Origin of the sequence: Cyanobium sp. FACHB-13342 (assembly GCF_014697415.1) — a bacterium.
Lineage (GTDB): Bacteria > Cyanobacteriota > Cyanobacteriia > PCC-6307 > Cyanobiaceae > Cyanobium_A.
Window position 1 is genome coordinate 328,667 of the sequence record NZ_JACJRT010000008.1, and the last position, 52,976, is coordinate 381,642.

Genomic DNA, 52,976 nt, shown 5'->3' on the forward strand with positions numbered 1-52,976 from the left:
GACGGCTGGAAACCAGTTGGGGGCCTGGTTCAGACGGCGACGGCAGCAGGGGACGCGGCGGGGTGGAAGGCCGGCAGCTCGCTCTCAAACAGATTGAGCAGACGGTCTACGTTTTCAGGCTGGCTGTTGTACCCCATCAGGCCAATCCGCCACACCTTGCCGGCCAGGGCACCGAGACCACCGCCCACCTCGATCCCATGGGTGTTGAGCAGATGCAGGGTGAAGGCCTTGCCATCCACTCCCGCGGGGATCCGAACCGTGGTGAGGGTGGGAAGCCGGAGATGCTCCGGAGCATGGAGTTCCAGACCCAGCCGCTCCAGGCCAGCCCAGAGGCGTTCCGCATTGCGGCGATGGCGAGCCCAGGCCTCATCCAGTCCCTCCTCGGCCAACAGCCGCAGGGCTTCGCGCATGCCGAAATTCATGTTCACCGGAGCGGTGTGGTGGTACACCCGATCGCTGCCCCAGTACTGGTTCAACAGGGTGACATCGAGGTACCAATTCGGCACCTTGCCTTGGCGAGCCATCATTTTGGCCTCGGCCCGGGGCCCCATGGTGAAGGGGCCAAGCCCTGGAGGGCAGCTCAGACCTTTCTGACTGCAGCTGTAGGCCAGATCCACCTTCCAGGCGTCGAGATAAAGGGGCACGGCGCCAAGGGACGTGACCGTGTCGAGCAGCAACAGGCAGTCGTACTGCCGGCAGAGATCCCCGATGCCCTCCATGGGTTGGCAGATGCCGGTGGACGTTTCGGCGTGGACAATCGCCAGGATCTTGGGCCGATGGGTGGCCACGGCCTCCTCCAACTCGGCCAGGCTGAAGGCTTCGCCCCAGGGCTTTTCGATCGTGACGACATTGGCCCGGTAACGGCCAGCCATGTCAGCCAGGCGCAGACCGAAATAGCCCTTCACCGCCACCAGCACGGTGTCGCCGGGCTCGATGGTGTTGGCCAGGGTGGCTTCCATGGCGGCACTCCCGGTGCCGCTCATCGGAATGGTGAGGCGATTGTCCGTCTGCCAGGCATAGCGGAGCAGCTCCTGGACCTCCCCCATCAGCTCGACATAGAGGGGATCGAGGTGACCGATCGGCGTGCGGGCCAGGGCCTGCAGAACGGTGGGATGGGCATTGGAGGGCCCTGGCCCCAGCAGGAGACGGTCGGGGGTGGCGATCGGACCCAGCGTGCGGCGATGGGCGGAATTGACGGGGGGCAGCACGGGGAGAGAAGCCAAAGCCTGGAGGGACATGCAATCGTTTGGAGCCTAAACAGCAGCCAGGGGCTGCTATCGGGCGCGCACGTTGGTGGCTCCAAGCCCCCTGCAGAGATGCTCAAAGGGCACCCGCACCACTGCGGTGGCGGTCACGCCGGCGTCCAGGAGCATCTCGCACACCACATCGGCGAGCAGGGCGATGCTGCGCACCGTGGGACCCGTGGGCACCCCGAGGCTCTTGTAGGTGTCGTCGAGCCCATTCAGAACGCGCTCATTGAGAATGGTGGCGTCGTCAGCAATGAGCGCATAGCTGGCGTAACGCAGGAAGTAATCCATATCCCGCAGGCAGGCCGACAGCCGCCGGGTGGTGTAGGCGTTGCCTCCGGGCAGGATCAATTCGGGATCGGCCAGCCAGAGGCGCTGGGCGGCCTCGCGCACGATCGCGGCGGCCTCGCGGTTGATCAGCTCCACCGCCGCCAGACGCACTTCAGCCTCGGAGTAGTAGGCGGAGATCCGGTCGATGGCATCCCGGTCCAGATAGCGGCCCAGCTGGTCATAACGGCCAATCAGACCGGTGATGGCATCGCGCATGGCGGAATTGAATCGACGCACCTGCACCGGAAGCTAGCACTCACATTCGGCCAGATCCCAGGCCAGGGGCGCGTTTTGGGCAAAGTGACAGAAACGGTTACGCAAGCAGCACCCCGCGATTGGTAGCAAGCGCTACATAGTGGTGCCCCGGCGATCCGTACCGTCCCGCCACGCCGCATTCCGGCCGGCACCCACCCCTCTGTTCGTCATGGCCAAAACAGCCCAGGACGTCCTCCGTCAGATCAAAGACGAAGGCATTGAGCTGATCGACCTCAAGTTCGTTGATCTCCATGGCAAGTGGCAGCACCTCACCGTCTGCAACGATCTGATCGACGAAGCCGCCTTCACCGATGGCGTGGCCTTTGACGGCTCCTCAATCCGCGGCTGGAAGGCCATCAATGAATCGGATATGGCCATGGTGCCGGATCCGAACACGGCCTGGATTGATCCGTTTTACAGCCACAAAACCCTCAGCCTGATCTGCTCGATTCAGGAGCCCCGCAGTGGCCAGCCCTACGCCCGCTGCCCCCGTGCCCTGGCCCAGAAGGCCCTCAACTATCTCGGCTCCACCGGCATCGCCGACACGGCCTACTTCGGTCCGGAGCCCGAGTTTTTCGTGTTTGACGATGTGCGCTACACCTCGGGCAGTGGCAGCAGCTTCTACAGCGTCGACTCGATCGAAGCCCCCTGGAACACGGCCCGCCTCGAGGAGGGCGGCAACCTGGCCTACAAGATCCAGCTGAAGGAGGGCTACTTCCCGGTTGCCCCCAACGACACGCTGCAGGACATGCGCACCGAGATGCTGCTCACCATGGGCAGCTTGGGGGTGCCGATTGAAAAGCAGCACCACGAAGTGGCCACGGCCCAGCACGAGCTGGGGATCAAGTTTGCCGAGCTGATCAGCGCAGCCGACAACGTGATGATTTACAAGTACGTGGTGCGCAACGTGGCGCGGAAGTACGGCAAGACGGCCACGTTCATGCCCAAGCCCGTGTTCGCCGACAATGGCAGTGGCATGCACGTGCACCAAAGCCTCTGGAAGGGTGGCAACCCCCTGTTCTTCGGCGAAGGCACCTACGCCAACCTCTCTCAGACAGCCCGCTGGTACATCGGCGGCCTGCTCAAGCACGCCCCCAGCTTCCTGGCCTTCACCAACCCCACCACCAACAGCTACAAGCGTTTGGTGCCGGGCTTTGAGGCTCCCGTGAACCTGGTGTACTCCCAGGGCAACCGTTCGGCCGCCGTGCGCATCCCCCTCACCGGCCCCAGTCCCAAGGCCAAGCGACTGGAGTTCCGCTCCGGCGATGCCCTCTCCAATCCCTATCTGGGCTTTGCCGCCATGCTCATGGCCGGCATCGACGGCATCAAGAATCAGATCGATCCGGGCGATGGCACGGACGTCGACCTGTTTGAGCTCTCGGCTGAGGAGCTCGCCAAGATCTCCACAGTGCCCGCTTCCCTCAACGGCGCCCTCGAAGCCCTCGATGCCGACAAGGACTACCTGCTGGCCGGTGGCGTCTTCACCGAAGACTTCATCAACAACTGGATCGCCCTCAAATACGAGGAGGTGCAGCAGCTGCGCCAGCGGCCCCACCCCCACGAGTACGTGATGTACTACGACGCCTGATCCCAAGGCCCGCTCAGGACCCGTAGTCCGATGACACAGCCCAAGCCCTGGTTAACGCCAGGGCTTTTTTGTGCCTGGCCTACGACAACCAAAGTCAGAACAACGGGGCTCAGCGGTGGCGCAGTTGGGCAATGGCGCTGTCGTGCAGGTGCTTCTCGCGAGCCTGGCGCCTGGCCCAGGCCTCCATCTGGTGCACCACATCGCCGGCGGGGTTGAGGTCGTGGTGCTGGGTGATCTGGGCCAGCTCGGCGGCATGCAGGCGCGCGGCGTGGGCGTGTTGGCGGCTCCAGGTCTGAAATTCGGGATCGGGAGCCAGCGGCTGAAAACGGGAGTCGTCCATGGAGCCTCCTGGATCTGTGGGATCAGCATGGGTCCATTTCTGTAGCGGTTGCTACGAAAGCGGCCAAGCTTCACAGGACGTTGCAGGCGCGGTCGCCAGCCAGATCCGCTGAAATGGGGGTCGCCTCGCTCGACCCATGCCTGATCAGCTCACCAAGCTGGCTTACCAAACCCTGCAGCAGGGCAAGGCTTTGCTGGGGGTCACCCACAAGGAAGTCAGCACGCGGCTGATGGGCCTGCTGGCACCCGAAGGCAGCCCCAAGACGGTGCCGGTACCGCCGGAATTGCTGGGCCGGCTGAAGCAGGCCATGGATGCCCTGCATGAGCGCGACTGGCAGGAGGCCGAACAGGGGCTCTATCCGGCATCGCTGTTGTTTGATGCCCCCTGGCTCGATTGGGCCAGCCGCTATCCCCTGGTTTGGCTGGATATGCCCAGCACCTGGAGCCGGCGCATGGAGCGCAACGTGCGCGACCTGCCGCGCAGCATCGATCCCGAGGACTTCCCCGACTACTACCTCCAGAATTTCCATCACCAGACCGACGGCTACCTGAGCGACCACTCCGCCGCCCTCTACGACCTGCAGGTCGAAATTCTGTTCAACGGCACAGCCGATCCGATGCGGCGCCGGGTGCTGGCTCCGCTCCTACGGGGTGTCCGGGCCTTCCCGGACCGCCCGGCGGGGCAGATCCGGGTGCTGGATGTGGCCACAGGCACCGGCCGCACCCTGCGTCAGATCCGCGGCGCCCTGCCCAAGGCCCAACTGTTTGGCCTCGATCTCTCCAGCGCCTATCTGCGTCAGGCCAACAAATGGCTCAGTCAGTTGCCGGGGGAGCTGCCCCAGCTGGTGCAGGGGAATGGGGAGTGCATGCCCTTTGCCGAGGGCACATTCCAGGGGCTCACCTGCGTCTTCCTGTTCCATGAACTGCCCGGTGAGGCCCGCCAAAACGTGCTGCAGGACGCGTTCCGGGTGCTGGAACCGGGTGGGGTCGTGGTGCTGGCCGACTCCGTGCAGCTGGCCGATTCACCCCAGTTCAGCGCCGTGATGGAAAACTTCCGGCGGGTGTTCCACGAGCCCTACTACCGCGACTACATCAGCGACGACATCGAAGGGCGACTGCGCCGTTGCGGGTTTGAGGGAATCACCGCCGAGACCCATTTCATGACCCGGGTCTGGACGGCGCGCAAACCCCGCTAACGCTTCAGGCACCAGGCCAGCAGCAGACCGGCGGTGGCCCAACGCAGCCCCCGCCAAAACAGCACGTCCTGGCGATGCGGTGGGGCCAGCTCGGGCGGCAGGGGATCGAGCAGCCGTTGGGTCAACGCCAGCCGCTGCTGCTGTCGCCGCAGGGTCACCCCCGAACTGTTGGCCGTCAGGGAGGCCTGGGTGAGCAGGCCATCCAGCAGGTGCAGGAGCCGGATCGGCTGTCGTACGGCATGGTGGCCGAGGGGTCTCAACGGCATGGCCCGCTCCCAGCGTCAGGGGTGTGGCATCAGGATGGGGCCTTCCTCCGGCAAACGTCCAGTGTCCACGCCCCTGGCAAAGCCCCAACGCAGCTGGCCGGAGGGCTCCCTGGAGCAGGCCGTGGCTCTGCAGCGGCTCCTGGCCATCGGCGATCGCGACTGGCATGCCCTCAAGGCCCAACGTTCGCGCCGAGGTGCGGAACAGCTGGCTGCGGCGCTGGTGGTGTTGCTCAGCGGGGACGATCCCGGGGCTCCCCAGCCCAGCCCAGCTCGGCTTGAGGCGATCGCCCTGGTGGAACATGGCCTGGGCTGGCTCCGGGCTGAGGTCAGCGACCCCGGTTGCCCCAGCCACCGGCCAGCGACAACAATTCCGCCCGCTGACGGCTGACCGCTAATTGCAGGCGATTGCCCCGTTGGCTCCAGCGCACGTCGTCAAAACAGTGGTGAATCAGAAACAGGCCTCGGCCGCTGGCGGCATCCAGCTGTTCGGGCAGGGTTGTGGTGCGGGATGCAGCGGGGAGGCCAGGCCCCTCATCCTGCACCTGCCACACCAGCCAACGGGGCGTTTCAATCCGACGCACCCGCAGACACTTGGACGGATCGCAATCGTTGCCATGGCGCACGGCATTCACCAGGGCCTCCTGCAGGCCCAGCTGCACCTGGCTCTGCAGCTGCAAACTGCGCACGGGCTCGATCAGCAACTCCAGCAGCGGCGCCAGCTGCAGGGTGGAGGGGGTGATGAAATCCGACCAGCGCAGCGCCATTCGGCCCGGATCCGCAGGGTCCGGTTTGACCCTACGCCGTGGCCGGCCCCCTGACTCAGGCCTTGATGCGCTGTTGCAGAGCCGGATGGCGCAGCAGGGCATCCATCAGACGAACGCCGCGCAACTGATTCACCAGCGGCATGTGACCCTCCGGGGCGTCGATCGACCACTGGAAGGAGCCTGGGTAGCGGGTCCACAGGCCCCCATCCTTCCAGCCCAACTTGGGCCACAGCAGCTCCCAGCGGCCGTTGCAGCTGGCCAGCAAGGTTCCCTGCACGGAAAAGCCGAACCGGCCTTGGGAGTAACACACCCACAGCCGATCGAGACTGTCGAGATCGGCCGAGGGCATGGGCGGCACCTCGCTGTAATAGACGTAGCCGCGTCGCACGGCGTCGGCCCCCGCCAGCTCCCGCAGCAGGGCACTGGTGAGCCGATCGGCCTCCTCAAAGCGCTGGGCCATCAGGGCCCGCTCCAGCGGGGCGTAGTCGAGACCACAGGCCGACACGGTGGCCAGCCAGCCGTCGGGGTAGCGGCTGAGAAAGTCGGCCCGCAACCCATCCCCCTCCTCCAGCAGCATCTGGATCAGGAAGCCTGCGGCCCAGTCATCGCCGGTGGCATCCAGGCCTGCGAGATGGTCCGCAATCAGGGGCCGCAGTTCCTGGCGACGGGTCTGCAGGGTGGCAACCAGGGAACGGCGTTGACGGCCGTTGGCGGCCTGGAAGCGCTCCAGCAGGGCGCCTGGACTGGCGGTAGCGGTGGCGGTGACCGGAGGTCCGGAAAGCATGGAAGGGAGGCCGAGCCTGAAGCGGTGCCAGCGTGGGCCCACTATGTCAGCAGAGATCCTCGTCAGTGATGCCGGGCGCCAGCCCCCCCCTCCCTGTGGATGCCTTCCTGTCCAACGCGGGGCCGGTGGTGGATGTGCGCAGCCCGCAGGAATTCGCCCAGGGACATATCCCGGGGGCCCACAACCTGCCCCTGTTCAGCAATGACGAAAGGGCCCAGGTGGGCACCTGTTACAAGCAGGCTGGGCGCGGGGCCGCCGTGCAGCTCGGCCTGGAGTTGGTCGGCCCCAAGCTTGCGTCCCTGGGCCGCAGTCTCAGCACCCTGGTACAGGGGGAGCAGCCCCTGCGGATCCACTGTTGGCGGGGAGGCATGCGGTCGGGCAGCGTGGCGTGGCTGGCCGCCAGCTTGGACCTGCCGGTGCTGGTGCTCGACGGGGGGTACAAGGCCTACCGACGCTGGGTCTTGGCCACATTTGAGCGGCCTTGGCCCCTGTTGATTCTGGGCGGACGCACCGGCACGGGCAAAACGGATCTACTGCTGGCCCTGCGAGACCAGGGCGCCGCCGTGGTCGACCTGGAGGGGTTGGCCCATCACCGGGGCAGCAGCTTCGGCGGCTTGGGGTTGCCTGACCAGCCCAGCACGGAGCACTACGAGAACCGGCTGGCCATGGCCCTGCAGGCCCTGCAGGGGCGTGGGCCGATCTGGCTGGAAGCCGAGAGTGCCCAGGTGGGTCGTTGCCGCATCCCCAACGGTCTCTGGCGGCAGATGGGGACAGCCCCGGCGATTGAGATTCTGCGTCCCCTGCAGGAACGGCTGGACCAGCTCGTGGCCGTCTACGGCGGCCAAGGGCAGGCCCCCCTCCGGGAAGCCACCGAACGCATCGCCCGGCGGTTGGGCCCCCAGCGCACGGCAGCGGCCCTGGAGGCGATCGACCGCAGCGACTGGGCCGGAGCCTGCCTGCAGATGCTCGATTACTACGACCGCTGCTACGACCATGAGATGGGTCGCCGGGACCATCCGGTACGGGCCTGCTTTGATCTGACCGGGATGGAGCCGAAGGTCGCAGCCCTGCGGCTGCTGCAGGATCCATCCTGTGGGTTGCGCCCCGGAACGGAGGGCTTCGGGGCTGACTCCTAGGATTGATTTTTGTCCCCTCTTGCCATGGGCGCCGCCATTCAGTTCTTCCGTGGAGTGGATGAGCCGGTCGTGCCCGACATCCGCCTGACGCGCTCAAGGGATGGGCGCACGGGTCAGGCCCTGTTCGTATTCGAAGAGCCCGATGCCCTGGCACCCGAAACCATGGGGGACATCACGGGCATGTTTCTGGTGGACGAGGAAGGGGAACTGGTGAGCCGGGAGGTGAAGGCGCGCTTCGTCAACGGCAAGGCCAGCGCCTTGGAGTGCACCTACACCTGGAAAACCACCGAAGACTTCGATCGCTTCATGCGATTCGCCCAGCGTTACGCCGAGAGTCACGATCTCGGTTTCTCCGGCAACCAGGGCGAAGATCAGGGGGAGCAGGACGAGGCCTGATCCCTTGAAATTCGGCCAATGGCTGGGGCTGCTGGGGCTGGTGGCAGCCCTGCTTCTCCTCTGGAGCCTGCGCCAGAGCTTGATGCATCTGTTTGCAGCCGTGGTTTTGGCGATGGCCCTCTGCACCCTGGTGGGCGCCATCCGCAAGCGGTTGAACTGCTCCAGACCCCTGGCCCTGTTGCTCAGCCTGGGGGTGGTGGGCCTGGTGCTCACGGTGGTGGCCACCGCCGTGATTCCCCCCTTCGTCGACCAGTTCGCCCAGTTGCTTGCCAAGTTGCCGGCGGCCGCAGAGACGCTGCTGGATCTGCTGCGAAGGGGTCTGGCCAACGCCAGTCAGATGCTCTACGGCAGTGGTGGGGACAGCGTCTCCTGGTTGCGCAATGGCCTGATGGGGGAGCCAGGCGCCCCCGGCCTGTCGTCCGGGCTGGGGTCCGGTCTTGGGCCGAGCCTCGGCAGCGGTGCCTTGCGTCTGTTGGGCCTGGCCGGCGGCCTGGGCACCGCTCTGCTCCAAGCCCTGTTCGTGGTGGCTGTGGCCCTGATGGTGGCGGTTCAACCGGTGCCCTACCGCGAGGTCGCCGTGCTGTTGGTGCCCTCCTTTTACCGGCGCCGTTTCCGCCAGATCCTTGTGCAGTGCGGCGAAGCCCTGAGTGCCTGGATGGTCGGGGTGCTGATCAGTTCGCTCTGTGTGGGCACCCTGGCCGCCATCGGACTCACCCTGCTGGGGGTCAAGCTGGTGGCCGCCAATGCGCTGCTGGCGGGGCTGCTCAACATCATTCCCAACGTGGGGCCAACCCTGAGCACGGTCTTCCCCGTCTCGGTGGCGCTGTTGGATGCCCCCTGGAAGGCCTTGGCGGTCCTGCTCCTCTACATCGGCGTGCAGAACCTGGAGAGCTATCTGATCACCCCCTCGGTGATGCACCACCAGCTGCGCCTCTTACCGGGTCTCACCCTCACGGCCCAGCTGCTGTTCACCGTGGTGTTCGGGCCGCTGGGCCTGCTGCTGGCCCTGCCGCTGGCGGTTTGCCTGCAGGTGATCGTGCGTGAGGTGCTGATCCACGACATCCTGGATCCATGGAAGCGCCAACGCCTGGAGGCCTGATCCCATGAACGGCCGCACGGTGCTCGGGGCCTTGGCCCTGATCGTGCTTGGGCTGCTCACCTGGGAACTGCGCTGGGTGTTGCTGGTGCTGTTTGGCGCCGTGGTCCTGGCGGTTGCCCTGGATGTGCCCATCACCCTGCTGCGCCGGCTGCTACCCCTGAACCGACCCACCGCCCTGATCGTGGTGCTGGTGGTGCTGGTCCTGGTGGGTGGACTGCTGGGTCAACTGCTGCTGCCGGAACTGCTGGAGCAGGTCAATCAACTCACAGCCCTGCTGCCGGCCCTGGCTGAACGGTTGAGCAGCCTGGCCCGTCAGGTCACCTGGATGCCTGATCTGGAGCGTCAGTTGATGCAACTGGGCACCTGGGATCGCTTGCAGCCCCTTGGCAGCCAACTGCTGGGCTTTGCCGGAGGGGCCGCAAGCACCACCATTCAGCTGCTGCTGATGGCCCTGCTGGCGATCCTGCTGGCCCTCGATCCCCGCAGTCACCAGAAGGTGGTGGTGGCCATGACGCCGCACTTCTGGAGGCCCCAGATGCGCTCCCTGCTGACGGAATGCCGCCAGGCACTGGGGGGCTGGCTCGCTGGCATGACCCTCTCCGCCGTCAGCGTCTTTCTGCTCACCTGGGCTGGCCTGGCCCTGTTGGGCGTGCCCTTGGGCCTGCTCAGCGCCCTGGTGTGTGGTCTGCTGACCTTTGTGCCCACCATTGGGCCGACGGCCGCCACCCTGCTGCCGCTGGCGGTGGCCCTGCTGGTGTCCCCTGGGAAAATGCTGCAGGTGTTGGTGCTGAGGCTGGTGTTGCAGAACGCCGAGGCCTTTCTGCTCACCCCGATGTTGCTGCGGCGCACCGTCAACCTGCTCCCCACCGTCGCGCTCATGGCCCAGCTGTGCCTGGGTGCCCTGCTGGGATTGCCTGGCGTGCTCCTGGCCCTCCCCTTGGTGGTCGTCCTGCAGGTGATCTGTGAGGAAGTGGTCGTCAAAGAAGTGATGGATCGCTGGGCCTGAGCGTCAGCCAGGCCTCATTCAGGCCGCCTGCGGTAGTGCTGCACCAGGGAGGGCAACAGCAGCAGAACCGCTACAGCCAGTGGATGGCTGCGCACCGCCGCCGCCAGGGCCGCCAGGGTGAAGTGGTCCCCAAGCAATTGCAACTCCACCCGCAGATCCAGCAGGGCCAGGAGACCCAACAACAACGGCACGGCAAACCAGCTGCGGCTGCGTCGCCTGCGGGGGCCAGCGTTGGGGGACGTTTCAGCGACGGGAGAGTACCGGCAACAGGGTTGGTGCCACGGCGATGCTCGACCAGCCACCGATCACGATGCCGAAACTCAGGGCTATGGCAAACCAGAACAGGGTGCTGCCCCCGAAGAAAATCAGGGCAATCAGAGGCAGAAGGGTGGTGAGCGACGTGTAGACGGAACGGGTGAGGGTGCTGATCACGGCCTCATCTGCCTGATCCGCCAAGGGGAGCTCCTTGAGCTCGTTGCGCTTCTCACGGATTCTGTCAAAGATCACCACCGTGTCATTCACCGAATAGCCAGCGATGGTGAGCAGGGCAACGGCAAACAGGCTGTTCACTTCCACGCCGAACACCAGGCCCAACCAGGCAAAAAGGCCACAGGTAATCAGCACATCATGGGCTAGACACAGCAACGCCAACAGCGCATAGACACGGTCATAGCGAAAGGTGATGTAGAGGGAGATTCCAACAAAACTCACCAAAAGGGACAACAGGCTGGCCTTCAGCAACTGGGCCCCCAGGGTTGGCCCAATGGTGTCGACAGAGAGGTCACCGGGCACCGTCTCTCCCACCACAGGGCCGATGGTGTTCAACACGAGCTCGGCCTGGTCAGGGCTGAGGCTGGGCAGCCGCATCACCACGGAGCGGCCGCCATCGAGCAACTGAACGGCGGCGGCCGCCAGGGCGGGCGCGGCCTCGCCCTGGGCGCTTGGCAACTTGAGGGTTCGCAGCGCTGCTTCAAGGCTGCCCAGCTTGAGGTCGGCACAGGCCGGTTCACAGCGACGCTCGATCTGGATCTGGGTTCCACCGGTGAAATCGAGACCTGGACGCAACGGTGCGCGGATCGATGGGGACAACCAACTGATGGCCATACCCAGGAGACTCAGCACGATGGCCACGCTGGACAGCAGCCACAGTTGGCGCCGATGGCGGTTCACCCGAAAGGCGAGAAGGCCTGTTCGCCCATTGGTGGACTGATCCATCACGGAAGGATTGGCCATATCAAGCGATGCCTTCAGAACGCTGGGACAGGGGGATGAAATAGGAAATCTGTCGCAGGGCTGGATAACTCATCAGCACCCGCAGCAGGGTTCGGGTGCAGGTGAGTGCACTGAAGAGGCTCAGCAGCACGCCGATGCCGAGGGTCACCGCAAATCCCTTAACGAATCCCGTACCAAGAGCAAACAGGGCGACACAACTGATCAGGGTTGTCACCTGGCCATCCAGGATCGAGGAGAATGCCAGGGAAAAGCCGGTATCGATCGAGCGGATCAGGGTGTTCCCGGAGCGCAGCTCCTCCTTGATCCGCTCAAAGATCAGCACATTGGCGTCCACCGCCATCCCGAGGGAAAGAATGAACCCGGCGATTCCCGGCAGGGTCAGGGTGACGGGGATCAGCGCGTAGGCAGCGAGATTGAACAGGCCGTAGAGGGAAAGGGCCAGAACCGCAACCACCCCGGCCAACCGGTAGACCACAAGCATGAAAACGGCCACAAGGAAGAGGCCGCTCAGGGCCGCCGCCAGGCTGGTGCGGATGTTGTCCGCACCCAGGGACGGTCCCACGGTGCGCACCTCCACGATCTTGACGGGCAGCGGCAGGGAGCCCCCCCGCAGCTGCACCTCCAGATCACGGGCCTCCTCGGCGCTGAAATTGCCGGTGATGCTGGCCGAGCCGCCGCTGATGCCAGCCGCCTTGAATTCAGGGCCCACGCTGGCCTCGCTGATCGAACGGCCATCCAGAACGATGCCGAGCAGGCGATCGCTTCCGGCGATTGCCTGGGTGAGCTGGGCGAATTTGACACCCCCCTCCCGGTTGAAGGACAGCGTCACATCCCAGCCGGTTCCGGTCTGCTGCTGCTGACGCCCCGCGGTGGTGAGGTCTTTGCCGGTGAGCTCCGCCGGTTCGTAGAGCTCCACAATGCGGGTGTTGACAGCCTGGAGCAGCAGGTCGAGTTGGTCGGCTTCACTGCTCCCGGGCGGCACCTGGATCCCCAGGGAGGCCAGGGAGGCCGCGAGCTCCTCGGCCTTGAGGGTCACCTGGGGCTGTTCCGGCTCCGGCTGGCTTGAGAGATCGGCTTGGGTGGTCTTGGGCTTCTTCTGGTTGAGAACGGCCTGGGCCTGACGTTTGAGGCGGAGCAAGCCCTGCATCTGCTGTTCCGTACCAGGCTTCTGCGCCCGGAACTCCAGCAGGGCGGTGGTGCCGAGCACGGCGGCGGCCCGGGAGGGATCCTGCTCCCCGGGCAACTGCAGCACCAGCTGATCGTCGCCCACGGTCTGCAGCGTGGATTCGGCCACGCCCAAGCCGTTGATCCGGCGATCGAGCACCTCCTTCACCGCATCGAGTTGTTCCTTCTGAACCGACTTGACCGCCCCGGCCGGCAGAACCTGCAGGGTGAGTTGGCTGCCGCCCCGCAGGTCCAGACCCAGCTGGAGCGGGAACGAGGCGAGCAGGGCTCCCGCAGCGATGGCCAGAGCAAGAATCAGGGCAAACCACCCCTGTTGGCGGGCCATCTCAGAGTTGACCGGCGAGGAGTTGCTTGGCGGTGTCGACGATCTGGTGGGGTTGGATGATCGTCAGGTTTTCCAGGGCGCCGTTGTACGGGGTGGGAATGTCCTGGGACGAGAGGCGAATCGGCCGGGCGTCGAGGTCGTCAAAGCACTGCTCGGTGATCAGGGCGATCAGCTCAGCACCGATGCCGCCCGTCTTCATGCATTCCTCCACCACGATCACCCGATGGGTCTTGCGGATCGAGCGGGCGATCGTCTCCATATCGAAGGGTTTGAGGCTGATCAGGTCAATCAACTCCACACTCACCCCATCCTTCTCCAGCTGATCCACGGCCTTGAGGCAGTGGTGACGCATGCGCGAGTAGGTGAGGATCGTGACGTCGTTGCCCTCCTTGACCAAATCCGCCTGATCGAGGGCACAGGTGTAGTCGCCCGAGGGGATCTCCTCGGAGAGGTTGTAGAGCAACACGTGCTCGAAAAAGAGCACGGGATTGTTGTCGCGGATGGCGGCCTTCATCAGGCCCTTGGCGTTGGTGGGGGTGCTCACCGCCACGATCTTGATGCCCGGCACGGCGTGGAAGTAGGCCTCCAGGCGCTGGCTGTGCTCGGCCCCGAGCTGACGGCCTACGCCACCGGGGCCGCGGACCACGGTGGGAATGGTGAAATTGCCGCCGCTCGTGTAGCGCAGCATCCCCATGTTGTTGGAGATCTGGTTGAAGGCGAGCAGCAGAAAGCCCATGTTCATGCCCTCCACGATCGGCCGCAGGCCCGTCATCGCAGCACCCACCGCCATGCCGGTGAAGGCGTTCTCGGCGATCGGGGTGTCCAGCACCCGCAGCTCGCCGTATTTCTCATAGAGGTCCTTGGTGACCTTGTAGGAGCCGCCGTACTGGCCGACGTCCTCGCCCATCACGCAGACGTGGGGATCGCGGGCCATCTCTTCGTCGATGGCTTCACGAAGGGCGTTGAACAGCAGGGTCTCTGCCACGTCTGGGCTTGCACCGTATGGGGGCCAACCTATCTCAGCCGCCAGCAGCGAAGGTGGAGAGCAGCAGCACCGAGAGCAGCATGCCGGGGAGCAGAAGCGTCACCAGCAGACCCAGGTCGTGGGGAGTCATGGTCCGATGCCAGTGATGGGAAGCTAGGCGGTTTTGTCGGCCTCGGCCGGGGCTGATCCGGAGCCGGACACCAGGCTTTGCACAAACACCAAGCCCAAGCCCAGGGCGATGAAGGCAAAGCTGAAGGTGGCCAGGAAGGCCATGCCCACGATCAGGGTCTTGAGGGCCGTGGCAATGCTCTGGGCAATCGCCGAGCCATAGCTGGGTGGATGCAGGGCGTAGTAAGCCACCAGCCGCTGGCTCAGGCCCAGGGCGAGCCAGGCCAGCAGACCGGCGGTGAGGGATCCGGACAGAAAGCTGAGCGGACCCTTTCGGGGCCTGGTGGCGGCAGGGCTCTCCAGGGCAGGGCTGGGGGTGGGGTCGGAGTCGGTCACGGGTCCAGGCTGACACCCTGGGGACTGAAGCCACAACACCAGGCTTCAAAGCCAGCCGCCTCCAGTTGGGCCGCCAGGCCGGCGTGGGCCGCTTCCGCCTCGGCGCGGTGGGCAAACAGGGCGAACAGGCTCGGACCCGATCCACTCATCGCCACCGCCAGGGGACGGTCCGCCTGGCGCAGGAGTGCCAGGCCCTGCCGCACGCTGCCCACCTCCGGTTCCACCACGGCCTGGAGATCGTTGCGGAGCGGGGGCAGGGCCGCACCCTGGAGCAGGGCCTGCAGCAACGGACCCTCGCGCAACGCCTGCCGGCGTTGCGCGAAGTCGGGCTCCCCCTCCAGGTAAAAGTCACCCCGCATCGCCTTGCAGCGCCCATAGGCCCAGGGCGTGCTCACGCTGACCTCGGGGTGCTTGATCAACAGCACCGCCAGGTTGAGGGGCTGTTCGGGCACCAACGGCTCCAGCCGCTCCCCACGACCGAAACACAGCTGGGTGCCACCGTCGAGGCAGAACGGCATGTCGGAACCGAGCTCCGCCGCCATGGCCTGCAGGGCTTCGGCGGTGAATCCCAAGCCCCACAGGGCATTGAGCCCCACCAGGGCGGCCGCCCCATTGCTCGACCCCCCAGCCAAGCCGGCGCCGATCGGAATGCGTTTCTCCAGCCCGATCTCCGCCCCCAGCTCGGAAAACCCCGAACGGGTGCGCAGCAGCTCGCCGGCCCGCACGATCAGGTTGCTGCCGTCCGTGGGCAGGTCGCTGCGGTCACAGCGCAGGCTGATCTGCCCATCCGCCGTGGGGCGCATCCTCAGGGTGTCGGCCAGATCGATGGACTGCATCACCATCGCCAGCTCATGGAAGCCGTCGGGACGCAGGCCCAGCACCTCCAGATGCAGGTTGATTTTGGCGGGGGCCCGCACACACAGATCAGCCATGGGCGGGAGTGGGAACCGGGTCCGTTGCACGCATCGCCTGATTCAAACCCTTGGCCAAGGCCACCCACGCCTCGGGGGCGATGTCCTGGGGCCGCTGCTGCAGACCAACACCCGCAGCCTCGGTGAGGGGAGCCAGCTCCGCCTCCGGCAGCAACCCGGCCAGGGTGTTGCGCAACATCTTGCGCCGGGCGGCAAAACAGCGCTTCAACAGCTGCTCCACCGTGCGAGCCAGCTGGGGGTCGAGCTGCCGCGGCGCCGGCAGCGGATCGAGCACGATCACCTCGGAGTGAACCTTCGGCGGCGGTTGGAAGCAACGGGGGGGAACCGGGCACACCGAGCGGCAGTCGGCCAGCAATTGCATCCGCACGCTCAGGGCTGAGTAGGCGCTGCTACCGGGCTGGCAGCGGATGCGTTCGCCCACCTCCCGCTGCACCAGCAGCACCAGTCGCTGGTAGGGCTGGGCTGCGGGCCGATCCAGCCGGCCCACTAAGCGTTCCAGCAGGGGGCCGGTGATGTTGTACGGGATATTGGCGACCACCTTGTTGGCCCCTGGCAGCTCCACCGCCAGCACATCGCCGGAGGTGAGGCTGAAGCGCGGTTGATCGCCAAAGCGACCCTGCAGACCCTCCACCAGATCCCGGTCCAGCTCCACCGCCAGGACTGCCGCCGCAGGCGAGGCCAAGAGCCGCTCGGTGAGGGCCCCGCGCCCCGGGCCGACCTCCAACACCCGGTCGCTCCCCTCCAGCTCGGCCGCCGTGACGATCTGGCCCAGCACCGTTTGATCCACCAACCAGTGCTGGCCGAAGCGCTTTCGTGCGCGGTGGGCAGCAAAACTCATGGATGCCCTCTCAGTGCCTCCACCTTGCCTGTTTCCTTCCAGGGCCACCAGCCCGGCCCCTAACCCCGCGCCATCCCCCGTGGACCTCAGCCTTGGGGCCGAATCCAGCGCACGGGGCCGGCCGTCGGCGCCAGGGGAACCAGGGCACACACGAGCTCCACGGGACTCTCGGCCCAGCTGGGATGGGCGGCGAGCCAGCAGCTCCAGGCCTGCTCCAGCCTTCGTCGCTTCTGGCGTCGCAGGCTGGCAATCCCCCAGCCATCGGGCCCCCGGCGGCGGCGGCCCTTCACCTCCACCAGCAGTAGCCGGCCGGACTTTTCCAGCACCAGATCGAGTTCGCCCCAGCGACATCCCCATTGATGGGACAGCATTCGCCACCCCCTGGCCCGCAGCAGCCGCAGCACCCGCTGCTCGGCCCAATCCCCCTGGCGGCGGGCGGTGGTGCGCGGCATCGGGACCAGTCCGGGGTGGTTCAGGCTTCCCACCAAGCCCGCCCGAACCGAAGCGAACGGCTTCCCTAGGCTGCCTCCAGCTTCCCTGTCGCCATGCTCGCGCCGTCCCCTCCCGGGTGGGTCCCCCGCCGTCTGGTCCGTCTGGTGTCAGGGGCCCTGCTGGCTCTAGCCCTCAGTTGGTTTGGACCCATCGCCCCAGCCGGGGCCGCCATGGATGTGGCCAAGCAGGTGCTGATCGGTGCCGATTTCCACGATCAGGATCTGCGGGGTGCCACCTTCAACCTCACCAACCTGCGGGACGCCAGCTTCGCCGGCTCCGATCTGCAGGGGGCGAGCCTGTTTGGCGCCAAGCTCCAAGACGCCGATCTCAGCAACACCAATCTGCGGGAGGCCACGCTGGATTCCGCGATCTTCGATGGCACCAACCTCACCAATGCGGTGATGGAAGACGCCTTTGCCTTCAACACCAAGTTCACCAACGTGGTGATCGAGGGCGCCGACTTCACCAATGTGCCCCTGCGGGCTGACGCCCTCAAAACCCTCTGCGGCGTGGCCAGTGGCACGAACCCCGTCACGGGCCGTGACACCCGTTCCACCCTGGGCTGCAGCTGAGCCGACCCGCCATGAGCTTCGACGCCCGCAGCCGCGAACGCCTTGAGGCCCTCGGTCGCCGCCTCCCCCAACCTCTGCCCACGCCGCCACCACCCCAGCGGGCGGAAACGAAGGCCACCGACAAACGTCATCGCGTGGAACAGGAGGAGAACCCTGAGGCCCTGTTTCGCGCCTTGATGCAGGTCAGTCCCGATGGCACGGTGCCGCCTCACTTGATGGATCGGTTGCGTCAGCTGGAGCAACGCCGCCAGGAGCTGGCCCCGCAAGCATCACGCGCCACCCTCTCCCCGCCCCCTTCCAAGGGCAGGAACAGACCCTCTGGAGCCAACACCGCTGGCCGTGCGGATGCTCGAACCGCCGCTGAGCACGGCGATCTCTACACCGCATTCCAGCAACTGCTGCTGGAAGATGAACAGGATGCCTGAGTTCGCCGTGGACGTGTGCCCTGTCACGGCTTCTGAACCGCCGCTGAGGACGGCATAAGCCATGCCCGTTCCCCTCTCCAGCGACCCCAGCCTGGCCGCCTTCGGCTCCAGCCTCACCGCCATCACCCTGGCGGAGCTGGGCGATAAAACCTTTTTCATGGCGTTGATCCTGGCGGTACGCCACCGGGCCCGCTGGGTGTTCCTGGGCGCGTTTGCTGCGCTCACGGCGGTCACGCTGATCTCCCTGGCCCTGGGCTACGGCCTGCGGGAATTGCTGCCCCAGACCGTGGTGCCCTGGCTGGCCGCAGCGCTGTTTCTGGGTTTTGGCCTCAAGTTGCTGATCGATGCCCAGGGCATGGCCGCGGACGCGGCCGAAGAGGAAGCCGAGGAGGCCCAGGAGGCCATCAATGCAGCGGAATCCAGCAAGCCCCTCACCACCGCCTGGGCCGTGGTCTGGGAGGCCTTCGCCCTGGTGTTCGTGGCGGAACTGGGGGACCGAACCCAATTCACCACGATCTTCATGGCCACCGCACCAGCCCAGGTGTTCAGCTTTGCCGGACTGCTGACGGGCACCTTGCTCGGTCACGCCCTGGTCACCTGGTTGGCGGTGGGCGCCGGCAAGTGGATCGGCCAGCGGGTCAATGAGCGGCTCTTGTATCGCCTCAGTGGCGGTCTTTTTCTGGTGTTCGGACTGGCAGCCCTGCAGCAGGCCCTGGGTTGAAGCGCAGCCCGTAAGGTGTGGCCCAGTGTTTCGATCCAGGGTTTCAGGAGCGCCGCCATGACCATCCGCATCGGCATCAACGGCTTCGGCCGCATCGGCCGGCTGGCCTTCCGCCGGGCCGTCAGCCAGGCGGACGTGGAGGTCGTGGGCATCAACGACCTGATCGACGTGGAGTACCTCGCCTACATGCTCCGCTACGACTCCACCCACGGCCGCTTCCAGGGTGAGGTGCGGGTGGAGAACGGCCAGCTGGTGGTGAACGGCAAAGCGATCCGCATCAGCGCTGAGCGCGATCCCAACAACCTCAACTGGGGGGCCATCGGCGCCGACACCGTGCTCGAGAGCACCGGCTTCTTTCTCACCGATGAGAAGGCCCGCGCCCACATCAACGCCGGTGCCCGGCGGGTGGTGATGAGCGCGCCCTCCCAGGACGCCACACCGATGTTCGTGATGGGGGTGAACCACCACAGCTACGCCGGCCAGGACATCGTGTCGAACGCCAGCTGCACCACCAACTGCCTGGCGCCCGTCGCCAAGGTGTTGAACGACAACTTCGGCATCGTCAACGGTCTGATGACGACGGTGCATGCCACCACCGCCACCCAGAAAACCGTCGACAGCCCCTCGGTGAAGGACTGGCGCGGCGGCCGTGGTGCGGCCCAGAACATCATCCCCAGCTCCACCGGCGCCGCCAAGGCCGTGGGCCGCGTGATCCCCGAGCTCAACGGCAAGCTCACCGGCATGGCCTTCCGCGTGCCCACCCCCGATGTGTCGGTGGTGGACCTCACCGTGAACCTGGCCAGGCCCGCCAGCTACGACCAGATCAAGGCCGCCATGAAGGCCGCTTCGGAAGGGCCCATGGCCGGCATCCTCGGCTACACCGAAGACGAGGTGGTGAGCACGGATTTCCTCGGCGAGAGCTGCACCTCCGTGTTCGATGCCAACGCCGGCATCGCCCTCACCGACACCTTCGTGAAGCTGGTGGCCTGGTACGACAACGAGTGGGGCTACAGCTGCAAGTGCATCGACCTGATGCGCCACATGGCCACGGTCGACTGAGCACCCCCCTGAGACAGGCCGGGCACTGGTGAAGGGCACCTCCCTTCCCAGTCCATGGCCCGTGGCGCCGTGATTTCCCTGCTCGACACCCAGCAGGCCCGTCAGGGCCACTGGTGGCTCCCCGATGCCGGCTTTCCCCAACACCTCGCCAGCCTGCTCGGCGCGCCGCTGCGAGCGAGTGGGCAGCCGCCCCGCAGCTGGTGGGAGCTCGCCGCCGTGTTTGAACCGCTACGGCCGCTGCCCGCTGCAGATGCCCCGCCAACCACCAGCGACGCCACCTACCGCTACCTCATCTCCCTCCATCGGCGCGGCAACCGCCTGTGCTGCTGGCGCCGCTATCCGCAAGGCCTGGGCTGGCAACGCCGCTGCGGACCCATGCCCCTGGCGCAGTTCATCCACCGGTTCAACCAGCACCTAATCTCGCCCCCATGACCGGCAATCTCCAGGCGATCGGCTTTCTGCTCAGCTGGGTGCTGGGCTGGGGCATTGGCGGATCCCTGATCGACGCGGGGTTGATCCAGGCGGGTGTGTATTCCCTGGAAACCGGCCAGATCGGCACGCTCACCACCTTTGTGCTGTGGACCCTGGCCTGGGGCGGTGGTGGCTTGTGGCTCTACCGCCGCTTCACCAGCCCCGATCCGCACGCCCGTGCCTCGGATCCATCCGACTCAGGCGACTCCCAGAGCTAAAGGCCCCATCACCCCTCCAAGACCAGTACATCTGAACTAGCGTTGAAGGGTCTGCGGTCCACCCTTGGCTCCACGCCCGCGTGCCAACTTCCTCAAGCCCAACCCCCTCGAGCCAACAGCCACCAGCCTTGAAGAGCAGCTGATCCGCTGCCGTGCCAGCACCTTTTTGCTGCGGGTGAGCGGTGAGTCGATGGGGGGCGCCGGCATCCATCACGGCGACCTGCTGATCGTCGATCGGGGACTGGAACCCCGTGTCGGCCAGATCGTCGTCGCCTACCTCGACGGGGGCTTCACCCTCAAGCGGCTGGTTCGGCACCGGGGGCGGCTGCGGCTGGAAGCCGCCCATCCGGCCTACCCCCCCCTCGAGCTCACCGACTCCGACGACCATCAGCTCTGGGGAGTGGCGCTCCACGTGATCCGCGCCCTGGCAGCCAACCCGCCCCATCGCTGAGCAAGCCATGGGGCCCTGCCCGTTGGCCAGCCGCCACCCCGCCATCGTGCTGATCGACGGCAACAACTTCTACGCCTCCTGTGAGGCGGTGATGGATCCGGCCGTACTGGGCCGACCGCTGGTGGTGCTCTCCAACAACGACGGCTGCATCGTGTCGCGCAGCGCCGAGGCGCGAGCCCTCGGCATTCGCATGGGACAGCCCTACTTCCAGGTGCGACGGGATCTGGAGCGCCAGGGCGTGGTGGTGCGCAGCTCCAACTACACCCTCTACGCCGACATGAGCCAACGGCTGATGGCCACCCTGGAACCCTGGGTGGAAGCGCTGGAGATCTACTCGATCGATGAGGCCTTTGGCCGATTGGGGCGGCCGGCCGGCAACGGCGACCTGAGCGACTGGGGCCAGCAGCTACGGCACCACGTGCTGTGCCAGCTCGGGCTGCCGGTGGCCGTGGGCATCGGTCCAAGCAAGGTGCTGGCCAAGCTCGCCAACCGAGTTGCCAAGACGACCCCGGGACGCAACGGCGTCTTCGACATCGGCAGCATCCCCGACCCCGATCCCTACCTCGAAGCCATCGCCGTCGAAGAGGTCTGGGGCATCGGCCGCCAGCTCTCCCGCTGGTGCCGGCTGCGGGGCATCAGCCATGCCCGCGCCCTGCGGGACATGCCCACCGGAGAACTGCGGCGGCGCTGCGGCGTGGTGGGCGTGCGCCTGCAGCAGGAGTTACGCGGCCATGCCTGTCTGCCGCTCGAACTGGTGCCGGCTGCGAAGCGGGAAACCTGCGTCAGCCGCAGCTTCAGCCAGCCCATCACCACCCAGGGCGCGCTGAAAGAGGCGATCGCCACCTACCTGAGCCGGGCGGCAGAGAAATTGCGGCGACAACGGCAACGGGCCGGCGCCATCACGGTGTTTGTGCGCAGCAGCCCCTTCAACGGCACCAGCTTCTACAGCAACAGCGCCACCGTGACCCTGCCCCTGGCCAGCAACGACACGGCCGTGTTGCTGGCGGCAGCCCTGCCCCTGGTGACGCAGCTGTTCCGCCCCCACAAGCCCCTGCAGAAGGCCGGCGTGCTGCTGCAGGCCCTGCAGAGCACCACGACCCTGCAGCACCACCTGCTGCTGCCCCTACCCGAGGAGCAGCAACACCGTCGTGAGGCCCTGATGGCCGCCATCGATGCCCTCAACCGGCGCTATGGCAGCGGCACCGTGCAATGGGCCGCTGCCGGGCTGCACACTCCCTGGCGGATGCGGCGCTCACGCCTGTCCCGGTCGGCCACCACCCAGCTGGACGCCATCCCGCTGGTGCAAGCCTGAACGCCTGCAGGGTGAACGGACCCCAACCGCGGATTCAGGCAAGTTCCTGCAGGGCGGCCTCGATCATGGCGGCGGTCACCGGAATGGTTTCCAGTTCGTCGGCATTGTCGAGGTAGGCCTCAAAGGAGGCATAGCGCCGCAGATGGGGCTGGGCCGCCGGTTCGGCACAGGCCTCGCTCCAGCAGAGCTCATCGGAATGCCCGGATTGCACGGCGCGATAGGACGCCAGGGCTTCCTCGAGATCGCCACCATCGCCGATGGCCTCACCGTGCCAGAACGCCTCGAAAAACACCATGGAGCGGAACGGGGGCAAACCAGCTGGAAGCAGCGTATCCAGCTCTCCAGCAGGGGGGAGTAGAAACAAGGGAATCCGGTTCTCCCATGGGCAACAACTCCCCTGCAACGGGCAAAACCTGGTGGGAACGGCAGCGCACCGGACTGTCCAAAGTGGTGGCCGTGCTGGTGTTCGTGGTGGTGGCCCTCACCCAGAGCCGCTGGGAACAGCACCACGAGGACGTGGCCACCTTCCTCTACAGCGCAGGATTGGCCCTGGCGGCCATCGGCGCAGCGGGGCGGATCTGGTGCTCGTTCTTCATCTCCGGCCGCAAGGACGGCCAGCTGGTGACCGAAGGTCCCTACTCGATCAGCCGCAATCCCCTGTATGTCTTCAGTTGCATCGGGCTGGTGGGGGTGGGACTGACCACGGAAACCCTCACCTACCCGGTGCTGTTTCTGCTGATCTTTGGGCTGTACTACCCCGGGATCATGGGCCGGGAGGAACGGCGCCTCGAAGAGCTGTTCGGTGATGCCTATCGCGCCTACCAGCAGCGGGTGCCGCGCTTCTGGCCCCAGCCTCGGCTCTACAGCGAACCAGCGAGCTGGAGCAGCAACCCGCGCCTGTTCCGCCGCCACATCCTCAGCGACATCTGGTTTGTGTGGATTGCCGCGATCATCGAGCTGGTGGAGGGATTCCGCAACGTGGGGTGGCTCCCCCACCTGCTGCAGCTCTGGTGAGTGCACCGTCGCACACCGCTCACCAGCACCCGTCACTCACCACCAGTCATCCCAGAAGGGACCGCCGAAACCGTCATCAAAGGCAGGCTCCACGGTCCAGGTGGGGGGTGGTCCCCCAGCCAGGGGCGGCTTGGGGGGGCCGGAGAGGGTTTCGGCGTTGATGCCGGGAATCGGCACGGCCTCACACGGACACAGGCAGGCCCCATCGGGGCCCATCTGGCCGACGGTGGGCTGGGCACAGCCACAGGAACATCCCTGGGCCTGACCAGCCGGGGGAGCCATCAGGCAGAGCAGGGCCAGGCCAGGGACGGCACCACCCATGCGGAGAACAGACGGCCAGGGCATCGAATCAAACCGGGTGAGAGGACAACAGGCTGGAATGGGAAGCGGAGGCTGCGCTCAGGCGGCAGGTTGGGCCATCACCTCCCCGTAGCCGGCGCGGCGCTGGGAATCGAGGTGCTCCAGATGCTTGCGCTCGTTGTAATAGAGCTCCTGGAAGCGCAGGGCATCGCCGTTGAGCTCGGCGAAGAGGGCCTCGATCCGCGCTTCCATATCGCTCACCGGAGCCAGGCCTGAGGCGGAAGCTCGGGCCTCCTGGCGTTCCTCATCCAGCAGCCGGGCGATGCAGCGCTCCAGGGTTTCAAGCCGTTGGCTGCCCCAGGCATCCAGCAGGTGTCGGCAACGCTTGACGCTCTTCTGCCGTTCCAGGGCAGCCGTGGCACCGCGCAACTGGAGCAGGGGCTGGCTGAGGCTCATCCGCTGCAGTTCACTCGGCTCCAGCAGGGGGGTGAGCCGGCCGAGCAGGGCGCTCTGCTCCACCACCAGCAGGTCGGCCAGCAGCCGGGGCAGGTCGAGATCCGCCAGCTCGAGGCCAGGGTCACTGCCCCGGTTGATCGCCTCCAGCCGACCGACGCCCAGGTTGTCCTCCTCCAGGGAACTGATGGCTGCCCAGAGCAGGCGATGGTGCTGCAGGGCGAAGTCGTCGAGCTCCCGCTGGCGCAGCTCCACCCGGATCGCGGGGCGATGGGTGGGGCAATGGAGATAGAGCCGCAGCAGCTCAGCCTCAGCCCGTTCCCGCAAGCCCGCCTCGCCCGGCTGCTCCCACTTCTGGGAGCGCCCATGCCAGCGCTGACCCTTCACCTGCTGGCGCAGGTCGTCTTCGAGCTGGATCGCCAGCCGCGCCTGGCCGCCGCTCAGCCGCTCGGCCACCCGCTGGAGGTAGTGGCTGCGCACGGCGCTCTGGGGCAACTTGCCGAGCAGGGCAACCAGGGCTGTCACCGCCTGCTGGAATTGGTCGGCACGGGCCAGATCGCGCCCCTCGAGGACCTGCTCCATCTGCCAATCCAGCCAGAGGGGGGCCTGATCGAGCAGGGAGCGGTACTCGCCGGCGCCGTGCTGCTGGAGGAACTCGTCGGGATCTTTGCCAGCTGGCAGGTGAAGCACCCGCAGCTCCAACTGGCCCTGCAGGGCCAGTTGCTCCACCTCGCCGATGGCGCGCTGGGCGGCGCGCACCCCGGCGCCATCGCTGTCGAAGTTGAGAATCAGCCGCCGGCTCTCGCAGCAGCGGCACAGCTGGGTGATCTGCTGGCTGCTGAGGGCCGTGCCCAGGGCCGCCACCGCATTGGTGATGCCAGCGGCATGGAGGGCGATCACGTCGAAATAGCCCTCCACCACCACCGCCCGGTCGTCCTTGCGGATGGCCGGGCTGGCCTTGTCGAGCCCAAAGAGGTGTTTGCCCTTCTCAAACACCTCCGTTTCCGGCGAGTTGAGATATTTGGGTTCAGCGCCGTCAAGACTGCGACCGCCAAAGCCGATGACCCGGCCCTGGCGGTCCTTGATGGGCACCATCACACGACCACGGAACCGGTCGTAGAAGCCGTCCCCACCCTTGCGGGGCACAACCAGACCGGCGGCCTCCAACAGCTCCGGAGCCAAGCCTTCAACCTGCTGCAGGTGGGCGAGCAGGCCATCCCAGCGATCGGGGGCAAAGCCGAGCTCAAAGGCTTCGAGGGTGGCCTCGCTCAGGCCACGGCTCTCACGCAGATAGGCCAGGGCAGCCGCTCCCTCCGAGGTGCGGAGTTGGCTGCGAAACCACCCCGCCGCCAGGGTGAGAACCCGGTGTAGCTGTTCACGGCGGGAGAGCTGCTTGCGCAGCCGTTCCTGCTGGGGACCGTCGAGGGTTTCGATCGGCAGCTGGTACTTGCGCGCCAGCTCCAGCACCACATCGCTGAAGCTCTGGCGCTGGTGCTCCATCAGAAACTTGATGGCATTGCCTCCCGCTCCGCAGGAGAAGCAGTAGTAGAACTGCTTGGCCGGGGACACCGTCATCGACGGTGACGTGTCGTCGTGGAAGGGACAGATGCCGACGTACTCCCGACCCTTCTTCTTGAGCACCACGTGCTCGCCCACCACATCGACGATGTCGGCCCGCTCCTTGACGGCCTCGATCGTGCGGGGGTGGAGACGGGGCAGGCTCAAGGGACAGGGGGGCTGTGGTGGGCACTGAAGCGACGCCCGATTCTGACGGGGGCCGGCGTGCCGTGCTGGGGATGGTGGCCAGCGCCCTGAGTTTCTCCCTGATGGGGGTGTGCGTGAAACAGGTGGGCGGGCGAATTCCCGCTGCCGAGGTGGTGCTGGCCCGGGCGATCGTGAGCGTGGGCCTGAGCTGGTGGCTGCTGCACCGCGCCGGGGTGCCGCCCTGGGGGCAGCGGCGCGGACTGCTGGTGTGGCGCGGCGTGATCGGCACGGCCGCCCTGCTGTGCGTGTATGCGGCCCTGGCAGCCCTGCCCCTGGCCTCCGCCACGGTGCTGCAGTACCTCTACCCCCCGTTCACCGCCCTGCTGGCCTGGTTGATGCTGGGAGAACGCATCGGCAAGCGGGTGCTGGCCGCCATGGCCCTCGGTTGGGCCGGGGTGCTGCTGGTGGCCCAACCCGGTAGCGACCTGGCCCTGGCCTGGCAGCCGGTGCTCATCGCCGTGGCGGGGGCCCTGTTCACGGCCCTGGCCTACGTGAGTGTGCGCTCCCTGGGGCAGAGCGAGCATCCGCTCGTGATCGTGTTCTATTTCCCGCTCGTGGCCCTGCCCTTGAGCCTGCCGCTGGTGGCGCTCGATCCGGTGCTGCCGACCCCTGGGGAGGTGGCCTGGCTGATTGGGGTGGGGGTGTTCACCCAACTGGGCCAGGTGTACCTCACCCGCAGCCTCACCGCCCTGCCGGCGGCCAGGGCCACGGCAATCAGCTACGTGCAGGTGGTGTTCGCAGGGGGCTGGGGCTGGCTGTTATTCGGCGAGACCATCGATGGCGCCACAATCGCCGGCGCGGCGCTGGTGTTGGCCGCCACCCTGGTGAGCCTCAGTCATCGTCAGCCGGTGCGTTGAGCGTGTCGGCATGGGCGACCACCCGGCGGCAAAACGCCACCAGCTCCTCTGGGGTCATGTCGTGCTTGGCGTCGTTGGTCCGCCAGGCACAGATCACGAAGTTGGGTTCAGGGCGGTTGGAGTGGTGGTCAATCGTGGGCAGCAGGGCGTACTGCTTCTTGTGCTCACCCTTGCCCTCCGCCGCCTCCCGGTTGTCGTAGGTGCCGATCAAATGCCAGTCGAGTTGTTCCCCGGTCCAGTGATCGAGGCCGCCTGAGGCCACCACGGCCTCGTGAATGGCGAGCCGGTACTGCTGCACGTTGCCGCTGCCACCGCGTTTCTGATCGCGTTTGCACAGGGTGACGGCCTTGCGCTGCACCCAGCCCGGATAGGTGCGGGCCACGTTGTCGGGCATCCAAGGCGGCGGGCTGGTCTCCATGCCCTGAGTCTTGCGGTTCACCGCCAGCCTGGCCAGCAGTGGGCATCCGGCCTAGAACGCAAGCAGCGACCGTTCTGGAGCGATCCCATGCGCCATGCCGTTCTGCTGCCCGCGCTGGTGGCGGCGATGTCAGGACTCCTCGCCCTGCCATGCCGGGCAGGCGGCGCCATCGGGCAGTCCAACGTGAGCCAGGCGGAAGCGATCCGCAGTGCCACGGTGGGCATGCTGCCCGGAGAGGTGATCACCTCCAGCAACTGCACCGAAACCCTGGTGGATGGCATCACGTTGTACAGCTGCGAGGTGCAATGGGGGGCACCACCGTCCCCCTGAGCCAAGTTCAGCCCTTGAGGGGCAAGGGATCCGTGATCCAGGCCTGCACCCCAGGGCTGGCGGTGCCCGCGTCTCCACGGGGGCGGGCCAGGCGCCAACTTTGGCGCCGTTCCCCCCGCTCGAGGTAGAGCTCGAAGGGGCTATCAACCCGAATCCGATCGCCGGCGAGACGCCAGTCGAACTGACCTTCCACCCGGAGTCCCTTCGCCTCGCCGATGCGGACCGACTCCTGCTGGGACACTCGCACCCGGCTCACCTCGGGGATCCCGCCGGACTCGAGGGCCAGGGCGTCGGCAATGGCCCCCTGGGTGAGCTGGATCTGCAGCTCAAGCGCCTGCAGGAGCACCGAGCGGGGCGGCTGACCGACGCCACTGCAGCCCACCAGCGCGAACGGCAACACCACCACCAGGGGCAACAGCCAGCTCAACAGCCGGCGCCACCAGCCGGACGTCCAGGTTGAGGGCAATTTGGGCTGGGCATCGCTAGGCAGGGCGGGCACGATGGGGAACCTTTCACTGCTCCCATGATCGGCTGGCTGCAAGGGCAACTCACCCACCCCTGGCAGCAGGACAAACGCTTCGGCCTGATGCTGGTCTGCCAGGGGGTGGGCTACGACGTGCAGGTGACCCAGCGGCAATGGCAGCAACTGCCTGGGGAGGGCAGTGCGCTGAGCCTGCACATCCACCACACCATCCGCGACGACGCCTGGCTGCTCTTCGGGTTTGGCGAACGCCACGAGCGCGATCTGTTCCGCGAACTGGTGGCCGTCACAGGCGTGGGCCCCCAGATGGGCCTGGGCCTGCTCGGTGCGATGGACCCTGGCGAATTGGTGCAGGCGATTGTGCAGGCCGACCTGCGCCGCCTTTGCCAGGCACCCGGGGTGGGCAAGCGCACCGCCGAGCGACTCGCCGTGGAATTGCGCACGCGGCTGCAACAGCGGTTTCTGGGTCAGTTGGAGGATCGGGAGGACTCAGATCCCCTCGCGGACCTCTCCCTGCTGCCGGCCTCAGGCCGCGATGAGGTGCACCTCACCTTGGCGGCCCTGGGCTACGAAGCCCTGGAAATCCACCGGGCCCTGCGGGCCGTGGCGGTGGGAAGCTTGGCGGCCGGGGCCCCAGCGGAAGACTGGATCCGGGAATGCCTGCGCTGGCTGTCCCGCGAGGTCGCCTGATCCGATCGGGGCCTGACCACTGGGCGGTATGGTGGTCCCTTGCACCGTAGGTCCCCAGCCCGGGCCCAGCCTGCGCTTCACTCCCCAGCCCATGCCGCTCACCACCACCAAAAAGCAGGAACTGATCAACGGTCACCAGACCCATGGCACCGACACCGGTTCCGTGGAAGTGCAGGTGGCCATGCTCAGTGAGCGGATCAGCCAGCTGACGGGCCATCTCCAGAAAAACAAGCACGACTTCTCCTCCCGGCAGGGTCTGCTGAAGATGATCGGTCGCCGCAAGCGCCTGCTCGGCTACCTCAACGGCATCAGCAAGGAGCGCTACAGCGCCCTGATCGCCAAGCTCGGCATCCGCGGCTGATCGGAGCGACCATGGCCGGCAAGGGGATTGAGGGTCGTGCCCCAGCCGGCAAGGCCAAGCGCCAACCACAGGGGAAACCCGCCCGACCCGCCGCCAAACAGCGCAGCACGGGGCAGCAGGTGATTCCCGATGCCGTGGCCAACCGCATGGCCCGGCGCATTGCCATCGGCACGGGCATCCCCACCCTGATGGGCATGGGCGTCTTTGTGGGCAGCTATCTTCTGGTGAGCCGCCAGATCGTGGAGGTTCCGACCGGCGTCACCCTGGCCGCATCGGGAGCCTGTTTTTTTCTGGGCGTGCTGGGGCTCAGTTTCGGCGTCCTCTCCGCCAGCTGGGAAGACAAGCCTGGAAGCCTTCTGGGCACCGAGCAAATCGGCGTGAACATCAGCCGCCTGCGCAGCTCGATCAAGAGCATGCGCCAGGGCGGCACTGGCCCCCAGTCCTGATCAAGCAGCCAACAGGGGCGAACTGATCCGGGCCTGAAAATCGGCCGCCGTGAGCGTGTCGAGGGCGGCGCCCACATCTCCCACGCAGAACTGGGGGCCGAGCCGAACGAAACGGGTCTGGTCCGCCTGATGGACGAGGGCTACAACCGGCACCCGCAGGCCGGCTTCCTCCTGGGGGGGCTTGTGGCGATGCAGGCACTCGCGCAGCCTGTGCTGGATGGCGATGTCCGCAGCCTGCTCGGCTGGCAGGTCCACCATCAGCAACTGAAGATCATCAATGGAGCGGCAGTCGTCAACGATCAGCTGCACCCGATCATCGCGGCGGTCGACCGAGGCCCACACCAGCAGGCGGGCGTCCACCATCAGGTGGTCGGCCAGGCGCGCGTAGCTCTTGGGGAAGACCACGGCCTCACAGCTGCCGGTGAGATCCTCCAGCTGCAGGACGGCCATCCGATCACCCTTGCGGGTGGTGACCTGGCGGAGTTCGGGCACCATCACCACCGCACTCACCTTGGCCTTGTCCGCCATCTCCTCCAATTGTCCCAGGGCGATCGGGGAGAGCAGCTTCACCTGGCGGGCCAACTGCTTGAGGGGGTGATCGGAAAGGTAGAAGCCCACCAGCTCCTTCTCCAACCGCAGTTTTTCGGTGGGGGGATAGTCGGGCACCGGCGCCGCCTTGGGGGCCGTACTGAGATCAGCTGCTGAGGCTCCAACGGGGTTGCTGTCGGCTGGGGCCGCCAGGAGATCGAAGAGATTGCCCTGGCCGCTGGCCCGATCCTTGGCCCGGGAACTGGCCCAGTCGATCACCAGATCGAGGTCGGCCATCAACTGGGCACGGTTGGCGCTGGGTTCCAGGGCATCGAGGGCACCGGAATGGATCAGGGCCTCCATGGCCCGGCGGTTGAGCTGCTGGCCGGGGATGCGATCACAGAGTTCGGCCAGGCTGGCAAAGGGGCCGTCAACCCGACGGCACTCGATCAACTGCCGAATCGCCCCATCCCCCAGATTGCGCACGGCCGAGAGGCCAAAGAGGATGCGATCACCCACGGGTGTGAAATCGATGCCGGAGGCATTCACATCAGGAGGCATCACCTCGATACCCATGGCGTTGCAATTGGCGATGTAACGCTGCACCTTGGCGCTGTCGCCGGCATTCACGGTGAGCAACGCCGCCATGTAGGCCACCGGATAGTGGGCCTTGAGATAGGCGGTTTGATAGGTCACCGCCCCGTAGGCGGTGGAGTGGCTCTTGTTGAAGCAATATTCAGCAAAGAGCACCATCTGTTCGAACAGCGCTTCCGCAACCCGTGGCTCCACCCCCCTTTCGGTGGCACCACTCACAAAAATGCTCTGGTGCTTCTCCATTTCGCTTTTCTTCTTCTTGCCCATCGCCCGCCGCAACAGGTCAGCCTCGCCCAGGGAGTAGCCAGCCAGATCCTGGGCAATTTTCATGATCTGCTCCTGGTAGACCATGATCCCGTAGGTCTCCTTGAGGATCGGCTCCAGCTTTTCGTGGGCGACGTCAATCGCTTCACGCCCGTGCTTGCGATTGATGAATTTGGGAATGAGACCCGCGTCCAAGGGGCCTGGTCGATACAGGGCCAGAATGGAGGAAATATCTTCCAGCGACGAGGGTTTAAGGTCGCGCACGATCTGGCGCATGCCGCTGGATTCCAACTGGAAAATTCCCTCGAGATCACCGCGGGCCAGCAGGGCGTAGGTGCCCTCATCGTTGAGCGGAAGATCATCGGGATCTACTCTCACACCGCTGCTCTGCTCCACCAGATCGACGGTTTTATCGATCATGGTGAGATTTTTCAGGCCCAGGAAGTCCATCTTCAGCAGGCCCATCGACTCCACATCTTCCATGAAGTACTGGGTGATCACCTGGCCATCGTTGTTGCGCTGCAGGGGCACAAATTGATCCAGCGGTTCGGCGGCAATCACCACACCGGCGGCGTGCACGCCAAAGGTCTTGTTGGTGCCCTCGATGCGCATGGCCATGTCCACCCAGCGCTTGACCGCTGGGTCTTTCTCATACTTCTCGCGAAACTCAGGCGCCGGCGACTCTGCGCCGATCATCTCCTTGAGCTTGGCAGGTTTGCCCCGCACCACCGGAATCAGCTTGGCCAGCCGGTCGGCATCGCCATAGGGAATGTCCAGCACCCGCGCCACATCCTTGAGCACGGCCTTGGAGGTCATGCGGTTAAAGGTGATGATCTGGGCCACCTTCTCTTCGCCATAACGCTGGGTGACGTAGTCGATCACCTCGCCACGGCGTTCGATGCAGAAGTCGGTGTCAATATCCGGCATCGACTTGCGCTCGGGATTGAGAAAGCGCTCGAACAGCAGCCCATTGGTGACCGGGTCGATATTGGTGATGCCCAGGGCATAGGCCACTAGGGAACCCGCCGCCGAGCCCCGGCCCGGACCAACCGGAATGCCGTTGTCCCGGGCGAAACGGATGTAGTCCCACACCACGAGGAAGTACGTGGGGAAACCCATCTGCTCCATCACCTGCAGCTCGAAGGCCAACCGCTCGCCGTACTCCGTCTCAAATGCCGCACCACCCCCCAGGTGCAAGCGATCCCGCAGGCCCTGCTCGGCCACCGCGGTGAGGTAGCTCACCGGCGTGTGCCCCTCGGGAATCGGGAACCGCGGCATCTGGTAGCGGCCCAGGATGTCGTAGGCCTCCACCTTCTCCGCCACCTTGGCCGTATTGGCCACGGCGCGTTGGATCACGTCCTGGGAGAGGTGATCGCCAAAGAGGGCGAGCATCTCGGCTTCGCCCTTGATGTATTCGGTGCCGGTGTAGCGCAGACGCTTTTCGTCGCTGATCAGCTTGCCGGTGAGCACGCACAGCAAGGCATCGTGGGCCTCCACGTCATTGGCGCTGAGGTAGTGGGCGTCATTGGTGGCAATCAGCTCAATGCCCAGCTCGGCGCCGATGCGGGCGATCTCCGTGTTGACGATGCGATCTTCGATCCCACCATGGTCTTGGATCTCCAGATAGAAATCGTCGCCGAAGGTGGCCTGATACCAACGGGCCACCTCCCGGGCCACCTCGGGCCGGCCCCGCAAAATGGCCTGGGGAATCTCACCGCCCAGGCAGGCGGTGGCCACGATCAAGCCATCGCTGTACTGGGCCAGGAGCTGCTTGTCGATGCAGGCCCGGGCAAAAATGCCCCGACCCCGCATGCCGCGCAGGTGGCTGATGCTGGTGAGCTTCACCAGGTTGCGATAGCCCACGGCATTCTTGGCCAGCACCACGAGGTGGTAGCGCTTCTCTTTTTTCTGCTGGGGATCATCAATGGAGCCATTGATGACATACATCTCGTTGCCGATGATCGGCTTGATTCCTGCCTTGGTGCAGAGCTTCAGCAACTCAATGGCGCCATACATGACACCGTGGTCGGTCAGGGCCAGGGCCGGCATCCCGAGCGCTACCGCCCGCTCCACCATCGCCGGCAGCTGACTGGCTCCATCCAGGAGGCTGTAGTCGCTGTGGTTGTGGAGTGGAACGAAGGCCAAGGAGCGAGACGGCCGGAGGGCGCCAGAGGCCTCCTAAGGCTAGGCGACGACGCAAGATCCAGTGTGCTGGCTCAAAGGAAACGTAGAACTGGCACCAGATCTGGGGCCCGCCTAGGGAACCAACCCGGCTGGGGGGCGAGCCTCCATCACCCGGGCCGCCTGCTCGTAATGGTGGGCCACCTGCAACAGACGCGGCTCCTCCAGCACGCCGGTGATCAGCTGCAGACCGATGGGCAGACCCTGCAGGTCGAAGCCACAGGGAAGGCTGATCGCCGGCAGGCCAGCCATGTTGGCGGGAATGGTCAGCAGGTCGGCCAGGTACATGGCGAGCGGGTCCTCCGCGTGGGCACCAAAGCCAAAGGCGGTGGTGGGCGAGGTGGGGGTGAGCAGCACATCGACGGCTTCGAACGCCCGGTCAAAATCGCGCCGGATCAGGGTGCGCACCTGCTGGGCCTTCTTGTAGTAGGCATCCACATAGCCGGCTGAGAGGGCGTAGGTGCCGATCAGGATGCGACGCTGCACCTCATCGCCGAAGCCTTCCGCCCGGCTGCGGGCCGTCATCTCGGCCAGGCTGGCCGCATCCGGCGAGCGGTAGCCGTATTTGACGCCGTCGTAACGGGCCAGGTTGGCCGACGCCTCGGAAGGGGCAATGACGTAGTAGGTGGCAATGCCGTCGTTGAACCGGGGGCAGCTCACCTCCACCAGCTCGCAGCCCAGGGCTTCCAGCTGGGCCGCCGCCGCCATCACCGAAGCCTTCACCTGGGGGTCGAGCCCCTCCGCCTCGAAGCACTCGCGCACAATGCCCACCCGCAGACCAGCCACCGGCTGCTGCAGGGCGGCCCGGTAATCGGGTACGGGGGCCTTCAAACAGGTGGCATCGCGGGGGTCGGCACCGGCAATCACCTGCAGCAGTTCGGCCGCATCGGCCACGCTGGTGGTGAAGGGGCCGACCTGGTCGAGGGAGCTGGCAAAGGCCACCAGGCCGTAGCGACTGACGCGGCCGTAGGTGGGCTTCAGACCCACCACACCGCAGAAGGCGGCAGGCTGGCGAATCGAGCCGCCGGTGTCGGATCCGAGCGAGGCCAGGCACTCGCCGGCGGCCACCGCGGCGGCACTGCCACCGGAACTGCCACCGGGAACTTTCTCCGGATTCCAGGGGTTGCGGCTGGGGCCGAAGGCTGAGGTCTCGGTCGAGCTGCCCATGGCGAACTCATCGAGATTGGTCTTGCCGAGCAGGACGCCACCGGCCTGCCAAAGGCGCTCGGTAACCGTGCTTTCGTAGGGGGGCACGAAGTGCTCCAGCATTCGGCTGGAGCAGGTGGTGGCCACCCCCTTGGTGCAGAGGTTGTCCTTGATCGCCAGTGGAATGCCCGCCAGGGGAGGCAGGGCTTCGCCGGCCGCCCGCCGCTCATCGATGCGATCGGCATCCGCCCGGGCCCGCTCCGCCGTGACCTCCAGGAAGGCGTGGACGGTGGAATCGACCGCAGCAATGCGGGCCAGGTGGTGATCCGTGAGCTCCCGGGCCGAAACGTCGCCCTTGCTCAGTTGCTCACGCCATTCGGCGATCCCCATCCACCCTATTGCCAGTTGGTCTGGACGCTATCAGCCGACCCTCATCCCCCGAACTCGGTGAGGGGTTCACCCCGCCGGGTACGGAGTACCCGGTGCTCCAGCGATCCAGGAGATTCGGCCTGAATGTCGTCGAGGAAGGCAGGTAGGTGGGTTTCGAGCGTGCGACGACGCACGAAGGGCCCAAACCAGTAGACCGCATCGGGAGAACGCGTCTCCACCCGCGCCCACCAAGCCAGGCCCAGACCATTGGCGCAGCTGCGCACGGGCCACAGCAAGGGATTCATGGGGCGGGGGCAGGACTCCCTGCATTCTGCCCGGCCCGAGGCCCGTCAGGCATGGCGCGGCTCACAACTGAATGTCTCCCCAGAACCCGGGAGCGCGAGCGGGGCTGGGGTCCAGGTCCAGCCCGGAATCCAGCGGGATCTTCGCTGGATCTGGTGCCGTGGGCTCACTCGCCGCCAGGGAATCGGCCGACTCATCAGGTTCGGAGTGCTCTCCCGCGGCAGGGCTGGACAGGTCCGGGGCCGGATCGAACGCCATGGCGTGCTCGGGTTCGACCTCGCTGTCGACCTCTCTGTCGACCTCGGTGTCGGGAGCACTGGCGGAAGCGGCCGGGGCGGGGAGCTGGGGCCTGACCAGGCGCGGTGCGGGCTGGGAACCGCTGAGCCCCTTCATCCAGCCACGACGGGCCACCTCGTACAGGAGCAGGGCCGTGGCCACGGAGGCATTGAGGCTGGGGGTCGCCCCCCGCAGGGGGATGCGCACCAGCTGGTCGCAGTTGCGACGGGTCAGCATTGAGAGTCCATCGCCCTCCGAACCGGTGACGATGACCAGGGGCCCGTCCAAGTCAACCTCCTCCAGGCTGACGGTGCCCTCCGCCGCCAGGCCCACGATGCGATAGCCCTCCTGCTTGAGGGTGTCGAGGGCGCGGTTGAGGTTGACGACGCGGGCGACGGGAAGGTGCTCCAGGGCGCCGGCCGCCACCTTGGCGACCGAGCCGGTGAGACCCGCACTGCGGCGTTGGGGCAGCACCAGTCCGTGGGCACCAAGGGCCTCGGCGCTGCGCACGATGGCCCCGAGGTTCTGGGGGTCCGTGAGGCCGTCAACCGCCATCAGCAGCGGGGGTTCGCCGATGCTGGCGCAACCCTCGATCAGGGTCGGGAGGTCGAGGGTTTCTGCGGCGGCGGTCTGGAGGGCGATGCCCTGGTGCACCGCACCACCGGTGAGTTGACCCAGCCGTGCCCAGGTGACCTCCTCCACCAACACACCGGAGGACTTCGCCTCGCGCAGCAACTGCAGAAATTTGGGACTAAAGCGCATCTCCGGCGTGCACCACACCCGGTGAATCGGCCGGCCACTCTCCAGGGCAGCCTGGGCCGGGTGGCGTCCCCAGATCAGGTCCGTGCTGGGGTCAACGCTGTGGCGCTCGGCCTCCCCAGTGGGTGGGAGGCTGCCGGCATCGACAATCAGGGGCTTGGGCGCGAAGCGGGCCGGCCCCCCACGGGATCCTTCAAAACGGGAGCCTTCAAAGCGTGATCCCCCGAAACGGCCCCCTTCCGAACGGCCGCCGGCGGGGCGGCCGCCCTCGAATCGACGGCCCTGGGGACGGCCGCCACCGAACCGGCTGCCGTCCGAGCGGCCCCGCTCAAAGCGGCCCCCCTCCGGACGACCGCGCTCAAAGCGGCCTGGCTCGGGCCGGCCGGCCTCGAACCGGGGCCCCTCGGGCCGGCCACCCTCAATCCGACGCACCTCGGGACGCCGACCCAGGGGACGGCCCCCATCGCCGCGACGGGCCTGGGGACGCCGGTCATAGGGCTTGCTGTCCAGCGGGGGGCGTTCCCCGCGGCTGCTGGATCGATCCCCACTCCCCTCCCGGCGTGGCTGGTCGCCATCCCGTCGCCATTCGGGCTTCGGACCACTGAAGCGGGGCGGGCGTCCTGCCCCGCGGCCCCCGCCCCCCGTCCGCTTGTCCGGACGACGTTCAAATCGTGGGCTCATGGCGTTTCCCGCTGGTTATGGATCGTTCTCCTTCAAGTGATCTAGCAGCTCGGCCAACCGGGGCGGGTCGTGGAGAAACAGCCAGCCCAGCAATGCCTCGAAGCCGGTGGCCTGGCCATAGGCCGCCGCATCCCCCCGACGGGGCCCCCGTCCTGCCCGATTTCGGCCCCGGCGTACCAGGTCCCGTTCGGCCTCGTGGAGGAGAGAATCGAGGCATTCCAAAGCTCTGGCCTGGGCATCGGCGCGCACCGCCTGCACCACCTCCTGATGGAGGGTCTGGGAACGGGCCGGCCGCCGACACCGCTGCAAGCGCTGGTGGAGTTCCCAGACCGCATCCCCCAGCCAGGCGAGCTGGACAGGTCCAAGTTCGCCGCTGGGGAGCTGGGTGGGGAGCGCAGTCAGCCAGCTGGTTGCGGCCCCGGAGCCGCCGTCAACCTGCTCAGGCGGCGAGGTTGCCAAGGGCCGTGTCGAGATCGGGCTGGAGATGCAGGAATTCCTCGAGGCGCACGAGTTTCACGGTTTGCACCACGCGCGCGTTGCCCACCACGAGAAACTGTTGCTGGTCGGTGTTGCACTGCTTGGCCAGCTGCACCAGGGCCCCCAGGCCGGAGGAGTCAATGAAGTCGATATGGCTCAGATCGATCACCAGGGGCTGACCCATGCCCCGGTGGGAGGCGATGAATTCCCCAAACTGCTTGTCGGAATAGGCATCCAGCTGGCCGGTGAAACGGAACAGCTGGCAGTGGGCCTGCTGCTCGAAGCCCCCTCGCAGGGACACCGTCAATCGCTGCAGGTCGTGAATGGCTCCAGTCCTCGATCCGTTCTGGGCCGAAGTGTAGGGAGCAAATTTGTCGCTGCAGCAGTCGCAACAAAACTGCGACAGCCCGCCAACGCATCGGGCCAGCCTCAGCGGCGGGACGCCATCAGGGCCGTAAAGCGGGCGAAGTGGTGATCGGCGTCATGGGGGCCCGGACTGGCCTCCGGGTGGTACTGGACCCCGAACACAGGGGCATGCAGCATCTCCAGGGCAGCGACGGTGTGGTCGTTGAGATTGAAGTGCGTCACCCGCACCCGATCGGCCGGCAAGGACGCTGCATCCAAGGCGAAGCCATGGTTCTGGCTGGTGATCTCCACCTGGCCGGGGCTGCCGCAGGGATGGTTGAGGCCGCGATGGCCGTAGCCGAGCTTGAAGGTCCGTCCCCCGAGGGCCAAGCCAAGAATCTGGTGGCCCAGGCAGATGCCGAACACCGGCAGGTCGTTCTGGGCCAGCAACCCCCGGGCCAGGTCGATGCCACTGCTGACGGCAGCCGGATCTCCCGGGCCGTTGGAGAGGAACACCCCCTCGGGACTGTGGCTGAGGACCTGATCGAGGCTGGCATCGGCTGGCAACACCGTGACGTCACAGCCATGGGCCAACAAGCGTTCCAGGATGGCCCGCTTGATGCCGAAGTCGATTGCCACGACGCGGTAGGGGCGTTCGGGGTTGACCTGCAGCCGGGTGTCGAAGCTGGCGCCACAGGGCCGGGTCCAGTGATAAGGCTCGCGGGTGGTCACCTGGGCCGCCAGGTTGAGCCCCTGCATGGAGGGAGCCGAGCGCACCTGGGCAAGCAGCTCTGCCGGCGGGGTGCCATCGGTGCTGATCGCCCCGTTGAGGGCCCCTCCCTCCCGCAGGTGCCGCACCAGAGCCCGGGTGTCGACGGCCCGGATGCCCACAACCCCGTGCTGGGTCAACCAGCTCTCCAAGTCCCCTTGGGAGCGCCAGTTGCTGGCCCGGGGGGACAGCTGGCGGGCAATGACGCCACGCACATGGGGACGGTCCGCCTCCTGGTCATCCCCATTGACGCCGGTGTTGCCGAGCTCGGGATAGGTGAAGGTGACCAGCTGTCCGGAATAGCTGGGGTCGGTCATCACCTCCTGATAACCGGTCATGCCGGTGTTGAAGACCACCTCCCCGATGGCCGTGCCGCGGGCGCCAAAGGCCTCCCCCCGCAGCACCGTGCCATCGGCCAGCACCAACAGGGCAGTGGCAGAGGGCTCACCCACGGGATCCAGCACAGTTAGAGCGATCATCCCGCAGCGGGGGTGGGCAAGGCGGCGCGGAGGCGCTCCAGGGCGCTCCAGGCCTGGCCAGAGGCCAAGGCTTGCCGGGCCTGAACCAGCCCCTCAGCCACGCTGTCGGCCAGGCCAGCCGCCCACAGCACCAGGGCGGCATTGAGGGCCACCACATCGGCTTGGGCCTGGCTGCCCCGGCCCTGGAGCACCGCCTCGAGAATCGATCGGTTGGTGGAGAGATCACCCCCGGCCAGCGCGTCGATCGGGGCCCGCTGGAGGCCCAGGGTCTCCGGATCGAGCTGGTCGGCCCGCACCGAGCCGGCCTCCACCAGTCGCAGCGCATTGACCCCAGCCAGGGACGCCTCGTCCAGGCCTCCATGGCCATGCACCACCACGGCCCGGCGCAGACCGAGGCGGGCCAGGGCCTCGGCCATGGGATCGAGCAGATCCTCCCGGGCCACCCCCAGCACCTGGGCGTCGGGGCGCAGGGGGTTCACCAGGGGACCCAGCAGATTGAACACCGTGCGCACGCCGAGGCTGCGTCGCAGGGGGGCCAGACCCACCAGGGCCGGATGCCAGCCCGGGGCGAACAGAAAGGTGACACCCGCCTGCGGCAGGGCCGCCACCACCTGCTCCTGGGGCGCCAGCAAATGGATGCCGAGGGCTTCGAGCACATCCGCCGATCCCACCCGACCACTGGCACTGCGGTTGCCGTGTTTGGCCACATGGGCTCCACAGGCGGCGGCCACGAAGGCCACAGCAGTGGAAATATTGAAGCTGTCGGCCCCATCCCCGCCGGTGCCGCAGGTGTCAACCAGGTCGAGGTCAGGCCGGGTCCCTGGCAAGGGGCAGGCCTCCCTCAGAACCTGGGCCATGGCGGCCAGTTCCACACCGTTGACGCCCTTGGCGCGCAGGGCGGCCAGCAGGGCTCCGGTGAGCACCGGATCGATCTGCTCGTCGAGCCAGCCCCGCATCAGGGCCGTGGCCTGCTCCTCCGTGAGCGGCACCCCATTCAGCAACTGCTCCAACAGGGCTGGCCACGATTGGGCTTGGAGCATGGGAGGGGGGATCAGAGGTCAGTGATGGGCTGGAGGCCAACCAGGCTGGTCAGTAAAAAGCCCGGGTGCAAAGCACGCCGGGCCGGGTGATGGGGACCCTTCCACTATCACCCGAAGAGGGTGAAATTGGCGATGCCCGGGGGACATTTCGTTTAGGCCTGGTCCTGATCGGCGGTGTCGAAGCTGGAGCCGACGGCCTCAGCCGCCGCTGGAACCGGCCGATACCCCCCCTCCCAGATCAGGCGCGTGCGTGCATGCAGCTCCTGCCGCGTGAGGCCCCACAGCCGCAGCGCCTTGGCGAGATCGGCGCTGAGGTCGTGGGCCCCTGGAAACCCCTCGTAGCGCATCAGCAGCCGGGCCGCATCCACCAGGTGATCGTCCGCCGGCACCTCGGCAGCAAGCAGGCGATCCACCACATCCCGATCGATGGCATAGAGGGGGTGACTCTGGTCGGGGTTGCCGGTGTCCATGTCAGGGCCGCTCGGGGACCCCAGCCTGCCGGAAAAGCCGCTCCCTAGGTTGGGGGCACCTGTGAACCGGGCCCCGATGGGCGCCATCCGGCTGGATCTGATAGGCCGCTACCTGCGGCCCCACCGCAAGGTTGTGCTGCGGGGCATGGCAGCCCTGGTGGTGGTGAACCTGCTGAGCGTCTCGATTCCCCTGCTGGTGCGGCGGGTGATCGACGATCTCCAGGACGGTTTTGCCCTGCAGGACGTGCTCGCCCAAGCGGGACTGATTGTGGTGCTGGCCACGGCGATGGGGGCGGTGCGGCTGTACTCCCGCATGCAGGTGTTTGGGGTGGGACGGCAGGTGGAGGCCGACCTCAAGCAGCAGATCTTCGATCACCTGTTGCTGCAGGAACCCGGCTGGGTGCAGACCACCGGCAGTGGCGAGGTGATCAGCCGGGCCACCAGTGATGTGGAAAATGTGCGGCGCCTGCTCGGTTTCGCCGTGCTGAGCCTCACCAACACGGCGCTGGCCTACGCCCTGACGCTGCCGGCCATGCTCGCCATCGACCCCTGGCTGAGCCTGGCGGCGGTGGGGCTCTACCCGGTGATGCTGATTGTGGTGCGGCTGTTCGGCGGTCGCATGATGCGCCAGCAGCGTCGCCAGCAGGAAGCCCTTGCCTCCCTCAGCGACCTGATCCAGGAGGACCTCTCCGGCATCAGCGCCATCAAGATTTATGGCCAGGAAGCGACGGAAGAGCAGGCCTTTGCCGGCCGCAACCGCGTCTATCGGGACGCAGCCCTGAACCTGGCCCGCACCCGCAGCACGCTGTTCCCCCTGTTGGAGGGCATCTCCTCCATCAGCCTGCTGCTCCTGCTTGCCCTGGGCAGCGGCCAGCTGGAGAGCGGTCGACTCACGATCGGCGACCTGGTGGCCCTGATTCTGTTTGTGGAACGGCTGGTCTTCCCGACCGCCCTGCTGGGCTTCACCCTCAACACCTTCCAGACTGGCCAGGTGAGTTTGGAGCGGGTTGAGGAGCTGCTGCGACGGCAACCGCTGGTGATGTCCCCCCGGTTCCCCCAGCCCCCCGGCCAGCCCAGTCGCGGGGCGGTGGAAGCCCGAGGGCTCACGGTGCGCTACCCCAATGCCCCCAGGCCAGCGCTGGTGGACGTGAGCTTTGCGCTGCAACCGGGGGAACTGGTGGCGGTGGTGGGACCGGTGGGCTGCGGCAAGACGACCCTGGCCCGGGCCCTGGGACGCATGGTGCAGGTGGATCCCGGCCAGTTGTGGCTGGACGGCGTCGACATCACCACCCTGGATCTGGCCGAACTGCGCGGCCGGGTCGGGCTGGTGCCCCAAGAGGGCTATCTATTTACCGCCACCCTGGCGGACAACCTGCGCTATGGCGAACCGGAGGCGCCACTGGAGCGGGTGCAAGAAGCGGCCCGCCAGGCCCGGCTGGACGGAGATATCAAGGGGTTCCCCGACGGCTACGAGACCCTGGTCGGGGAACGGGGGATCACCCTCAGTGGCGGGCAACGCCAGCGCACGGCCCTGGGCCGGGCCCTGCTGGTCCAGAGCCCCCTGTTGGTGTTGGACGACGCCCTGGCCAGCGTGGACAACAGCACCGCCGCCGAAATTCTGCGCAGCATCCGGGAAGAGCGTTCCCGCCAACAGGGTTCGGCCCAGCCCGACGGGCGCACGATTTTGATGATCAGCCACCAGCTCTCGGCCGCCGCCGCCTGCGACCGGGTGTTGGTGCTGGAAGACGGCCGGCTGGTGCAGCAGGGAACCCACAACGCCCTGCTTGCCCAGCGGGGCACCTATCAGCGGCTCTGGGATCGGGAACAGGCCACCGAACAGCTGAAAGCTGCGGGCTGATCTCAACACTTGTTGAGCAGTTCGGACAAGCCCCAGCGCCGGGGCTTACGTGGGGGTACTACTTCCGTCCAAGCCCCGCGCCATGGAGCCCGCTGCCCCATTCACCGGCTGGCCGTACCGGCTGCGCTGCACCCTGACCTTCGGCGACATCTACGGCCAGATCCTGATCTGGATGCTGGTGATCTTCGCCAGCCTGGCGGCGGGCCTGGCCCTGATGGGAGCCAGCAAACCGATCTTCGCCCTCGTGGGGGTGGGTCTGATCCTGGTGCTCTCGCTGCCCTTCCTGCTGTTTGCCTTCACCACCACCCTGCTGAACCACATCGCCTTGGAGCCGGACGCAGCGGCAAAAGAGGCCACCTAGGCTCGGCTTTCTTCAGCAGAGCGCTTGTGTTCGGGCTGTTTCAGACCGCTCCCCAGAGCCAGTCCGCCCATGCGGTGCTGGGAACTGCGATTGATGCCCCGACCCAGCAGGGACAGGCCGAAGCGGTGTTCGGCTGTGGCTGTTTCTGGGGGGCTGAGAAGGGGTTCTGGCGCCTGCCGGGGGTGGTCACCACCGCGGTGGGCTACGCCGGGGGCTCCCTGGAAAACCCCACCTATCAGCAGGTCTGCTCCGGCAACACCGGCCACAGCGAAGTGGTGCGGGTGGTGTGGGACACCACGCGGATCGACTTCAGCGACCTGCTCAAGCTGTTCTGGGAGTGCCATGACCCCACCCAGGGCAATCGCCAGGGCAATGATCGCGGCAGCCAGTACCGCTCGGTGATCTACGTGGACGATCCGGCCCTGCTTGCCCAGGCCCAAGCCAGCCAGGCGGCCTATCAGACCCTGCTGAGCCAGGCGGGCTACGGCGCCATCACCACGGAACTCCGCACCCACCAGACCCTCTGGTACGCCGAGCCCTATCACCAGCAGTACCTCGCCAAACCGGGCAGCCGTCCCTACTGCTCGGCCCAACCCAGCGGTCAGAGGCTGGGCTCCTTTGAGGGATCGGCCTACAAGCTCGATCCCCGGGTGTGGGAGGCCTACGACTGGACGGTGGCCCATTGCGTGCTGCGGGGTGACAATGCCCCCATTCAGCTGGCCTAAGCGATGCCGGTGTTGTCCCTTCTCCCGCTCCTGGCGTCCCAGCTGCTCTCGCTGCAGCCGCTGGGTCCCAGCAGCCTGGCGATGGGATCCCCCTGGTGGGAGGACTACGGCATCACCGAACAGTTCCTCTGTCCCGATCAACGGCGGGTGACCCTGGAGCGCAATGACGCCCAGGCCTCGCTGATCGCTGGCAGGTTCCGCTCCACCCTGTTCCGCGAAGCCTCCGACCTACCGGGCCTGCGTTACCGCAATGAGCAGATGACCCTGATCCTGAAAGGAGACGTGCTGACCATGGAACAGCTGTCGCGTCGGCTGGAGTGCCTCCGCACTGAGCAGGTCTGAGCGATGTCTCCGTTGCCGGATCGGGTGGTGATCCTGGGTTTGCTGATCACCCTGGGCGTCTGTTTCGCCCTGGTGTTCTGGAGCGTCAAGCTCAACCCGCGGCCCGAACCCCAGCTGCAGTGGCGTGATGGCCCTTCGGCCCAGCTCAGGGGCTGGCAACCTGGTTCCAGCCCTGCCCTGCTGTGACTGAGCCCGATCGGCCCGAACCCACGCTGAGCCAGCCAGGGGGGAATCCCCGCCAGCTGCACCCCCTGCCCAAGGGGCTGGTTGAGCTCTACGGATTGCTGGCGGTGCTGTTTGTGCTGGTGCCGGAATGGATGGCGGGCGGGGCCCTGCTCGGTTTCACGGGCAATCGCCAGGGGTCGAACCTGCCAGCGGCAGCCGCCGCCTGGCAAAAGTTGCCCGAGTTGCGGCTGGCCGGCATGGGTCTGGTGGAGCTGAGGCAGTTGGCCCGCCAACTGCGCCTTCCGGGCTACGCCAGGCTCAACCGGGACCGGCTCACCGGCGTGCTGATTCGGCGGCTGAAACGGCGCAAAGCGTTGTGATAGCTTCCTTCTGCCGGGGCGTAGCGCAGCTTGGTAGCGCACCACTTTGGGGTAGTGGGGGTCGCAGGTTCAAATCCTGTCGCTCCGATTTCAAAATCCAGCTGATCCTTCAGCAGCTTCCAACCGCCCTCCCCAGGGCGGTTTTTTTGTGACAACGCCAGCCCAGGACTTGGCACGTCTGAATGGGGCTCCTAGAGAGGGAAATCGATCTGGGCAGGGATGGTTCCGGTTGACGCCCTCGACGCCCTCGACCTCCTGATTTGGCTGGGGACAGGCACGGAGGTTGCCCGCCACTGCCGCTGCAACCAGAGCACCATCTCGCGGCGGGTGCATCAGGCCCTGGGCCCCTTTGGCCTCAAGCTGAACCGCCGTCAGGGGGAGTGGGCGCTGCGAGAGGAGAGCCAGCTGCTGGCCCTCGAGCGGCAGGTGCACCAGCTTCACCGCTTCCTCAAGGGCCGTCAACTGCGCATCGATGCCAGCTACCTGGCGGGTCCTTTGCTTCAGATCCTGACGTCGAAATCCCAGACCTGGATCCATGGCCGGCTCAAGACCATTGGCAGCCAACGCCCGCTGGAGCTGCTGCGCCAGCGGGTCCTGGATGCCTGGATCACCGGCATGGACCAGGATCTCCCAGGGCTCGATCCCCAGACCTTCACCCGGATTGGGCTGCTGCGCACCCCTTTGAGGCTCGTGGCCGCTGACGACCATCCCCTGCACGGTCAAGGCGAGCTCAGCGGGACAGACCTGGCACCATTTCCGCGACTGGCCCCGCGTCCTGGCCTCTATCCACGGACGGAACACCAGATCAAGCCTTTGGGGCTCAAGCCGGCCATGCACGTGGCACCGCCAAACCACTACGGACCTGAGCTCACGGGCGCCACCCCCCTGGCTCTGCATTACGGCACCGCGATCTCCCTGCTGAACAGCCCGAGACAGCAACCCCTTGATGACAGCCTGAACGTGGACAGCCAGGTGAGCCTGGTGGTGCGCACCGACTTGCTGGAGCAGCCAGCCGTAGCCCTCTTGCTCGATCAGCTGCAAGCCCAGTCGCGGCTCCTGGCGTCTCGCAGCGATGCGGTCACGCTCGTGGCCTAAAAGCCAACTAGCCGAGCCGGGTGGACACCTTGAGCCGTTCCAACCAGCGGTTGACCCGGCGCCTCAACCGCGGCGGCACCTCCTGAAGTAGCTGGCCCAACTCATGGGCCGCCAGGCGCCTGAGGTCGCGCACGTCGACCCGCCACAGGCCTTCGGCCTCCCGGATCAGCCGGGCCCAGGTGCGCACGGACTGCCAACGGAGCAGCCGCTGCTGCGGCCCCCCGACCACCCGTAGCACTCGGAATCGAACCCGACTGGCCATGGCGTCCATGGCAACCACCCCACCAGCCTGTGCGAGCCACCGGCAAAAGGGAGGAACGCCACGGCGGGCTTCGGAGATTGGAAGAAATTCAGTGGTGCGGCCTGGGGGATCAGGCCGCAACGCCGTCCTGTCCAACCCGTTGCACCGGGAAGGGCAGGGCCTCGGCCTCCCGCTCACTGAGGCGACGGCTCCAGGCCCCGCGCACGGGGTCATTCCAGCGGAAGCCGGCCTCCTTGGCCCGATGCCGCTCGGCGTAGGAGAGGGTCGCGCGGAACAGCTGCCTGGGCTCGAGGGCGGCCAACAGCAGATCCTCAAGATCGCTGCAGCGCTCCAGCACCTGCACCAGGTAGGTGCAGTCGGTGAGGGCCCGGTGGGCGGCCCACACCGGCACGCCGTAGGCCAGGGCCAGGTCCCGCACCGAAGGGGACGCCCGCAGCTGGCGCTCCGCAGGCCAGTGAATGTCGTCCATCGAACAGATCCAGGGTTTGGAGATGGGCGGCAAGGGGTCGCTGCCAAACCACTGGGCGTCGAAGGCGGCGTTGTGGGCCAGCACCGCATCACAGGCCTCGAGCAGGGCCTGAAAGTGGGCGAGACCGGCCTGCCAGGGCTGGGGCAGGCGGCTGACGGCGGCCGGGATGCCGTTGACGTGCTGGGCCGGATTGGCGAGGGCGGGCATCAAAAACGACACCTGGCTGAGCACCGCACGGGTGGGGACATGGAACAGCACCGCCCCCAGCTCAATGCACTGGGCCGAAGCCGGATCCAGGCCTGTGGTCTCCGTATCGAGGATGAGCAGGGTGGTGGGAGCGAGACGCCCCATCTCGCCGCGCGGGGACAGGGGGGGCAGCTGGGGCTCGCGATCGGGTTTGCCGGCAGCGCTGCGGTCATCAGCCGACGCAGGGGCCAGGCTCAGCAGGTCGCTCTGTTGCCAGAGACTGGGCTGTTCCTCGATCGGGCCGGTCACGGATGCCTGGGCTAGGTGGACCCATCGTCCCAGCCCGATCCGCCGCAGGCCAGAGGCACATGCCTAGGGTGATTGGCCTACTCCTGATCCAGGCATGGGCCTAGCCGCCGGAGACCGAGCACCGCTGATCGCCCTGGCTGATCAGAACGGCGTCGAACGCCGCAGCGACCAACTGGCCGGCAAGGCCCTGGTGCTGTTCTTCTATCCCAAGGACGACACCCCCGGCTGCACAGCTGAAGCCTGCGCCTTCCGGGACAGCTATGCCGACCTGCAGGCCCTCGGGGCCGACGTGTGGGGGGTGAGCGGCGACGATGCCGCCAGCCACCAGCGCTTTGCCAGCCGCCACAACCTCCCCTATCCCCTGTTGGTGGATCGGGGCAACCAGTTGCGCAAGGCCTTCGGTGTGCCCGGGGTGCTGGGACTGTTGCCGGGACGGGTCACCTACGTGATCGATGGCGACGGGGTGATCCGACACGTGTTCAACAACCTGCTGGACGGTGCCGCCCACCGCAACGAAGCCCGTGCTGCCCTGCAACGGATGGGCCTCTGACCATGGCGCAGTGGCGCCAGCGGGGCGACATCTGGCAGCTCGAGCCCAGGGGCGTCCCTCGCGGCACCGTCGAGTTCATCGGTGGCAGTTACCTGGCGGCCACCCCCCAGCTCAGTTACCGGCGCCTGCTGGAAGCCCTCGCCTCCCGCGGCTGGCGGATCCGGGCCTGGAGTTATGTGCCGGGCTTCGACCACCAGGACCAGGCCAACACCGCCTGGCGCCGGTTTCGCCAACTGCGCGACAGCGATCCCGACGCCCCCCTGGTGCGCCTGGGTCACAGCCTGGGCTGCAAGCTTCACTTGCTGGCCCCAGACGGCGGCCGTGCCTGCGACGCCCTGGTGGCCCTGAGCTTCAACAACTTCTCCGCCGAGCGCTCCGTGCCCCTGCTGGCGGAACTGGGGCAGCAGTTCAATTTTCGCAGTGAGTTCAGTCCCTCGCCGGAGGACACCCTGCTCCAGGTGGCCCGCAGCTACCGGCAGCCGCACAACCTGCTGGTGCGGTTCCAGCGCGATCAGATCGACCAGAGCAAGCGACTCCTGGCGGTGCTGCAGGGCCGAGCCGGGGATGCCAGCCGGCTCACCGAGCTGCCCGGGGACCACCTGGCCCCAGCCAGCGCTGGTCTGCGCCAGAACCTCCTGGGCAACTGGGCGGACGATCCCAGCCGCCAGCGGGCCCTGGAGCGGATTGCCGACACCATCTGTAGCGGCCTACCGCCCTCGGCACGGGAGTCCAACCGGTAGGCAGCCCGTGGGGCCGCGAACCAGAGCGTCGCTGGTTCATAGTGAACCCGGAATGCCCGCTTCCACTCCGCGATCCGGCTGTCCAGGAGTCTCCCATGGGCACTGAAAGCTGGGTCAAGGTTGGGGCCTCCACCCAAACCAGCACGACTGAAGCCCTGGACGAGGCCCTCGCTGGCCTGCAGACCCCGGCGGCCCCGAAGTTGGTGGTCGCCTTGGTGGCGCCCCACTTCGACCTACCCACCATTGCGGAAGGCCTGCATCAGGCCCTGCCCACCACCCAGGTGATTGGCTGCACCACCTCGGGGGAAATTGCACCGGATGGGGCCGTGGCCCAGGCGCTGGTGCTCTGGGCCCTGGGCGGGGACGCCATCAACGTCACCACCGGATCGGGCCAGGGGGATGATCTCGGTCTACGCCGGGCGGCCACCGAAGCCGCCCATTGCCTGGATCAACTCGATCAGCGGGCCAACACCGTGCTGATGATGTTGTCCGATGGTCTTTGCGGGGATCAGATGGAAGTGGTGCGGGGCGCCTACGACGTGGCCGCCATTGATGTTCCCTTGGTGGGAGGCTGTGCCGGCGACTACCTGGCGATGCGCCGCACGCGCCAGATCCACGGGCGCCGGGTGATGAGCCAGTCGGTGGTTGCCGCTGCCATCAGCTCTAACCGCCCGCTGGGGATCGGGGTCAGCCACGGATGGACTCCGGTCAGTGAACCGATGCTGGTGACCGGCAGCAAGGGCAACCTGCTGTCCTCGCTGGAGGACAAGCCCGCTCTCGACGTGTATCTGAACTTCTTCAATCCCCCTGAGGCCGTCCGAACGGATCAGGCTGCTTTTGCCACATTCGCTGCCACCCATCCGATCGGAATCCGCCGTCGCGACAAAATCGAAATGCGCCACATCACGGGTTTCAATCCTCAGACCCGCGAGCTGATCACGGTGGCGGAAGTGCCCCAGGGAGCTCTGGCCTTTCTGACCGAAGGGGATTTCAGCTCCGTGCTGGACGCGGCGGCCCAGTCCTGTCAATCCGCTTTGGCCGGCCTCAACGGCGAGGAGCCGGTAGGCCTGTTCCTGTTTGATTGTGTCTCGAGGCGTGCGGTGTTCACCGAAGATCGGGTGCACGAGGAAACGGATCTGATCAGCAGCCATTGCGGCCAGGTGCCAATGGCGGGGTTTTACACCTATGGCGAGATCTGCAGAACCAAAGGGGCAGGCGGCTTCCACAACCAGACCTTGGTGACCCTGGCGATCGGCTGATGGAGCCCTCCTGGTCGCTGCACATGCTTTCGGAGATCCTCTCGGCGTTTTCGACGGAGGATCCTGACAACCTCCGCAATGTGCTGAACCGGGTGGCGGAATCGGTGGATGCCGAAGTGGCCGCCATTTTCTGTGCCGGACAGATTGACTGGTGCATCGGGCTGAGCGAAGCCGACCAGAAACAACTGGTTCAGCAGGCCGAGCAGCAACCCACCGACATCCCCATCCGCTCTGGAGCGCTGCACGCCTGCTGGGCTCCCATGGGGAACCGCGACATGCTCTTTGTCGGCCGCCTGGGCGAACGCTTCGACCTGGAGGAACGGGCCCTGCTGCGGGCCATGGCCCGCAGCATCGAGCTCAGCATCCAGATGCTGCGGGCCGTGTCGTCGGAACGCCAGGCCCGAAAGGATGCCTACCAGCAGGCCACCCATGACGCCCTGACGGGCCTGCCCAACCGCCGGATGGTGCTGGATCGCCTCAGATCAGCCATTGACCATCCGGTCGGCGACGACTCCCTAGTGACCGCTGTCCTGTTCATCGACATCGATCGCTTCAAGTGGATCAACGATGCCCATGGCCATGCCGCCGGAGACCAACTGCTGATCCATGTCAGCCGCATCCTCAAGGAGGCAGTTCGGCATGGTGATCTGGTGGGACGGCTGTCGGGCGATGAGTTCATCGTGATCACCCGCACCAGCGACCGCAACGCGGCCAGCGAACTGGCCAGAAGGATCATTGCCAGGATTCGCCAGCCCCTGAAGGTGGCGGGGTCCGAACTCAGCCACACCGTGTCGATTGGGATCAGCTTTGCCCACCCCGGCGACAATCCCTCCTCCCTCCTGGAAAACGCCGACATGGCGATGTACCGCGCCAAGGCGCTGGGTCGGGGGCGGTACGCGAGCTTCCACTCCTCAATGCGCCTGCAGGCGCAGCAACGCCTTTCCCTGGAGGAAGCCCTCGGCCATGCGGTGGGCAATGGCGAAATCACCACCCATCTCCAGCCCCTCTTTCGCCTGTCCGACAACACCCTCTCCGGCTTTGAGGCGCTGGTGCGCTGGCAGCATCCCCAGCTGGGGCTGCTGCTTCCAGGGGCCTTTCTGGAACAGGCCGAAGACAGCGGTCTGATTCAAGACATCGACATGACCGTTTTTGAGGCCGCCTGCTCCGCCATCGCCCAATGGCAGCACATTGCCGGCCTGGAGCATCTGCGTCTCTCCTCCAACCTGTCGGCGCGCAGCCTTGCCGATCCGCGGGTCAAAGAGCGGATCAAAGTGATTCTAGAAACCACGGGCATCCAACCCAGCAATGTCTACCTGGAGATCACCGAAACCACCTTGGTGGAAGATATTGATTCCACAGTAAGCACGATCAATGCACTGCGTGATTTGAATGTTCGCCTGGCGATCGATGATTTTGGCACCGGATATTCATCCCTCCTCTATCTCAAACGCTTCCCAGTCGGCGTGCTGAAAATCGACCGCTCCTTCGTGAATGGACTGGGCATGAACCCAGAAGATGAAGTGATCGCCACCACGATCCTCTCCCTCGCCCGAGCCCTTGAGCTCGAGGTGGTGGCCGAAGGGGTGGAGAACCAGATGCAGCTGGAGCGGATCCGCGAACTGGGAAGCGATTACGGCCAGGGCTATCTGTTTGGAGAACCCATTTCCATCGGCGATACGGAGCGCAGCTTCATCGCTCCCCGGCGACCCACCGCCGCCGTTCTCACCGCACCCTGACCTAAACCCTCAGGGCATCCAGCACGGAGCGGTCCTCGAGGGTGGAGGTGTCGCCACTCACCTCCTGGCCATCGGCCAGGGCCCGCAAAATCCGCCGCATGATCTTGCCACTGCGGGTCTTGGGCAGGGCATCGGTGAAGCGGATCTCATCGGGTTTGGCGATCGGGCCGATCTCCTTGGCCACATGGCTGCGCAGCTCGGCGATCAGGGCGTCATCGCCAAGGCGCCCGGCCTCCAGGGTCACAAAGGCCACGATCCCCTCCCCTTTGAGGTCGTCGGGCCGGCCCACCACCGCGGCTTCGGCCACGGTGGGGTGACTCACCAGCGCACTCTCGATTTCCATCGTGCCCAGGCGATGGCCGCTGACGTTGATCACGTCATCCACCCGGCCCATCACCCAGAAGTAGCCGTCGGCATCGCGGCGGGCTCCATCGCCTGCAAAGTAGAGATGGCTGCCGTCAGCCGGGCGAATCTCCTCCCAGTAGCTCTTGCGGAACCGCTCCGGATCGCCGTGCACGGTGCGCATCATCCCGGGCCAAGGGCGGCGCACCGCCAGGTATCCACCCGAGTCTGCGGGTTGGGAGATGCCCTCCAGGTCGACCACGTCGGCTGCGATCCCCGGCAGGGGCAGGGTGCAGGATCCGGGCTTGGTGGGCGTGGCTCCCGGCAGGGGGCTGATCATCACCCCACCCGTTTCCGTCTGCCACCAGGTGTCGATCACCGGGCAGCGATCGCCGCCGATCACATCCCGGTACCACATCCAGGCCTCCGGATTGATCGGCTCGCCCACGGTGCCGAGGATGCGCAGGGAGCCCATGTCGTACTGATCCGGCACCGCGCGGCCGCTCTTCATGAAGGCCCGGATCGCCGTGGGGGCCGTGTAGAAGATGGTGCAGCGGTGCTTCTGGATCACCTCCCAGAAGGCGCCGGGCTTGCTGGGGCGAGGGGCCCCCTCGTACATCACCGTGGTGGCGCCGTTGGAGAGCGGGCCGTACACGATGTAGCTGTGGCCCGTGATCCAGCCCACGTCGGCGGTGCACCAGTGAACGTCGTCTTCACGGAGATCGAAGATCCACTGGAAAGTGAGGTGGGCCCAGAGGTTGTAGCCGGCGGTGGTATGCACCACCCCCTTGGGCTTGCCGGTGGAGCCCGAGGTGTAGAGCACGAACAGGCGGTCCTCGCTGGCCATCGGTTCGGCCGCGCATGCAGCGCTCTGGTTCTCCACCAGCTCATGCCACCAGTGGTCGCGGCCGGCCGTCATGGCGCAGTCGCCGCCGGCTCCAGCCAGCCGCCGTACCACCAGCACATGCTCCACGGAGGGGGCCCCGCCACTGCTGCCCAGCGCCTCATCCACGGCGGGTTTCAAGGGCACCGGCTTGTCCTTGCGGAAGCCGCCATCGGCGGTGATCACCGCCTTGGCCTGGCCATCGATCAGCCGATCGCGCAGGGCATCGGCCGAGAAGCCGCCGAAGACCACCGAGTGGGGGGCGCCGATGCGGGCACAGGCCAGCATGGCGATGGCGGCTTCGGGAACCATCGGCATGTAGAGGGCCACGAGGTCGCCCTTGCCAATGCCGAGGACCTTGAGGGCATTGGCGGCCCTGCACACCTCCGCGTGCAGCTGGCGATAGGTGAAGCGGCGCGTATCGCCGGGTTCCCCTTCCCAAATGAGGGCCGTCTTCTCCGCACGCGGCCCATCCAGGTGGCGATCGAGGCAGTTGAAGCTGAGGTTGGTGGTGCCGCCCTCAAACCAGCGGGCAAAGGGTGGGTTGCTCCAATCGAGCACGGTGTGAAAGGGCTCGAACCAGTGGAGCTCACGGCGGGCCAGATCCCCCCAGAAGCCATCCGGATCGGCCTCGGCCTTGGCGCAGAGCTCCCGGTAAGCCTCCAGGGAGCCGATGCGGGCGCCAGCAGAGAGCTCAGCCGGAGGAGCAAACAACCGACCTTCCTGTAGCCCCGATTCGATCGTCACGCCCGAGGGGACATCAGACATGGATCTGGGACGAGGGACTCCTTGCCCCATTCAACCGATCCCTGGCCAACGGCGCCGCCCGTGAACGGTGCTATGTCACAAGACGTGGGATGGCTCCGACCCCTGGCCTTGCTGCAGGATGGGCCCATGGGCTCCCCTGCCGCCTGCCTGTTTGATCTCGACGGGGTCCTGCTCGACACCGAGCCCCTCCAGGCCCGAGCCTGGCAGGAGGCGGCGCGCCACTTCGGCTGTGATCTCAGCGCCAGCCAGCTGCTGGGCCTGCGGGGCCGGCGCCGGGGCGATTGCGCCGAGCAGGTGTGCCTCTGGATCGAAACCGCCACGGGCGCGTCTCCAGAACGGGACGCCCTCCTGGCGGTGCGCCAGCCCCTCGCCGATCTGCTGCTGGCAGGAGCCGCTCCCATGCCAGGGGCAGAGGCCCTGGTTCAGAGCTGCCTTGAACGCGGCATCCCGATGGCCCTGGCCACCAGCAGCGCCAGGGAAGCGGTGGAACGCAAGGCCGCTCCCCACCCCTGGCTTGGCTTGATCACTGTGCGGGTGTACGGAGACGATCCGGAGCTGCGTGGTGGCAAGCCCTCACCCGACCCCTTTCTGCTGGCCGCCGAGCGGCTCAGAACCGCGCCCC

65 protein-coding genes and 1 tRNA gene (2 of these 66 running past the window's edge) are annotated in these 52,976 nt (G+C 66.6%); 35 read left to right on the forward strand and 31 right to left on the reverse strand.

The annotated features are described in order from the left end of the window. A protein-coding gene (locus H6G16_RS07120; RefSeq protein ID WP_277874979.1) for a nucleoside deaminase crosses the window boundary here: on the forward strand, positions 1-97 show its 3' end. The gene continues 449 nt to the left of window position 1, outside the view; only the last 97 of its 546 coding nucleotides appear in the window; the start codon falls outside the window, past its left edge; it ends in the stop codon at positions 95-97. Here H6G16_RS07120 and H6G16_RS07125 read toward each other — a convergent pair. Together H6G16_RS07125 and H6G16_RS07130 are read right to left on the reverse strand one after the other, a co-directional pair. Next, positions 30-1,238 carry an alanine--glyoxylate aminotransferase family protein gene (locus tag H6G16_RS07125; protein ID WP_190389581.1) on the reverse strand — a complete coding sequence of 403 codons (1,209 nt, stop codon included), beginning with the start codon at positions 1,236-1,238 and terminating at the stop codon, positions 30-32. The genes H6G16_RS07120 and H6G16_RS07125 overlap by 68 nt on opposite strands. Positions 1,239-1,274: 36 nt before the next feature. Further along, entirely contained in the window at positions 1,275-1,793 is a 519-nt protein-coding gene (locus tag H6G16_RS07130; RefSeq protein WP_190389774.1) for an allophycocyanin subunit beta, read from the reverse strand. A 208-nt stretch (positions 1,794-2,001) separates the two neighbouring features. Here H6G16_RS07130 and glnA point away from each other — a divergent pair, with 208 nt between their 5' ends. Continuing rightward, entirely contained in the window at positions 2,002-3,420 is a 1,419-nt protein-coding gene (gene glnA / locus H6G16_RS07135; protein WP_190389582.1) for a type I glutamate--ammonia ligase, read from the forward strand. Positions 3,421-3,529: 109 nt separating this feature from the next. Here glnA and H6G16_RS07140 read toward each other — a convergent pair whose 3' ends face one another. Then, positions 3,530-3,760, reverse strand: a complete 231-nt coding sequence (locus H6G16_RS07140; protein ID WP_190389583.1) for a hypothetical protein — start codon at positions 3,758-3,760, stop codon at positions 3,530-3,532. A 136-nt stretch (positions 3,761-3,896) separates the two neighbouring features. On the opposite strand from H6G16_RS07140, the gene H6G16_RS07145 reads away from it, so the two are divergent. After that, positions 3,897-4,955, forward strand: coding sequence for a class I SAM-dependent methyltransferase (locus tag H6G16_RS07145; protein ID WP_190389584.1), 1,059 nt, complete (start codon positions 3,897-3,899; stop codon positions 4,953-4,955). On the opposite strand, the gene H6G16_RS07150 is transcribed toward H6G16_RS07145, so the two are convergent. After that, complete coding sequence (locus tag H6G16_RS07150) at positions 4,952-5,221, reverse strand: hypothetical protein (protein WP_190389585.1); 270 nt, start codon at positions 5,219-5,221, stop codon at positions 4,952-4,954. The genes H6G16_RS07145 and H6G16_RS07150 overlap by 4 nt on opposite strands. Before the next feature lie 61 nt (positions 5,222-5,282). On the opposite strand from H6G16_RS07150, the gene H6G16_RS07155 reads away from it, so the two are divergent. Next, positions 5,283-5,609, forward strand: coding sequence for a DUF6439 family protein (locus H6G16_RS07155; protein WP_347238824.1), 327 nt, complete (start codon positions 5,283-5,285; stop codon positions 5,607-5,609). Here H6G16_RS07155 and H6G16_RS07160 read toward each other — a convergent pair. Continuing rightward, a complete protein-coding gene (locus H6G16_RS07160; RefSeq protein WP_190389587.1) occupies positions 5,548-5,985 on the reverse strand; it encodes an ATP-binding protein in 438 nt (145 codons plus the stop codon). The genes H6G16_RS07155 and H6G16_RS07160 overlap by 62 nt on opposite strands. Before the next feature lie 55 nt (positions 5,986-6,040). Then, positions 6,041-6,769: a GUN4 domain-containing protein gene (locus H6G16_RS07165; protein WP_190389588.1), complete on the reverse strand. Its 729-nt coding sequence runs from the start codon at positions 6,767-6,769 to the stop codon at positions 6,041-6,043. Between the two features lie 68 nt (positions 6,770-6,837). Here H6G16_RS07165 and mnmH point away from each other — a divergent pair, with 68 nt between their 5' ends. From mnmH to H6G16_RS07185, 4 genes are read left to right on the forward strand one after another with little or no spacing between them, the layout of a single operon-like run. Then, on the forward strand, positions 6,838-7,905 hold the full coding sequence (gene mnmH, locus H6G16_RS07170) for a tRNA 2-selenouridine(34) synthase MnmH (RefSeq protein WP_190389589.1): 1,068 nt from the start codon (positions 6,838-6,840) through the stop codon (positions 7,903-7,905). Between the two features lie 24 nt (positions 7,906-7,929). Further along, complete coding sequence (gene psb28 / locus H6G16_RS07175; protein WP_190389590.1) at positions 7,930-8,301, forward strand: photosystem II reaction center protein Psb28; 372 nt, start codon at positions 7,930-7,932, stop codon at positions 8,299-8,301. A gap of 4 nt (positions 8,302-8,305) precedes the next feature. Then, positions 8,306-9,400 (forward strand): AI-2E family transporter, encoded by a 1,095-nt coding sequence (locus H6G16_RS07180; RefSeq protein WP_190389591.1) that lies wholly within the window; start codon positions 8,306-8,308, stop codon positions 9,398-9,400. 4 nt (positions 9,401-9,404) lie between these two features. Beyond that, positions 9,405-10,406, forward strand: a complete 1,002-nt coding sequence (locus H6G16_RS07185; RefSeq protein ID WP_190389592.1) for an AI-2E family transporter — start codon at positions 9,405-9,407, stop codon at positions 10,404-10,406. 14 nt (positions 10,407-10,420) lie between these two features. Here H6G16_RS07185 and H6G16_RS07190 read toward each other — a convergent pair whose 3' ends face one another. The 8 genes from H6G16_RS07190 to H6G16_RS07225 form a co-directional block, all read right to left on the reverse strand. Next, positions 10,421-10,597: a hypothetical protein gene (locus tag H6G16_RS07190; RefSeq protein ID WP_190389593.1), complete on the reverse strand. Its 177-nt coding sequence runs from the start codon at positions 10,595-10,597 to the stop codon at positions 10,421-10,423. Positions 10,598-10,649: 52 nt separating this feature from the next. Beyond that, entirely contained in the window at positions 10,650-11,639 is a 990-nt protein-coding gene (secF, locus tag H6G16_RS07195) for a protein translocase subunit SecF (RefSeq protein WP_242036241.1), read from the reverse strand. A 1-nt stretch (position 11,640) separates the two neighbouring features. Next, complete coding sequence (gene secD, locus H6G16_RS07200; RefSeq protein WP_190389594.1) at positions 11,641-13,149, reverse strand: protein translocase subunit SecD; 1,509 nt, start codon at positions 13,147-13,149, stop codon at positions 11,641-11,643. A gap of 1 nt (position 13,150) precedes the next feature. Further along, positions 13,151-14,134: a pyruvate dehydrogenase complex E1 component subunit beta gene (locus tag H6G16_RS07205; RefSeq protein WP_190389595.1), complete on the reverse strand. Its 984-nt coding sequence runs from the start codon at positions 14,132-14,134 to the stop codon at positions 13,151-13,153. A 153-nt stretch (positions 14,135-14,287) separates the two neighbouring features. Next, positions 14,288-14,638: a DUF3082 domain-containing protein gene (locus H6G16_RS07210; protein WP_190389596.1), complete on the reverse strand. Its 351-nt coding sequence runs from the start codon at positions 14,636-14,638 to the stop codon at positions 14,288-14,290. Further along, on the reverse strand, positions 14,635-15,570 hold the full coding sequence (gene ispE, locus H6G16_RS07215; RefSeq protein WP_190389597.1) for a 4-(cytidine 5'-diphospho)-2-C-methyl-D-erythritol kinase: 936 nt from the start codon (positions 15,568-15,570) through the stop codon (positions 14,635-14,637). The genes H6G16_RS07210 and ispE overlap by 4 nt, the downstream gene beginning before the upstream one ends. After that, a complete protein-coding gene (gene rsmA, locus H6G16_RS07220; protein WP_190389598.1) occupies positions 15,563-16,408 on the reverse strand; it encodes a 16S rRNA (adenine(1518)-N(6)/adenine(1519)-N(6))-dimethyltransferase RsmA in 846 nt (281 codons plus the stop codon). The genes ispE and rsmA overlap by 8 nt, the downstream gene beginning before the upstream one ends. Positions 16,409-16,494: 86 nt before the next feature. After that, positions 16,495-16,860 (reverse strand): YraN family protein, encoded by a 366-nt coding sequence (locus H6G16_RS07225; protein ID WP_190389599.1) that lies wholly within the window; start codon positions 16,858-16,860, stop codon positions 16,495-16,497. A gap of 93 nt (positions 16,861-16,953) precedes the next feature. Here H6G16_RS07225 and H6G16_RS07230 point away from each other — a divergent pair, with 93 nt between their 5' ends. From H6G16_RS07230 to H6G16_RS07265, 8 genes are all read left to right on the forward strand, one after another. Beyond that, positions 16,954-17,472: a pentapeptide repeat-containing protein gene (locus H6G16_RS07230; RefSeq protein WP_190389600.1), complete on the forward strand. Its 519-nt coding sequence runs from the start codon at positions 16,954-16,956 to the stop codon at positions 17,470-17,472. An 11-nt stretch (positions 17,473-17,483) separates the two neighbouring features. Beyond that, positions 17,484-17,897: a hypothetical protein gene (locus tag H6G16_RS07235; protein WP_190389601.1), complete on the forward strand. Its 414-nt coding sequence runs from the start codon at positions 17,484-17,486 to the stop codon at positions 17,895-17,897. Between the two features lie 61 nt (positions 17,898-17,958). Continuing rightward, complete coding sequence (locus tag H6G16_RS07240) at positions 17,959-18,618, forward strand: TMEM165/GDT1 family protein (RefSeq protein ID WP_190389602.1); 660 nt, start codon at positions 17,959-17,961, stop codon at positions 18,616-18,618. 57 nt (positions 18,619-18,675) lie between these two features. Beyond that, a complete protein-coding gene (gene gap, locus H6G16_RS07245) occupies positions 18,676-19,677 on the forward strand; it encodes a type I glyceraldehyde-3-phosphate dehydrogenase (RefSeq protein ID WP_190389603.1) in 1,002 nt (333 codons plus the stop codon). 54 nt (positions 19,678-19,731) lie between these two features. Next, positions 19,732-20,109, forward strand: a complete 378-nt coding sequence (locus tag H6G16_RS07250; RefSeq protein WP_190389604.1) for a hypothetical protein — start codon at positions 19,732-19,734, stop codon at positions 20,107-20,109. Further along, on the forward strand, positions 20,106-20,366 hold the full coding sequence (locus H6G16_RS07255; protein ID WP_190389605.1) for a hypothetical protein: 261 nt from the start codon (positions 20,106-20,108) through the stop codon (positions 20,364-20,366). The genes H6G16_RS07250 and H6G16_RS07255 overlap by 4 nt, the downstream gene beginning before the upstream one ends. A gap of 64 nt (positions 20,367-20,430) precedes the next feature. Further along, a complete protein-coding gene (locus tag H6G16_RS07260) occupies positions 20,431-20,817 on the forward strand; it encodes a S24 family peptidase (protein WP_242036242.1) in 387 nt (128 codons plus the stop codon). A 7-nt stretch (positions 20,818-20,824) separates the two neighbouring features. Further along, positions 20,825-22,129 (forward strand): Y-family DNA polymerase, encoded by a 1,305-nt coding sequence (locus H6G16_RS07265; protein ID WP_190389606.1) that lies wholly within the window; start codon positions 20,825-20,827, stop codon positions 22,127-22,129. A gap of 34 nt (positions 22,130-22,163) precedes the next feature. Here H6G16_RS07265 and H6G16_RS07270 read toward each other — a convergent pair whose 3' ends face one another. After that, positions 22,164-22,424: a hypothetical protein gene (locus H6G16_RS07270; protein WP_190389607.1), complete on the reverse strand. Its 261-nt coding sequence runs from the start codon at positions 22,422-22,424 to the stop codon at positions 22,164-22,166. A gap of 86 nt (positions 22,425-22,510) precedes the next feature. Between H6G16_RS07270 and H6G16_RS07275 the strand changes: the two genes are divergently transcribed. After that, positions 22,511-23,143 carry an isoprenylcysteine carboxylmethyltransferase family protein gene (locus H6G16_RS07275; protein WP_190389608.1) on the forward strand — a complete coding sequence of 211 codons (633 nt, stop codon included), beginning with the start codon at positions 22,511-22,513 and terminating at the stop codon, positions 23,141-23,143. A 36-nt stretch (positions 23,144-23,179) separates the two neighbouring features. On the opposite strand, the gene H6G16_RS07280 is transcribed toward H6G16_RS07275, so the two are convergent. Both H6G16_RS07280 and dnaG read right to left on the reverse strand, forming a co-directional pair. Further along, positions 23,180-23,464 (reverse strand): hypothetical protein, encoded by a 285-nt coding sequence (locus H6G16_RS07280; RefSeq protein WP_190389609.1) that lies wholly within the window; start codon positions 23,462-23,464, stop codon positions 23,180-23,182. Positions 23,465-23,542: 78 nt separating this feature from the next. Next, positions 23,543-25,621 (reverse strand): DNA primase, encoded by a 2,079-nt coding sequence (dnaG, locus tag H6G16_RS07285; RefSeq protein ID WP_190389610.1) that lies wholly within the window; start codon positions 25,619-25,621, stop codon positions 23,543-23,545. A 71-nt stretch (positions 25,622-25,692) separates the two neighbouring features. Here dnaG and H6G16_RS07290 point away from each other — a divergent pair, with 71 nt between their 5' ends. Further along, the gene (locus H6G16_RS07290) at positions 25,693-26,517 is read left to right on the forward strand and encodes a DMT family transporter (RefSeq protein ID WP_190389777.1); all 825 of its coding nucleotides are present in this window, start codon (positions 25,693-25,695) and stop codon (positions 26,515-26,517) included. Here H6G16_RS07290 and H6G16_RS07295 read toward each other — a convergent pair. Then, the gene (locus H6G16_RS07295; protein ID WP_190389611.1) at positions 26,492-26,935 is read right to left on the reverse strand and encodes a hypothetical protein; all 444 of its coding nucleotides are present in this window, start codon (positions 26,933-26,935) and stop codon (positions 26,492-26,494) included. The two genes, H6G16_RS07290 and H6G16_RS07295, sit on opposite strands and share 26 nt — an antisense overlap. Before the next feature lie 87 nt (positions 26,936-27,022). On the opposite strand from H6G16_RS07295, the gene H6G16_RS07300 reads away from it, so the two are divergent. Beyond that, the gene (locus H6G16_RS07300) at positions 27,023-27,265 is read left to right on the forward strand and encodes a hypothetical protein (protein WP_190389612.1); all 243 of its coding nucleotides are present in this window, start codon (positions 27,023-27,025) and stop codon (positions 27,263-27,265) included. 7 nt (positions 27,266-27,272) lie between these two features. On the opposite strand, the gene H6G16_RS07305 is transcribed toward H6G16_RS07300, so the two are convergent. Next, positions 27,273-27,755 carry a hypothetical protein gene (locus tag H6G16_RS07305; RefSeq protein ID WP_242036286.1) on the reverse strand — a complete coding sequence of 161 codons (483 nt, stop codon included), beginning with the start codon at positions 27,753-27,755 and terminating at the stop codon, positions 27,273-27,275. A 33-nt stretch (positions 27,756-27,788) separates the two neighbouring features. Here H6G16_RS07305 and ruvA point away from each other — a divergent pair, with 33 nt between their 5' ends. The 3 genes from ruvA (at position 27,789) to H6G16_RS07320 (ending at position 29,243) form a co-directional block, all read left to right on the forward strand. Next, positions 27,789-28,436 (forward strand): Holliday junction branch migration protein RuvA, encoded by a 648-nt coding sequence (ruvA, locus tag H6G16_RS07310; RefSeq protein ID WP_190389613.1) that lies wholly within the window; start codon positions 27,789-27,791, stop codon positions 28,434-28,436. A 91-nt stretch (positions 28,437-28,527) separates the two neighbouring features. After that, positions 28,528-28,797: a 30S ribosomal protein S15 gene (gene rpsO / locus H6G16_RS07315; RefSeq protein ID WP_094559543.1), complete on the forward strand. Its 270-nt coding sequence runs from the start codon at positions 28,528-28,530 to the stop codon at positions 28,795-28,797. An 11-nt stretch (positions 28,798-28,808) separates the two neighbouring features. Then, positions 28,809-29,243 (forward strand): PAM68 family protein, encoded by a 435-nt coding sequence (locus tag H6G16_RS07320; protein ID WP_190389614.1) that lies wholly within the window; start codon positions 28,809-28,811, stop codon positions 29,241-29,243. On the opposite strand, the gene H6G16_RS07325 is transcribed toward H6G16_RS07320, so the two are convergent. From H6G16_RS07325 to H6G16_RS07365, 9 genes are all read right to left on the reverse strand, one after another. Then, complete coding sequence (locus tag H6G16_RS07325; protein WP_190389615.1) at positions 29,244-32,774, reverse strand: DNA polymerase III subunit alpha; 3,531 nt, start codon at positions 32,772-32,774, stop codon at positions 29,244-29,246. Positions 32,775-32,885: 111 nt separating this feature from the next. Beyond that, positions 32,886-34,346: an Asp-tRNA(Asn)/Glu-tRNA(Gln) amidotransferase subunit GatA gene (gene gatA, locus H6G16_RS07330; RefSeq protein ID WP_190389616.1), complete on the reverse strand. Its 1,461-nt coding sequence runs from the start codon at positions 34,344-34,346 to the stop codon at positions 32,886-32,888. Positions 34,347-34,387: 41 nt separating this feature from the next. Then, the gene (locus H6G16_RS07335; protein WP_190389617.1) at positions 34,388-34,630 is read right to left on the reverse strand and encodes a DUF1816 domain-containing protein; all 243 of its coding nucleotides are present in this window, start codon (positions 34,628-34,630) and stop codon (positions 34,388-34,390) included. Between the two features lie 61 nt (positions 34,631-34,691). After that, on the reverse strand, positions 34,692-36,344 hold the full coding sequence (gene rlmB / locus H6G16_RS13095) for a 23S rRNA (guanosine(2251)-2'-O)-methyltransferase RlmB (protein ID WP_242036243.1): 1,653 nt from the start codon (positions 36,342-36,344) through the stop codon (positions 34,692-34,694). A gap of 15 nt (positions 36,345-36,359) precedes the next feature. Next, positions 36,360-36,746: a ribonuclease III domain-containing protein gene (locus H6G16_RS07345; protein ID WP_190389779.1), complete on the reverse strand. Its 387-nt coding sequence runs from the start codon at positions 36,744-36,746 to the stop codon at positions 36,360-36,362. Positions 36,747-36,783: 37 nt separating this feature from the next. Further along, a complete protein-coding gene (locus H6G16_RS07350) occupies positions 36,784-37,128 on the reverse strand; it encodes an STAS domain-containing protein (RefSeq protein WP_190389618.1) in 345 nt (114 codons plus the stop codon). A 122-nt stretch (positions 37,129-37,250) separates the two neighbouring features. After that, positions 37,251-38,414 carry a glutamine-hydrolyzing carbamoyl-phosphate synthase small subunit gene (gene carA / locus H6G16_RS07355; RefSeq protein ID WP_190389619.1) on the reverse strand — a complete coding sequence of 388 codons (1,164 nt, stop codon included), beginning with the start codon at positions 38,412-38,414 and terminating at the stop codon, positions 37,251-37,253. Beyond that, on the reverse strand, positions 38,411-39,454 hold the full coding sequence (gene trpD / locus H6G16_RS07360) for an anthranilate phosphoribosyltransferase (RefSeq protein ID WP_190389620.1): 1,044 nt from the start codon (positions 39,452-39,454) through the stop codon (positions 38,411-38,413). Before trpD ends, carA begins: the two co-directional genes overlap by 4 nt. Before the next feature lie 152 nt (positions 39,455-39,606). Then, the gene (locus H6G16_RS07365; RefSeq protein ID WP_190389621.1) at positions 39,607-39,924 is read right to left on the reverse strand and encodes a DUF3288 family protein; all 318 of its coding nucleotides are present in this window, start codon (positions 39,922-39,924) and stop codon (positions 39,607-39,609) included. Between the two features lie 76 nt (positions 39,925-40,000). On the opposite strand from H6G16_RS07365, the gene H6G16_RS07370 reads away from it, so the two are divergent. The 8 genes from H6G16_RS07370 (at position 40,001) to H6G16_RS07405 (ending at position 44,850) form a co-directional block, all read left to right on the forward strand. Then, entirely contained in the window at positions 40,001-41,782 is a 1,782-nt protein-coding gene (locus tag H6G16_RS07370) for an ABC transporter ATP-binding protein (protein ID WP_190389622.1), read from the forward strand. Between the two features lie 82 nt (positions 41,783-41,864). Then, positions 41,865-42,143 (forward strand): hypothetical protein, encoded by a 279-nt coding sequence (locus H6G16_RS07375; RefSeq protein ID WP_190389623.1) that lies wholly within the window; start codon positions 41,865-41,867, stop codon positions 42,141-42,143. A 26-nt stretch (positions 42,144-42,169) separates the two neighbouring features. Next, entirely contained in the window at positions 42,170-42,868 is a 699-nt protein-coding gene (gene msrA / locus H6G16_RS07380; protein ID WP_190389624.1) for a peptide-methionine (S)-S-oxide reductase MsrA, read from the forward strand. Positions 42,869-42,880: 12 nt separating this feature from the next. Next, entirely contained in the window at positions 42,881-43,210 is a 330-nt protein-coding gene (locus tag H6G16_RS07385; protein WP_242036244.1) for a hypothetical protein, read from the forward strand. A 3-nt stretch (positions 43,211-43,213) separates the two neighbouring features. Further along, positions 43,214-43,396 (forward strand): hypothetical protein, encoded by a 183-nt coding sequence (locus H6G16_RS07390; protein ID WP_190389625.1) that lies wholly within the window; start codon positions 43,214-43,216, stop codon positions 43,394-43,396. Beyond that, positions 43,393-43,755 (forward strand): hypothetical protein, encoded by a 363-nt coding sequence (locus H6G16_RS07395; RefSeq protein WP_347238825.1) that lies wholly within the window; start codon positions 43,393-43,395, stop codon positions 43,753-43,755. The genes H6G16_RS07390 and H6G16_RS07395 overlap by 4 nt, the downstream gene beginning before the upstream one ends. A gap of 14 nt (positions 43,756-43,769) precedes the next feature. Further along, positions 43,770-43,843: transfer RNA gene (locus H6G16_RS07400), tRNA-Pro, on the forward strand. A gap of 131 nt (positions 43,844-43,974) precedes the next feature. Beyond that, positions 43,975-44,850: a LysR substrate-binding domain-containing protein gene (locus tag H6G16_RS07405; protein ID WP_190389626.1), complete on the forward strand. Its 876-nt coding sequence runs from the start codon at positions 43,975-43,977 to the stop codon at positions 44,848-44,850. A 7-nt stretch (positions 44,851-44,857) separates the two neighbouring features. On the opposite strand, the gene H6G16_RS07410 is transcribed toward H6G16_RS07405, so the two are convergent. Further along, on the reverse strand, positions 44,858-45,112 hold the full coding sequence (locus H6G16_RS07410; RefSeq protein WP_190389627.1) for a hypothetical protein: 255 nt from the start codon (positions 45,110-45,112) through the stop codon (positions 44,858-44,860). A gap of 109 nt (positions 45,113-45,221) precedes the next feature. Continuing rightward, positions 45,222-46,076, reverse strand: coding sequence for a 3'-5' exonuclease (locus tag H6G16_RS07415; RefSeq protein ID WP_347238826.1), 855 nt, complete (start codon positions 46,074-46,076; stop codon positions 45,222-45,224). A gap of 94 nt (positions 46,077-46,170) precedes the next feature. Here H6G16_RS07415 and H6G16_RS07420 point away from each other — a divergent pair, with 94 nt between their 5' ends. The 4 genes from H6G16_RS07420 (at position 46,171) to H6G16_RS07435 (ending at position 50,361) form a co-directional block, all read left to right on the forward strand. Next, a complete protein-coding gene (locus tag H6G16_RS07420; protein WP_190389628.1) occupies positions 46,171-46,626 on the forward strand; it encodes a peroxiredoxin in 456 nt (151 codons plus the stop codon). 2 nt (positions 46,627-46,628) lie between these two features. Further along, on the forward strand, positions 46,629-47,366 hold the full coding sequence (locus H6G16_RS07425; protein WP_190389629.1) for a DUF1350 family protein: 738 nt from the start codon (positions 46,629-46,631) through the stop codon (positions 47,364-47,366). Between the two features lie 95 nt (positions 47,367-47,461). Then, positions 47,462-48,625 (forward strand): FIST N-terminal domain-containing protein, encoded by a 1,164-nt coding sequence (locus tag H6G16_RS07430; RefSeq protein ID WP_190389630.1) that lies wholly within the window; start codon positions 47,462-47,464, stop codon positions 48,623-48,625. Continuing rightward, entirely contained in the window at positions 48,625-50,361 is a 1,737-nt protein-coding gene (locus tag H6G16_RS07435; protein WP_190389631.1) for an EAL domain-containing protein, read from the forward strand. The genes H6G16_RS07430 and H6G16_RS07435 overlap by 1 nt, the downstream gene beginning before the upstream one ends. Position 50,362: 1 nt before the next feature. Here H6G16_RS07435 and acs read toward each other — a convergent pair whose 3' ends face one another. Further along, positions 50,363-52,354 carry an acetate--CoA ligase gene (acs, locus tag H6G16_RS07440; RefSeq protein ID WP_190389632.1) on the reverse strand — a complete coding sequence of 664 codons (1,992 nt, stop codon included), beginning with the start codon at positions 52,352-52,354 and terminating at the stop codon, positions 50,363-50,365. A 126-nt stretch (positions 52,355-52,480) separates the two neighbouring features. On the opposite strand from acs, the gene H6G16_RS07445 reads away from it, so the two are divergent. Continuing rightward, on the forward strand, positions 52,481-52,976 hold the 5' portion of the coding sequence (locus H6G16_RS07445; protein WP_190389633.1) for an HAD family phosphatase. The gene runs 161 nt beyond the window's last position; only the first 496 of its 657 coding nucleotides appear in the window; the start codon lies at positions 52,481-52,483; the stop codon falls past the right edge of the window.

Bases quoted from the DNA above. Each gene is read 5' to 3' on its own strand.
- H6G16_RS07370 (WP_190389622.1), top strand. From the start codon at position 40,001: ATGGGCGCCATCCGGCTGGATCTGATAGGCCGCTACCTGCGGCCCCAC.
- H6G16_RS07320 (WP_190389614.1), top strand. From the start codon at position 28,809: ATGGCCGGCAAGGGGATTGAGGGTCGTGCCCCAGCCGGCAAGGCCAAG.
- H6G16_RS07300 (WP_190389612.1), top strand. From the start codon at position 27,023: ATGCGCCATGCCGTTCTGCTGCCCGCGCTGGTGGCGGCGATGTCAGGA.
- carA (WP_190389619.1), bottom strand. From the start codon at position 38,414: ATGATCGCTCTAACTGTGCTGGATCCCGTGGGTGAGCCCTCTGCCACT.
- H6G16_RS07270 (WP_190389607.1), bottom strand. From the start codon at position 22,424: ATGGTGTTTTTCGAGGCGTTCTGGCACGGTGAGGCCATCGGCGATGGT.
- rsmA (WP_190389598.1), bottom strand. From the start codon at position 16,408: ATGAGTTTTGCTGCCCACCGCGCACGAAAGCGCTTCGGCCAGCACTGG.
- rpsO (WP_094559543.1), top strand. From the start codon at position 28,528: ATGCCGCTCACCACCACCAAAAAGCAGGAACTGATCAACGGTCACCAG.
- rlmB (WP_242036243.1), bottom strand. From the start codon at position 36,344: ATGAGCCCACGATTTGAACGTCGTCCGGACAAGCGGACGGGGGGCGGG.
- H6G16_RS07225 (WP_190389599.1), bottom strand. From the start codon at position 16,860: ATGCCGCGCACCACCGCCCGCCGCCAGGGGGATTGGGCCGAGCAGCGG.
- H6G16_RS07430 (WP_190389630.1), top strand. From the start codon at position 47,462: ATGGGCACTGAAAGCTGGGTCAAGGTTGGGGCCTCCACCCAAACCAGC.
- H6G16_RS07375 (WP_190389623.1), top strand. From the start codon at position 41,865: ATGGAGCCCGCTGCCCCATTCACCGGCTGGCCGTACCGGCTGCGCTGC.
- secD (WP_190389594.1), bottom strand. From the start codon at position 13,149: ATGGCCCGCCAACAGGGGTGGTTTGCCCTGATTCTTGCTCTGGCCATC.
- H6G16_RS07255 (WP_190389605.1), top strand. From the start codon at position 20,106: ATGACCGGCAATCTCCAGGCGATCGGCTTTCTGCTCAGCTGGGTGCTG.
- H6G16_RS07230 (WP_190389600.1), top strand. From the start codon at position 16,954: ATGCTCGCGCCGTCCCCTCCCGGGTGGGTCCCCCGCCGTCTGGTCCGT.
- trpD (WP_190389620.1), bottom strand. From the start codon at position 39,454: ATGCTCCAAGCCCAATCGTGGCCAGCCCTGTTGGAGCAGTTGCTGAAT.
- H6G16_RS07150 (WP_190389585.1), bottom strand. From the start codon at position 5,221: ATGCCGTTGAGACCCCTCGGCCACCATGCCGTACGACAGCCGATCCGG.
- H6G16_RS07335 (WP_190389617.1), bottom strand. From the start codon at position 34,630: ATGAATCCCTTGCTGTGGCCCGTGCGCAGCTGCGCCAATGGTCTGGGC.
- H6G16_RS07130 (WP_190389774.1), bottom strand. From the start codon at position 1,793: ATGCGCGATGCCATCACCGGTCTGATTGGCCGTTATGACCAGCTGGGC.
- H6G16_RS07290 (WP_190389777.1), top strand. From the start codon at position 25,693: ATGGTGGCCAGCGCCCTGAGTTTCTCCCTGATGGGGGTGTGCGTGAAA.
- H6G16_RS07425 (WP_190389629.1), top strand. From the start codon at position 46,629: ATGGCGCAGTGGCGCCAGCGGGGCGACATCTGGCAGCTCGAGCCCAGG.
- H6G16_RS07435 (WP_190389631.1), top strand. From the start codon at position 48,625: ATGGAGCCCTCCTGGTCGCTGCACATGCTTTCGGAGATCCTCTCGGCG.
- H6G16_RS07140 (WP_190389583.1), bottom strand. From the start codon at position 3,760: ATGGACGACTCCCGTTTTCAGCCGCTGGCTCCCGATCCCGAATTTCAG.
- psb28 (WP_190389590.1), top strand. From the start codon at position 7,930: ATGGGCGCCGCCATTCAGTTCTTCCGTGGAGTGGATGAGCCGGTCGTG.
- ruvA (WP_190389613.1), top strand. From the start codon at position 27,789: ATGATCGGCTGGCTGCAAGGGCAACTCACCCACCCCTGGCAGCAGGAC.
- H6G16_RS07420 (WP_190389628.1), top strand. From the start codon at position 46,171: ATGGGCCTAGCCGCCGGAGACCGAGCACCGCTGATCGCCCTGGCTGAT.
- H6G16_RS07265 (WP_190389606.1), top strand. From the start codon at position 20,825: ATGGGGCCCTGCCCGTTGGCCAGCCGCCACCCCGCCATCGTGCTGATC.
- H6G16_RS07145 (WP_190389584.1), top strand. From the start codon at position 3,897: ATGCCTGATCAGCTCACCAAGCTGGCTTACCAAACCCTGCAGCAGGGC.
- H6G16_RS07160 (WP_190389587.1), bottom strand. From the start codon at position 5,985: ATGGCGCTGCGCTGGTCGGATTTCATCACCCCCTCCACCCTGCAGCTG.
- mnmH (WP_190389589.1), top strand. From the start codon at position 6,838: ATGCCGGGCGCCAGCCCCCCCCTCCCTGTGGATGCCTTCCTGTCCAAC.
- H6G16_RS07275 (WP_190389608.1), top strand. From the start codon at position 22,511: ATGGGCAACAACTCCCCTGCAACGGGCAAAACCTGGTGGGAACGGCAG.
- H6G16_RS07185 (WP_190389592.1), top strand. From the start codon at position 9,405: ATGAACGGCCGCACGGTGCTCGGGGCCTTGGCCCTGATCGTGCTTGGG.
- glnA (WP_190389582.1), top strand. From the start codon at position 2,002: ATGGCCAAAACAGCCCAGGACGTCCTCCGTCAGATCAAAGACGAAGGC.
- H6G16_RS07235 (WP_190389601.1), top strand. From the start codon at position 17,484: ATGAGCTTCGACGCCCGCAGCCGCGAACGCCTTGAGGCCCTCGGTCGC.
- H6G16_RS07410 (WP_190389627.1), bottom strand. From the start codon at position 45,112: ATGGCCAGTCGGGTTCGATTCCGAGTGCTACGGGTGGTCGGGGGGCCG.
- H6G16_RS07280 (WP_190389609.1), bottom strand. From the start codon at position 23,464: ATGGGTGGTGCCGTCCCTGGCCTGGCCCTGCTCTGCCTGATGGCTCCC.
- ispE (WP_190389597.1), bottom strand. From the start codon at position 15,570: ATGGCTGATCTGTGTGTGCGGGCCCCCGCCAAAATCAACCTGCATCTG.
- gap (WP_190389603.1), top strand. From the start codon at position 18,676: ATGACCATCCGCATCGGCATCAACGGCTTCGGCCGCATCGGCCGGCTG.
- H6G16_RS07250 (WP_190389604.1), top strand. From the start codon at position 19,732: ATGGCCCGTGGCGCCGTGATTTCCCTGCTCGACACCCAGCAGGCCCGT.
- acs (WP_190389632.1), bottom strand. From the start codon at position 52,354: ATGTCTGATGTCCCCTCGGGCGTGACGATCGAATCGGGGCTACAGGAA.
- H6G16_RS07365 (WP_190389621.1), bottom strand. From the start codon at position 39,924: ATGGACACCGGCAACCCCGACCAGAGTCACCCCCTCTATGCCATCGAT.
- H6G16_RS07165 (WP_190389588.1), bottom strand. From the start codon at position 6,769: ATGCTTTCCGGACCTCCGGTCACCGCCACCGCTACCGCCAGTCCAGGC.
- secF (WP_242036241.1), bottom strand. From the start codon at position 11,639: ATGGCCAATCCTTCCGTGATGGATCAGTCCACCAATGGGCGAACAGGC.
- gatA (WP_190389616.1), bottom strand. From the start codon at position 34,346: ATGGGGATCGCCGAATGGCGTGAGCAACTGAGCAAGGGCGACGTTTCG.
- H6G16_RS07390 (WP_190389625.1), top strand. From the start codon at position 43,214: ATGTCTCCGTTGCCGGATCGGGTGGTGATCCTGGGTTTGCTGATCACC.
- H6G16_RS07295 (WP_190389611.1), bottom strand. From the start codon at position 26,935: ATGGAGACCAGCCCGCCGCCTTGGATGCCCGACAACGTGGCCCGCACC.
- H6G16_RS07240 (WP_190389602.1), top strand. From the start codon at position 17,959: ATGCCCGTTCCCCTCTCCAGCGACCCCAGCCTGGCCGCCTTCGGCTCC.
- H6G16_RS07405 (WP_190389626.1), top strand. From the start codon at position 43,975: ATGGTTCCGGTTGACGCCCTCGACGCCCTCGACCTCCTGATTTGGCTG.
- H6G16_RS07125 (WP_190389581.1), bottom strand. From the start codon at position 1,238: ATGTCCCTCCAGGCTTTGGCTTCTCTCCCCGTGCTGCCCCCCGTCAAT.